This window comes from Amycolatopsis sp., from assembly GCF_035546795.1.
Classification (GTDB): domain Bacteria; phylum Actinomycetota; class Actinomycetes; order Mycobacteriales; family Pseudonocardiaceae; genus Amycolatopsis_E.
Window position 1 is genome coordinate 1 of sequence record NZ_DASZWC010000059.1, and the last position, 55623, is coordinate 55623.

Here is a 55623-nt window from a genome sequence, read left to right on the forward strand (position 1 = left end):
GCCCTGTCGCTGGCCGCCGTATTCCTGGCGCTGGCCGTGGGCGTCGTGCTGGGCTCCGGCTTCCTGTCGGACACGTTGCTGTCCAGCCTGCGTGACGAGAAGAAGGACCTCAACACCCAGATCAGCGGGCTCAACGACCAGAAGAATGTGCTGAACGAAAAGCTCAGCGCGGCAAACAATTTCGACACCCAACTGGCCGGTCGGATGCTGCACGACGCGCTGGGCGGCAAGTCGGTGGTGGTGTTTCGCACCCCGGACGCCAAGGACGACGACGTGGCCGCGGTGTCGAAGTTCATCGGCCAGGCCGGCGGGACGGTGACCACGACGGTGGCGCTGACCCAGGAATTCGTCGAGGCCAATTCCGCGGAGAAGCTGCAGACGGTGGTCAACTCGTCGGTGCTGCCCGCCGGCCAGCAGCTGAGCACCAAGCTCGTCGACCAGGGCTCGCAGGCGGGCGACCTGATGGGAATCGCCTTGTTGACCAACGCCACCCCGGCCGGCCCGCCGCCGCCGGAAGTCTCCGAGACCCAGCGCAACACCGTGCTGGCCGCGCTGCGCGACACCGGCTTCATCACCTACCAGGGCGGCGACCACCTGGGCGCGGCCAACGCCGCGCTGGTCGTCACCGGCGGCGCGCTACCCCAGGACGCCGGCAACCAGGGCGTCAGCGTGGCCCGGTTCTCGGCCGCGCTGGCCCCGCACGGCTCGGCCACGTTGCTGGCCGGGCGCGACGGATCGGCGACCGGAAGCGCCGCCGTCGCCGTGACCCGCGCCGACGCCGGGATGAACTCCGCGGTCAGCACCGTCGACAATGTCGACGCCGCGCCGGGCCGCATCACCGCCGTCCTCGGCTTGCATGACCTGATGAACGGCGGCCACCCCGGGCAGTACGGCACCGGTCACGGCGCCACGTCGATCACGGTCGCTCAGTAGCGGGCGTGTTCCCCGCGGCGCGGCGCCGTGGATGTTAGGGTGGGTTTCCGTGGGTCGGCAGGCCCAGCTAGTGATTCGCTAGAACAATTTTGACGCCCTGCCCGTCTTCACGGAGGTCGCCTGTGCGAAAGCACCCGCAAACCGCCACCAAGCACCTCTTCGTCAGCGGGGGCGTCGCATCCTCGTTGGGCAAGGGATTGACCGCCAGCAGCCTCGGTCAGCTACTGACGGCGCGCGGGTTGTACGTGACGATGCAAAAGCTCGATCCGTACCTCAACGTCGACCCCGGCACCATGAACCCGTTCCAGCACGGCGAGGTCTTCGTCACCGAGGACGGCGCCGAAACCGACCTCGACGTCGGCCATTACGAGCGGTTCCTGGATCGCGATCTGTCCGGTTCGGCGAATGTCACTACGGGACAGGTGTATTCGACCGTCATCGCCAAGGAACGGCGCGGTGAATACCTGGGCGACACCGTCCAGGTGATCCCGCACATCACCGACGAGATCAAGGGCCGCATCCTGGCGATGGCCCAGCCGGACGCGCAGGGCAACCGCCCCGACGTCGTCATCACCGAAATCGGCGGCACCGTCGGCGACATCGAGTCGCAGCCCTTCCTGGAGGCGGCCCGGCAGGTGCGCCACGACCTGGGCCGGGAGAACGTCTTCTTCCTGCACGTGTCGCTGGTGCCCTACCTGGCACCGTCCGGTGAGCTCAAGACCAAACCCACCCAGCACTCGGTGGCCGCGCTGCGCAGCATCGGTATCACCCCCGACGCGCTGATCTTGCGCTGCGACCGCGACGTGCCCGAGGCGCTGAAGAACAAGATCGCGCTGATGTGCGACGTGGACATCGACGGCGTCATCTCCACCCCGGACGCGCCGTCCATCTACGACATTCCCAAGGTGCTGCACCGGGAGGAGCTCGACGCCTACGTGGTGCGCCGGCTCAACCTGCCGTTCCGCGATGTCGACTGGACCGAATGGGACGACCTGCTGCGCCGGGTGCACGAGCCGCACGAGACGGTGCGAATCGCCTTGGTGGGCAAGTACGTTGAGCTTTCCGACGCCTACCTGTCGGTCACCGAGGCATTGCGTGCCGGCGGGTTCTTCCACCACGCCAAGGTCGAGATGGTGTGGGTGGCCTCCGACGACTGCGAGAGCGCGTCCGGTGCCGCGGCGGCGCTGGGGGAGGTGCACGGCGTGCTGATCCCCGGCGGGTTCGGCATCCGCGGCATCGAGGGCAAGATCGGGGCCATCCACTACGCCCGCACCCGCGGGCTGCCGGTGCTGGGGCTGTGCCTGGGCCTGCAATGCATTGTGATCGAGGCCGCCCGCGCGGCCGGCCTGGCCGGCGCCAACTCGGCCGAATTCGACCCGGACACACCGGATCCCGTCATCTCCACGATGGCCGACCAGGTGGACATCGTCGCGGGCGCGGCCGACCTGGGCGGCACCATGCGACTGGGCGCCTATCCCGCTGTGCTGGAAGAGGATTCGATCGTGGCCCGGGCCTACGGGACGACGCAGGTGTCGGAGCGGCACCGGCACCGCTACGAGGTCAACAACGCCTACCGCGACCGGCTCGCCAAGTCGGGCCTGGTGTTCTCCGGGACCTCCCCGGACGACCGGCTGGTCGAGTTCGTGGAGCTGCCCAAGGACGTGCACCCGTTCTTCGTGGGCACCCAGGCGCATCCGGAGCTCAAGAGCAGGCCCACCCGGCCGCATCCGCTGTTCGACGCGTTCGTGAAGGCCGCGGTGCGCTACCGGACCGCCGACCGGCTGCCGGTGGAGCTGCCCGAGCCGACGGCGAGCGTGCGGTGAGCGTTCCCGGCGAGCACGACTTCGAGGTGGTGTCCTCCCGGGACGTGCACATCGGCCGCGTGGTCGGGCTCCGCGTCGACGACGTGCGGATGCCCGGCGGTTCGGTCGCCAAGCGCGAGGTGGTCGAGCACCTCGGCGCGGTGGCGATCGCGGCGATCGACGACGACGGGGCGATCACGCTGATCCACCAGTACCGGCATCCGCTGGGGCGGCGGATCTGGGAGCTGCCCGCCGGATTGCTGGACGAGCCGGGCGAGGTCCCGGTCGAGGCCGCCAAGCGTGAGCTGGTGGAGGAGGCCGGGGTGACCGCGCGGCGGTGGGAGACGCTGGTCGACGTCGCGGCGTCGCCCGGCTTCACCGACGAAGTCGTCCGCGTGTTCCTGGCCCGCGAAGTGTCCGAAGTGGACCGTACGGAGCTCGGGCACGACGACGAGGAAACGGATCTGGTGGTGCACAAGGTGCCGCTGGCCGAAGCGGTGCGGATGGCGCTGGCCGGGGAGCTGGTCAACGGCGCCACCGTCGGCGGGGTGCTGGCCGCGCACGCGGTGCTCACCGGAGCCGCGAGCACCCGGCCCGCGGACGCGCCGTGGCGTGATCGTCCGGGCACCTTCGCGAAACGGGTTCGCTAGGTCTTCGCGTACGCGGGCGGGGGGCCTAGAGTGTCGCCGTGGCGAACCCGGTGGAACACGTGATCGCGGCCTATCTCGATCACCTCGCCGTGGAACGCGGGACGGCGCGCAACACCCTCGACAGCTACGCCCGCGACCTTCGCCGCTACGCCGGTCACCTGGACAGTGCCGGCGTCACCGACTTCGGGAAGATCACCGAGAAGGAAGTGACGTCGTTCGGCGCTGCCCTTCGCGAGGGCGACGAGGACCATCCGCCGCTGGCGGCTTCGTCGGCGGCGCGGGCCCTGGTCGCCGTCCGCGGGCTGCACCGCTTCGCGCATCTCGACGGCATCACCGTCGACGATCCCGCGCGCGAGGTGCGGCCCCCGGCGGCGGTCAAACGGCTGCCGAAAGCGCTTCCCGTGAACGACGTGCTCCGCCTGCTGGACATGCCCGGCGCCGAAGGCGAGCGGGCGTTGCGGGACAGGGCGCTGCTGGAGTTGCTGTACTCCACCGGCGCGCGGATCTCCGAAGCGGTCGGGCTCGATCTGGACGACGTGGACCGCGAAGAACGCACGGTGCTGCTCGACGGCAAGGGCGGCAAGCAGCGCCTGGTGCCGGTCGGGAGACCCGCGGTGCAGGCCGTCGAGGCCTATCTGGTGCGGGCCCGGCCGGTGCTGGCCGCGCGCGGGCGGGGCAGCGCCGCGCTGTTCCTCAACGCGCGCGGCACCCGGCTCTCGCGGCAGAGCGCCTGGCAGGTGCTCAAGACCAACGCCGAGCGGGCGGGGATTTCGGCCAGCGTGTCGCCCCACACGCTGCGTCACTCGTTCGCCACCCATCTGCTTGAAGGCGGGGCAGACGTTCGGGTGGTTCAGGAACTGCTCGGTCACGCATCGGTGACCACCACCCAGGTTTACACCCTGCTAACCGTCACTACTCTGCGTGAGATATATGCTACGGCCCATCCTCGGGCACTGGGTTGAGACGACAGAACTCGGCGAGCCGCTTTGGCGACAATCGCGGAGCGCAATAGGCTGCGGCAGACCCGTCGAACGAGGAGTTTTCGCGCCATGTCGACAGAGCAGCCAGCGGCCAGATCGGCAGCGGCCTTTTCAGCCGCCGCGAATCTCAACAACATGACCATCGCGACAGAGGGGGAACCCGAGGCTGTGGACACGGCCGTGCAGCCCGGCAAGGTGAACGGGGCGCCCTCCGTGGGCCCGACCGGCAGACCATTGCGGGACATTCCGGACCCGCCGTTGCTCGACAGGCACGGCCCGGCCACGGTGCTGGCCATGTGCAACCAGAAGGGCGGGGTCGGCAAGACCACCTCGACCATCAACCTGGGTGCCGCACTGGCCGAGTACGGCAGGCGGGTCCTGCTGGTCGACTTCGACCCGCAGGGCGCGCTCTCGGTCGGCCTCGGCGTGCAGCCGCACGAGCTGGACAACACGGTCTACAACGCGATCATGGAACGCGCCGTCACCGCCGATGACGTGCTGCGCAACACCAAGATCGAGGGCATGGACCTGCTGCCGAGCAACATCGACCTGTCCGCGGCCGAGGTCCAGCTGGTGGCCGAGGTCGGCCGCGAGCACACGTTGCTCCGGGTACTGCAACCGGTGATGAGCGGGTACGACTATGTTCTGGTCGACTGCCAGCCATCGCTCGGGCTGCTCACGGTGAACGCGCTGACTGCCGCGGACGGCGTGATCATCCCGCTGGAGTGCGAGTTCTTCAGCCTGCGTGGCGTGGCTTTGCTGATCGACACGATCGAGAAGGTACGCGAGCGCTTGAACCCCAAACTGGACATCACCGGCATCCTGGCCACCATGTTCGACCCCAGGACCCTGCATTCGAGAGAGGTCATGGCGCGGGTGGTGGAGGCATTCGGTGAAACCGTGTTCGACACGGTGATCAACCGCACCGTCCGGTTCCCGGAGACCACCGTGGCCGGAGAGCCGATCACCCGCTGGGCCCCCAAGTCGGCCGGTGCGCAGGCCTACCGCGCGCTGGCTCGCGAGGTGATCGCTCGGTGAGCAGGCGAGCCTCCCTGCCCGGGGCTTCGGAACTCTTCCGCCTGACCAGCAGCCCGGCACTGGAACCGATGCTGCCCGTGGAAATGCCCAAGCCGGCCCCCGCGCCGCAGGACCAGCGGCAGCAGCTGGAACGCAGCGGTGGCGCGGCCAAACGCGGTTCCGGACGCCAGAAGCACGATTCGAAGATCACGGTCTACGTCTCCGGGGACGAACTGGTCGCGATGGAACAGACGCGGCTGACGCTGCGCGCCACACACGGCCTGGTCATCGACCGCGGCCGGCTGGTGCGCGAGGCGGTGGCGGTGCTGCTTGCCGACTTCGAGCAGCACGGCCCGGATTCGGTGCTGGTCCAGCGGTTGCGGGAGCACGAATACGACGCCGAGGAAGCCACCGGGTCGTGACCACCCCAGAGGAACCGGCTGGGGAGGCTCCCCGGCCGGAGCCTTTGGCCGAAGAGGTCGTCTCCGAGGGTGCCGCGAAGTTCAAGGTCCACCTCGCCAACTTCGAGGGCCCGTTCGACCTGCTGCTGCAGCTGATCTCGCAGCATCAGCTCGACGTCACCGAAGTCGCTCTGCACCAGGTCACCGACGATTTCATCGTCTACACCCGTGCCCTTGGCGCGAAGTGGGACCTGGACGAGACCACCGAGTTCCTCGTCATCGCCGCGACCCTGCTCGACCTCAAGGCCGCCCGGCTGCTGCCGGCGGCCGAGGTGGAGGACGAGGACGACCTGGCGTTGCTGGAGGCGCGCGACCTGCTGTTCGCGCGTGTCCTGCAGTACCGGGCGTACAAGCAGGTCGCGGAGCTGTTCTCGGAGCTGGAGGCGGGTGCGCTGCGGCGGTACCCGCGCTCGGTGGCGGTCGAGGAGCGCTACGTCGGGATGCTGCCCGAGGTGATGCTGGGCGTGAGCCCGGAGAAGTTCCGGGAGATCGCGCTGGCGGTGTTCCGGCCCAAGCCGCCGCCTACCGTTTCGCTGGACCACCTGCACATGGGGCGGGTGTCGGTGCGCGAACACGCCGCGTTGCTGCGGTTGCGGCTGGCGGAGGCGGGCACGGCGAGCTTTTCGGAGCTGGTGTCGGACTGTGCGCACACCATCGAGGTGGTGGCGCGGTTCCTGGCACTGCTGGAGCTTTACCGCGAGTCGACCGTCCAGTTCGAACAGGCCGAGGCACTGGGCTCGCTCAGCGTCCGCTGGACCGGTGGGTCGGTCGAGCAGGCCGCCGAGGAAGCCGAAGCCGACCGTGCCCGCGCCGAAGAGGAGGAGTACGGGTGAGCCCCCAGGACGAAGACGCGATCGTCGATCTGGACCGGATCGAACCGGAGCCAGTCGCCGAGCCTGGACCTGAAGTCGAGGCTGAGCCTGTCGCGGAGGCGCCGGAAGAGAGCGCGCCCGAAGAAGCCGAGCCGGGCGAGGATCCCGAGCTGGTCGCGATCGAACGGCGGATGCCCGACCTCACCGAGCCGGCCGCGCTGGAGTCGGCGCTGGAGGCGCTGCTGCTCGTCGTCGACTCGCCGGCCAGCGAGGAGTCGCTGGCCGGGGCGGTCGAGGAGCCGGTGGACAGGGTCACCGAGGCGCTCAAGACGATGTCCGCGCGCTTCACCGGAAACGGCAGCGGGATCGACCTGCGCCGCGTCGGGGAGGGCTGGCGCTTCTTCACGCGGGACACCTACGCGCCCTTCGTCGAAAAGCTCCTGCTCGACGGCCAGCGGTCCAAGCTCACCAGGGCGGCGCTGGAAACCCTCGCGGTGATCGCGTACCGCCAGCCGGTCACCCGGGCCAGGGTCGCCGCCGTGCGCGGGGTGAACGTGGACGGGGTGATCCGCACCCTGCTCGCCCGCGGTCTCATCGAGGAGACCGGCACCGACCCGGAGACGGGTGGCAACCTGTATGTGACCACCGAACTTTTCCTCGAGCGGCTCGGGCTGTCGTCGCTGAACGACCTGCCCCCGATCGCCCCGTTGCTACCGGAAGTGGACGCGATCGATGACATCTGACGAAACCCCTGACGGCGTCCGCCTGCAGAAGGTGCTGGCCAAGGCCGGGGTCGCCTCGCGGCGCGCGGCCGAAGAGCTGATCGTGCAGGGCCGGGTGAGCGTGGACGGCCGCACGGTGCGGGAGCTCGGCCGCCGGGTCGACCCGGACAACGCCGTGATCCACGTCGACGGCACCCGCGTGATCCTGCGCGAGGACCAGGTCTACTACGCGCTGAACAAGCCGCGCGGGGTGCACAGCACGATGGAGGACGACCAGGGCCGCCCCTGCGTCGGCGACTACGTGCGCAACCGCGCGGAGCGGCTGTTCCACGTCGGCAGGCTGGACGCCGAGACCGAGGGCCTGCTGCTGCTGACCAACGACGGTGACCTCGCGCACCGGCTGATGCACCCGTCCTTCCACGTGCCCAAGACGTATCTGGCCGAAGTGGACGGACTGGTGCCCCGCGGGCTGGGCAAACAGCTGAAGGCGGGCGTCGAACTCGAGGACGGTCCGGTCAAGGTGGACGCGTTCCGGGTCAAGGACATGCAGGCCGGAAAGACGCTCGTCGAGGTCGTGCTGCACGAGGGACGCAAGCACATCGTGCGGCGGCTGCTCGCCGAGACCGGGCACCCGGTGCGGAAGCTCGTGCGCACCGCGGTCGGTGACGTCCAGCTCGGCAACGGCAAACCGGGCAGCCTGCGCCGGCTGACCCGCGAGGAGGTCGGCGGGCTCTATCGCGCCGTCGATCTGTGACGTTGCGGGGCGACCGGTCGGGGCGTTCCGATGTCACGCCCGCTCCGCGTGGTCCTTCGATGACGTCAGACCCCGCCGCTACCATCGCGGGGTGACTTCCACCGACACCGTCTCCGACGCACTGGACGTGCTCCGGCGCGTCTTCGGCTACGACGCCTTCCGCGGCGAGCAAGAGGCGATCATCGAGCACGTCGCCGACGCCGGTGACGCGCTGGTGCTGATGCCGACCGGTGGCGGGAAGTCGTTGTGCTACCAGATCCCGTCGCTGGTGCGCGAGGGCGTCGGCGTGGTGATCTCGCCGCTGATCGCGCTGATGCAGGACCAGGTCGACGCGTTGCGCGCGCTCGGCGTGCGGGCCGGGTTCCTCAACTCCACACAGGATTTCCAGCAGCGGCGCGAGGTGGAGGACGCCTTCCTCGCAGGCGAGCTCGATCTGCTGTACCTGGCGCCGGAACGGCTGCGGCTCGAGTCGACGGTGAGCCTGCTCGGCCGCGGCAAGGTCGCGCTGTTCGCGATCGACGAGGCGCACTGTGTTTCCCAGTGGGGGCACGACTTCCGGCCGGACTACCTGATGCTGTCCGAGCTGCACGAGCGCTGGCCGGACGTGCCGCGGATCGCGCTGACCGCCACGGCGACGAGGGCGACGCACGAGGAAATCGCGACGAGGCTGAACCTCGGCGAGGCGCGGCATTTCGTCGCCAGTTTCGACCGGCCGAACATCCAGTACCGCATCGTGCCGAAGAACAGCGCGCAGAAACAGCTGCTGGACCTGCTGCGCACGGAACACGCCGGGGACGCGGGGATCGTGTACTGCCTGTCGCGGGCGTCGGTGGAGAAGACCGCGGAATTCCTTTCGAGCAACGGGATTCCGGCCGTGCCCTACCACGCGGGGCTGGACTCGCGGACGCGCGCGGCCAACCAGGCGCGGTTCCTGCGCGAGGACGGGCTGGTCGTGGTGGCGACGATCGCGTTCGGGATGGGGATCGACAAACCGGACGTGCGGTTCGTGGCGCACCTCGACCTGCCGAAGTCGGTCGAGGGGTACTACCAGGAGACCGGCCGCGCGGGCCGCGACGGGCTGCCGTCCACGGCGTGGCTGGCGTACGGGCTGCAAGACGTTGTGCAGCAACGCAAGATGATCGACACGTCCGAGGGCGACGACGCGCACCGGCGGCGGCTCGGGCAGCACCTGGACGCGATGCTCGCGCTGTGCGAGACCATCGAATGCCGGCGTGTGCAGCTGCTGAACTACTTCGGGCAGCAGGGTGAGGCGTGCGGCAACTGTGACACCTGCCTGGCGCCGCCGGAGTCCTGGGACGGGACGATCGCGGCGCAGAAGCTGCTCTCGGCGGTGTACCGGCTGGCGAGTGAGCGGCGGCAGAAGTTCGGCGCGGGGCAGGTGATCGACATCCTGCTCGGGAAGCAGACGCCCAAGGTGAGCCAGCACCGGCACGACGAGCTGACGGTGTTCGGCATCGGGGCAGAGCTGTCCGAGAGCGAGTGGCGCGGGGTCGTGCGGCAGCTGCTGGCGCAGGGATTGCTTGCGGTGGAAGGGGATTACGGCACGCTCGTGCTCACCGACGCCAGTGGCGAGGTGCTGGGGCGGCGCCGTGAGGTGCGGTTCCGGCGTGAGCCCAAGCGCGCCGCGAAGGCACCGAAGGCGGCCAAGGCGAAGGCCGCGGCGGTGGAGATGCCGGCCGGGGCCGCGCCGGTGTTCGAGCGGTTGCGCGCCTGGCGTTCGGAGACGGCGAGGGACCAGGGTGTCCCGGCGTACGTGATCTTCCACGACGCGACGCTGCGGCAGATCGCCACCGAGCAACCGTCCACTTTGGCGCAGCTCGGCGGCGTGAGCGGGGTCGGTGAGAACAAGCTGGCCAAGTACGGGCAGCAGATTCTGGACGCGCTGGCGAGCTGACTGAACCGGTGCGCGGGCACCTCGTCGTGCCCGCGCACCGGTGTGCTCAGTTCGCCGTGGAGGTGGCCGTTTCGTGCCGGGTCGCCTTGCGCTGCAAGGCTTTCGCCACCGGCTCGACGATGCGGGCCGCCGTCGGGCCGAAGATGGCCATCAGCAGGACGTACGCGGTGGCGAGCGCCGCGAGCTCGTCGGTGACCGCGCCCGCCGTCACGGCCAGGCCGGCGATCACGATCGAGAACTCGCCGCGCGCCACCAATGCGGCGCCGGCACGCAGCCGGCCCAGTTTGCCTACCCCCTGCCTGCGCGCGGCCCACCAGCCGGTGCCCACCTTCGACGCCGTGGTGATCACGGCCAGCAGGACCGCCCAGCCCAGCACGGGCGGGATCGACGCCGGGTTGGTGTTCAGCCCGAACACCACGAAGAACACGGCCGCGAACAGGTCGCGCAGCGGCTCCAGCAGGTGCGTGGCGTTCTCGGCGGTGGACCCGGAGATCGCGATGCCGAGCAGGAACGCGCCGACCGCGGCCGAGACCTGCATCGCCGAGGCGAGCCCGGCCACCAGCAGCGCCGCGCCGAGCACCTTGAGCAGGAACACCTCGCGGTCGTCGGAGTCCACGATCGCGGACACGTAGCGGCCGAACTTCAGCGCGATCACCAGCACCACGGTGATCACCAGCAGCGAGATGCCGACGGCCTCCATGCCGCCGAGGAAGCTGACCCCGCCCAGCACGGCCGTCAGGATCGGCAGGTACAGCGCCATCGCCAGGTCCTCGAACACCAGGATCGACAGCACGACAGGGGTTTCGCGGTTACCGAGCCTGCCGAGGTCGCCGAGCACCTTGGCGACGATCCCGGAGGAGGAGATGTAGGTGACCCCGGCCATCACCATCGCGCCGATCAGGCCCCAGCCCATCAGCAGCGCGACGGCCGCGCCGGGGGCGGCGTTGAGCACGATGTCGAGCACGCCGGCCAGCCACGACCGTTTCAGTCCGGTGAACAGCTCCGCGGCCGAATATTCCAGGCCCAGCAACAACAACAGCAGGACGACGCCGATCTCACCGGCCAGATGCGTGAAACCGCCGATGTCCTGCAGCGGGATCAGGCCACCCTGGCCGAAGGCGAGACCGCCCAGCAGGTAAAGCGGGATGGGGGACATGCCGATCCGGCCGGCGAGCCGGCCGAGCACGCCCAGCACGAAGAAGACGCCACCGAGTTCGATGAGGGACAGGGCGGTGTGATCCATAGGCTGGCTTATCCGTTCTTCAAGATCTTGAGGGCGTTTTCGAGCCCCTCGGAGGTGCCGACGGCCACGAGCACGTCGCCCGCGGTGAAGGTGAAGTCGGGGGTGGGGGAGGGATGTGCCTGCCCGGCCCGCACGACGGCGACCACCGAAACCCCGGTTCTGGTGCGCATCGCGGTGTCGCCGAGCGTGCGCCCGTCGAACGGCGCGCCGGTCCTGATCGGCAGCTGCCGGGTGCTGATGCCGGGCAGATCCCGGTGCTCCTCGGTGAGCTGCGCGACCAGCTGCGGGGCGCCGAGCAGGTTCGCCAGCGCGCTCGCCTCTTCGGCGGTCAGCGGCAGGGACGCCAGGCAGGCGTCGGGATCGTCGGATTTGGACACGATCAGTTCTGTCTGCCCGTCGCGATGGGTCACCACGCCGATCCGCCGTCCACTGCGGAGGGCGAAATCCTTGCGTACCCCGATGCCGGGCAGAGGAGTCACTTCCACATTCACGCTTCCCCACGTTACCGGTTTGCCCGATTCGGCCCGGTGCGGCCGTCCGCCCGCCTGCCAGGCAGAATGGGCGGTGACGACAACCGGTTCGAGTACCGAGGAGAATTGCGGTGGCGGGAGCCCTACGTGGCGTGATCGCGCTGGACGGACCGTCGGGCACCGGGAAGACCACGGTGGCGCGCAAGCTCGCCGAGCGCCTCTCGGCCGGGTATCTCGACACCGGCGCGATGTACCGGGTGATCACGCTCGCGGTGCTGCGCGAGGGCACCGATCTCGAGGACGCGGAGGCGATCGCCGCCGTGGCCCGGCGCACGGTGTTCTCCATCGGCACCACCCCGCAGCGCCCGGCCGTGGCGCTCGCGGGCGAGGACGTGGCCGCGGAGATCCGCGGGCCGGAGGTCAGTCACGCCGTGTCCCCTGTTTCGGCCCTGCCCGCGGTGCGCGAGCTGCTGGTCGCGCGGCAGCGGCGGATCGTCGAGGACGTCATCGCCGAGGTCGGCGGGATCGTCGTCGAAGGGCGCGACATCGGCACTGTCGTGGCGCCGGACGCGCCGTTGAAGATCTATCTGACCGCGTCGGCCGAGATCCGGGCCGCGCGGCGCAGCGCGCAGGATTCGGCCGCGGGCCGGGAAAGCACCCACGCCGCGGCGCTGGCTTCGGTGGACAGGCGGGACAAACTGGACTCCAGCCGCGCCGCTTCGCCGTTGCGCCCGGCCGAGGACGCGGTGCACGTGGACACCTCCGAGCTGCAGATCGACCAGGTGCTGGTGGCGCTGACCGAACTGGCCCGCAAGCGGAGCCTGCTCTCGGACTGCACGGCCGGGGCCAGGCGGTGAACTCGGCAGGGCTGCCCGAAGGCGCGTCGCCCTGGCTGCACGAGGTCGGCCGCCTGATCGGCAAGGTGCTGCTGCGGCCCGCTTACCGGATCCGGGTGCACGGCCGCGAGCGCGTGCCGCGCACCGGGCCGGTGGTGCTCGTGGCCAACCACAGTTCGCTGGTCGAACCGCAGCTGATTTTCGGAATGCTGCCGCGCCGCTCGGTGTTCCTCGTGAAGGAGGAGATGTTCACCGGGGTCGCCGGGTGGCTGCTCCGGCGGATCGGACAGGTGCCGGTCCGCCGGGGCGAGCCGGACCGGGCGCCGTTGCTGGTCACCGCGCAGCTGCTGCGCGACGGCGGCCTGGTCGGCGTGTTTCCTGAGGGCACCCGCGGCGACGGGGACGTGGCGAGTGCCGAACGCGGCGCGGCCTGGCTGGTGCGGGCTTCCGGCGCGGTCGTGCTGCCGGTCGCGGTCCGCGGCACGAAACGCCCGGCCGACGGGAAACGGCGGTTCCGGCCGACGATCGACCTGGTGTTCGGCGAACCGTTCGCCCTCGAGGTGGGCAAGGGCCGGGCCGGGCTGGTGACGGCCACCGAGACATTGCGAGCGGAGCTCGCGTCACTGGTGCGCGGACTGGATGAGCAGCGCGCATCGAGAAAACAGGAAGCGGAGTTATGACAGACGTGGACGGCACCTGGTCCGACGAGGCGGAGTTCACCGCGCTCGATGGCCAGGTGGACGGCGCGGCCGACGCGGACGAAGCCGAGCTGAGCCAGCCGGTGCTGGCCGTTGTCGGCAGGCCCAACGTGGGCAAGTCGACCCTGGTCAACCGGATCCTCGGCCGCCGCGAGGCGGTCGTGCAGGACGTGCCCGGGGTGACCAGGGACAGGGTGGCCTACGACGCGCTGTGGAACGGCCGCCGGTTCACCGTGGTGGACACCGGTGGCTGGGAGCCCGGCGCGAGCGGCCTGCAGGGCGCGGTCGCGGCACAGGCCGAGCTGGCGATGGCCACGTCGGACGCCGTGCTGCTGGTGGTGGACGCGTCGGTGGGCGCGACGACCACCGACGAGGCTGTCGCGCGCGTGCTTCGCCGCTCGAAGCGGCCGGTGATCCTGGCCGCGAACAAGGTCGACGACGGGCGCCTGATGGCCGATGTCGCGTCGTTGTGGTCGCTGGGGCTGGGCGAGCCGCAGCCGGTCAGCGCGCTGCACGGCCGCAGCTCGGGCGACCTGCTGGACGCGATCGTCAACGCGCTGCCCGAGGCGCCGCGCGACGGCGAGCGCGCGTCCGGCCCGCGCCGGGTGGCGCTGGTCGGCAAGCCGAACGTGGGCAAGTCGAGCCTGCTCAACAAGCTCACCGGCGAAGAGCGCGCGGTCGTGGACTCCGTCGCGGGCACCACGGTCGACCCGGTGGACTCCCTGGTGGAGCTGGACGGGCAGACGTGGCGCTTCGTGGACACCGCGGGGCTGCGCAAGCGGGTGCACACCGCCAGCGGCACCGAGTACTACGCCTCGCTCCGCACCAAGGCCGCGATCGACTCGGCGGAAGTGGTGATCGTGCTGCTGGACGCGAGCGAGCCGTTGTCCGAACAGGACCTGCGGGTGCTGACGATGGTCACCGAGACGGGCCGGGCCTGCGTGCTGGCGTTCAACAAATGGGACCTCGTGGACGAGGACCGCAGGCACCAGCTGGAGAAGGAACTGGACCGCGGGCTGGTCCGGGTGCCGTGGGCGGAGAAGGTCAACATCTCGGCGCTGACCGGGCGTTCCGTGCGCAAGCTGGCGCCGGCGCTGCGCCGGGCGCTGGAGTCCTGGGACCAGCGGGTTTCCACCGGCCAGCTCAACGGCTGGCTGTCGGAGCTGATCGCCGCCACCCCGCCGCCGGTGCGTGGCGGCAAACAGCCGAAGGTGCTCTTCGCCACCCAGGCGGCGATCCGGCCGCCGACGCTGGTGCTGTTCACGACGGGCTTCCTGGAGGCCGGCTACCGGCGGTTCATCGAGCGCAAGTTCCGGGAGCGGTTCGGCTTCGCGGGCAGCCCGGTGCGCATCAACGTGCGGGTGCGGGAGAAGAAGCCGAAGAAGGTGAAGTAAGACCGCCGCGGACCGCCAGGTAAACTGGCGGGCCGCACGGGCGCCTCAACCACCGCGAGCGCGAGCCCGACCTGTACCGGAAGGTGAGTGACGGGCTTGCTGTCTGCCCTGGAAACGCCCCTGCCCACGATCGTCGACACCAGACCGAGGGCGCTGTTCCGGTCCGGTCTCGCGGCCGCCGAACGCACCCTGCTGGACATCTTCGCCGAAACCGTCGCCCGGCATCCGTCCGCGCCCGCGCTGGACGCGGACGGCACGGTGCTGAGTTACCGGAAGCTGGCCGAAGAGGTCGACGCGCTGCGCGGCCGGCTGGCCGAGACCGGCATCGGCGTCGGCGACAGGGTCGGCGTGCGGATCTCGTCGGGCACCGCCGAGCTGTACGTCGCGATCCTCGCGGTGCTGGCCGCCGGCGCGGCGTACGTGCCGGTCGACGCGGACGACCCGGACGAGCGGGCGGCGCTGGTGTTCGGCGAGGCCGCGGTGTCCGCGGTGCTCACCGACGGCGGCGTGCTCACCCCGCACGCGACGCCCGGTGGCGAGCCCGGCGTGCCCGGTCCCGCGGACGACGCGTGGATCATCTTCACCTCCGGTTCCACCGGCAAGCCCAAGGGTGTCGCCGTCCCGCATTCGGCGGCGGCGGCCTTCGTCGACGCCGAGGCGCAGCTGTTCCTCGCCGACGAGCCGATCGGCCCGGGGGACCGGGTGCTGGCCGGGCTTTCGGTGGCGTTCGACGCCTCGTGCGAGGAGATGTGGCTGGCGTGGCGGCACGGCGCCTGCCTGGTGCCCGCGCCGCGTTCGCTGGTGCGCACCGGGGTGGACCTGGGCCCGTGGCTGATCGCGCAGGGCATCACGGTCGTGTCCACGGTGCCGACGCTGGCCGCGCTGTGGCCGGCGGACGCGCTCGAAGAAGTCCGGCTGCTGATCTTCGGCGGCGAAGCCTGCCCGCCCGAGCTGGCCGAACGCGTCGCCGTCGAGGGCCGCGAGGTGTGGAACACCTACGGCCCGACGGAGGCCACCGTCGTCGCGTGCGCCGCGCAGCTGACCGGCGAGGGCCCGGTGCGCATCGGGCTGCCGCTGCTGGGCTGGCAGCTCGCGGTGGTGGACGAGCTGGGTGAGCCGGTCGCGATGGGCGAGAGCGGGGAGCTGGTGATCGGTGGCGCGGGCCTGGCCCGCTACCTCGATCCGGTCAAGGACGCGGAGAAGTTCGCGCCGCTGCCGTCGCTGGGCTGGTCCCGCGCCTACCGCAGCGGTGACGTCGTGCGCGCCGAGGACGAGGGGCTGATCTTCCTCGGCCGGGCCGACGAGCAGATCAAACTGGGCGGCCGCCGCATCGAGCTTGGCGAGGTGGACGCCGCGCTGCAAGCGCTTCCCGGGGTGGCCGGTGCGGCCGCCGCGATCCGGGAAACCAAGGCGGGCAACCAGATTCTGGTCGGCTATGTGGTTCCGGTCGGCGAGTTCGACCTCGACGCGGCGAGCGCGCTGCTGCGGCAGAAGCTGCCCGCGGCGCTGGTGCCGCTGCTCGCCGTGATCGAAGACCTGCCGACCCGCACCTCGGGCAAGGTGGACCGGGCCGCGCTGCCGTGGCCACTGTCCACTGTGGAGGCCGGCGGGCTGTCGCCGACGGAGACCTGGCTCGCCGAGGGCTGGTCCGAGATCCTGGGTGTCGCGGCCGGCGATCCCGGCGCCGACTTCTTCAGCCACGGCGGCGGCAGCCTGACCGCCGCCCAGCTCGTCGCCCGGATCCGGACCCGCCACCCGCAGGTGTCGGTCAACGACATCTACCAGCACCCGACGCTCGGCGGGCTCGCCGCGCTGCTGGACGGGATGCACGCGACCGAGACCGTGCGCCTGGACGTGCTGCCCACGCCGCGCCGCGCCGGGGTGGTGCAGGCGCTGGCGATGATCCCGCTGGCCACGCTGGTGGGCCTGCGCTGGGCGGCGGTCGTGGCGGCGTTGTCCACGGTGCTGTCGATGACCGGGGCCGCCTGGGCGCCCGCGGTGTCGTGGTGGCTGCTCGCGGTGGCCTGGCTGGTGTTGTTCAGCCCGGCGGGCCGGATCGCGATCTCCGCCGGTGGCGCGCGGCTGCTGCTGCGCAAGGTGCGCCCCGGCAGCTATCCGCGCGGCGGGAATGTCCACTTGCGACTGTGGGCGGCCGAGAAGCTCGCCCAGTTCAGCGGTGCCGCCGACGTGTCCGGCGCGTCCTGGATGACGCATTACGCGAAAGCCTTGGGCGCCAAGGTTTCCCCGGGGGTGGACCTGCATTCGCCGCCGCCGGTGACCGGGCTGCTCAAGCTCGGCCGTGGCGCGGCGATCGAGCCCGAGGTGGACCTGTCCGGGCACTGGGTGGACGGCGATCTCGTGCACATCGGCAAGATTCGCGTGGGTGCCGGCGCCAGGGTGGGCGCACGCAGCACGCTGTTCCCGGGTGTCCGGATCGGCAAGGGCGCGGAGATCGCCGCCGGGTCGACGGTGCGTGGCGCGGTGCCGGCCGGGCAGCGGTGGGCGGGTTCGCCCGCGCAGCGGTCCGGGAAGGGTGCACTGCGCTGGCCGGCCAGCCGTCCGCCGCGTTCGCGCGTGTGGTCGTTCGTCTACGGGTGCACGTCGGTGTTGCTCGGTCTGCTGCCCGCGATCGCCGCGGTGCCCGGGGTCGTCGTGCTGGGCTTGGCCGTCGCGGATGGCCCTTCGCTCGGGAAAGCGCTTGCTTTCGTGCCGCTCGCGACGATCGTGTACTTCGTGTCGTACGCGCTGCTGGTTCTCGTGGGGGTGCGGGCGGCGGGCATCGGCATGGCCGAGGGCTATCACCCCGTGCACGGTTCGATGGCGTGGCGGGTGTGGACCGTCGAGCGGCTGATGGACATGGCGCGGACGGGGCTGTTCCCCTTGTACGCCAGCCTGTTCACCCCGGTCTGGCTGCGGCTGCTCGGCGCGAAGGTGGGCCGGGACGTGGAGGCGTCCACCGTGCTGGCGCTGCCGAAGATGACGAAGGTCGACGACGGCGCGTTCCTGGCCGACGACACGATGGTCGCCACCTACGAACTCGGCCACGGCTGGCTGCACGTGGCGCCCGCCCGGATCGGCAAACAGGCGTTCCTCGGCAACTCCGGGATCACCGCGCCCGGCCGGGCCGTGCCCAAGCGCGGGCTGGTCGGCGTGCTGTCTTCCGCGCCGCGCAAGGCGAAGAAGGGCTCGTCGTACCTGGGGATGCCGCCGATGCCGTTGCGGCGCGCGGTGGAAACCGGGGACGCCGGGCGCACCTATCGTCCGGCCGCGCGGTTGAAGGTGGCGCGGGCGCTGGTCGAACTGTGCCGGATCGTGCCGGTGATGTGCGCGGTCGCGCTCGGTGTGCTGGTGGCCGCCGCGTTGCTCGCGGTGTGGTCGGGCGCCGGGCTGTGGGCCGCGGCCCTGCTGTCCGGGCTGGTGCTCTTCGGTGCCGGGCTGGTGGCCGCGGCGGTGGCGACGGCGATGAAATGGTTGCTGGTGGGCCGGTTCCGCACGGTCGACCATCCACTGTGGAGTTCGTTCGTATGGCGCAACGAGCTGGCCGACACCTTCGTCGAGACGCTCGCGGTGCCCTGGCTGATCGGCGCTATCGGTGGCACGCCGCTGCTGCCCGCGTGGTTGCGCACGATGGGCGCGCGGATCGGGCGCGGGGTGTGGCTGGAGACGTACTGGCTGCCGGAGGCGGACCTGGTGCGCCTCGGTGACGGCGCGACGGTGAACCGTGGTTGTGTGGTGCAGACGCATCTGTTCCACGACCGGATCATGAGCATGAGCGGAGTGACCTTGGCCGAGGGCTCGACGCTCGGGCCGCACGGCATCGTGCTCCCCGGCGCGCGGATCGGTGCCCGCACCACCGTGGGCCCGGGTTCGCTGGTGACCAGGGGCGACGAGGTGCCCGCCGACTCGCGCTGGCTGGGCAACCCGATCTCCGCCTGGGGGCGCCGGGCTTGAGGACGGCACTGGGGAATCACGGCAGCGACGGCTACCGGGTGACGCACTACGACCTGGAGCTGGACTACAAGATCGGGCCGAACAGGCTGTCCGCGCGCGCGAAGATCACGGCGGTGAGCACGCGCGCGCTGCCGCGGGTGGTGCTGGACCTGTCCGGGTTCAAGATCAGCGGGGTGAGCGTGGACGGCCGGGCCGCCCGGTTCACCCGGCAGCCCGGCAAGCTCAGCGTCAAACCCGCCCGCGCGGTGCCCGCGGGCACCGAGTTCACCGTGGAGGTCCGGTACTCGGGCAACCCGAGGCCGGTGGACGGGCGGTGGGGCGAGATCGGCTGGGACGAGCTGACCGACGGGGTGCTGGTGGCCAGCCAGCCGATCGGCGCGCCGTCGTGGTTCCCGTGCAACGACCATCCGTCGGACAAGGCGTCCTACCGGGTCACAGTCACCACGGCTTCGCCGTACACCGTGCTGGTGACCGGGAACCTGGTGTCCCGCCGCGCCGGCGCGAGCACGACGACCTGGGTGTACGAACGTCCCGAGCCCACCGCGAGCTACCTGATGAGCGTCCAAATAGGACGATACGAGGAGCTGGCGCTCGACGGGCCGGTGCCGCAGCGCGTGGCCGTGCCGCGCGTGCTGCGGGCCGAAGCGGCGCGGGATTTCCGGCGCCAGCCGGAGATGATGGCGTTGTTCGAGCGGCTGTTCGGGCCTTACCCGTTCGGTGAGTACGTCGTCGTGGTGACCGACGACGAGCTGGAGGACCCGGTCGAGGCGCAGGGCATGGCGATCTTCGGCGCCAACCACGTCGACGGGGCGCGCGGTTTCGAGCGGCTGGTGGCACACGAGCTGGCGCATCAGTGGTTCGGCAACAGCCTGACTATCGCGCAGTGGCGCCATATCTGGCTCAACGAGGGGTTCGCCACCTACGCGGAATGGCTGTGGTCCGAGGAATCCGGCGGCCCGCGCGCCGAGGAGCTGGCGCGGCAGTGGTGGGGCCGGATGTCGGAACGCGCCCCGCTCAAGATCGGCGACCCCGGCGAGTCGAACCTGTTCGACGAGCGCGTGTACAAGCGCGGTGCGCTGGCGCTGCACGCGTTGCGCGAGCGCATCGGGGACGAGCGGTTCTTCGCGATGTTGTCGTCGTGGGCGCAGGAGCGGCGGCACGGCACGGTGAGCACGGCGGAATTCGTCGCACACGCGGAACACCATGCCGGTGAGTCACTGACGGAGTTCTTCGAGGCGTGGCTCGGCGACAGCGTCTAGAGCCGCGTCGCGGCGCGCACAAGCCCTGCGACAGCAAGGGATCGGCTGTGCGGCGGCCACGCGATCACGGTGGTGACCGTCGGCGCGTCCACCACCGGCACGGTCGCCAGGTTGTCGCGCAGCTGGCCGCGGACCGACTCCGGCAGGATGGCGCAGGCCCGGCCGAGCATGATCAGCTGGAGTAGCTGGCCATGATCCCGGAGCTTCGGGCCAGGGCCGTCCCGGTAGGTCCCGTCGCGGCCGGGCCAGCGCGGCAGCGGCAACCCGGGCAGCGCGGCGACGTCGGCCATCCGCACGTGCCGCCGGGTGGTGAGCGGGTGCCCGGCAGGCAGGACCGCGACCTGGCCTTCGGCGTGCAGCTCCTCGACGTCGAGCCCGGTCGTCGAGTCGAACGGGAGATGCAGCAGCGCTACGTCGGCCCGCCCGTCACGCAGAAACCCTTCCTGCTCGGCGATTCCGCACAGGACCACGTCGACCGCGACCGCGCCGGGTTCGGCGGCGTAGGCGTCGAGCAGTTTGGCCAGCAGCTCGCTGGACGCGCCGGCCTTCGTCACGAGAACGACGCTGGGCTCGCTGGTGGCAGCGCGCCGGGTGCGTCGCTCGGCGGCGTCGACCGCGTCGAGCGCGGCCTGGCCTTCGCGGAGTAGCACCGCCCCGGCGTCGGTGAGGGTGACGGCCCGGCTGGTGCGTTCCAGCAACGTTGCCCCGAGCCGCCGTTCGAGCTGCCGGATCGCCCGGGACAGCGGCGGTTGTGCCATCCCCAGCCGCTCCGCCGCCCGCCCGAAGTGCAACTCCTCGGCGACGGCCACGAAGTACCGCAGCTCGCGTGTCTCCATACCCGTCACGGTACGCCTGGTGACCTGGGTCGATACCCGTACGGTACCGCTGCCCACCGGGATGGTCTTGGCCTGTCCGGTGGTGCCGGGGACAGGATCGATGGCATGAGCGAACAGACGATCGCGCTGGTCACCGGCGCGAACAAGGGGATCGGATACGAGATCGCGGCGGGCCTGGGCGCGCTCGGCTGGCGCGTCGGTGTCGGCGCGCGGGACGGGCAGCGGCGGGAGGCCGCCGTCGAGAAGCTGCGTGCGCAAGGCGTCGACGCGTTCGGCGTGCCGCTGGACGTGACGGATGACGAGAGCGTGGCCGCCGCGGCGCGGTTGATCGAGGAGCGCGCCGGCCGTCTCGACGTGCTCGTCAACAACGCCGGAGTCACCGGCGGGATGCAACAGGTGCCCACCGCGGTCGATCTCGAGACCGTGCGGACGGCTGTGGAGACCAACGTATTCGGCGTCATTCGCGTGATGGATGCGATGCTTCCGCTGCTGCGCCGCTCGGCGTCGCCGCGGATCGTGAACATGTCCAGCAGCGTCGGCTCACTCACGCGGCAGACCACGCCCGGCCTTGAAACGGGCCCGATTTCGGCGGCCTACGCGCCCTCGAAGACGTTCCTCAACGCCGTCACGGTGCAGTACGCGAAGCAGTTGCGGGACACGAACATCCTGATCAACGCGGCCTGCCCGGGCTACTGCGCGACCGACCTCAACGGCTTCCGCGGCGTCCGCACACCCGAACAGGGCGCGGCGACCGCGATCCGGCTCGCGAACCTGCCCGACGGCGGCCCCACGGGCGGTTTTTTCGAGGACGACGGTGTGGTGCCCTGGTGACGGTTCAAGTCCGGGGCCCGGCAACGAAGGCCGGGGAACACCCCACGCGTGTCCGTTGCCGGTGCGGCACAAGGGAAGTCAGCCGAAAACCGCACCATCCCTGAACGCCCGGGCGGTGAAGCGCTCCGCGATCCGGTGATGGGTGGCCGCATCCGGGTGCAGGGCGTCCGGCAGCGGCAACTCCTCGAAATCCGCCGGGCCGTAAAGCTCCAGGCCATCCAAATAGGACAGTGCGGGATCCTCCGCGGCGCGCTGCTTCACGATGCGGGCCAGCTCGTCGCGGATCACGGTCAGCGTCAGCTTCCCCGGGGCGGGCTCACCGGTCGCGTGGAACCGCACCGCCCCGTCCTCGAACGAGGGTATGCCGGGGCCGGGGGTGTCCTCGTGGATCGGGCAGTAGATCGGGGAGATCACCAGCAGCGGCGCATCGGGATGCCCTTCGCGGATCGTGTCCAGGAAACCGTGCACGGCGGGGGTGAACGCGCGCGGCCGCATCAGGTCCGCGTTGACCAGGTTGATCCCGATCTTCACGCTGATCAGGTCGGCGGTGGTGTCCCGCATGGTGCGCGCGGTGCACGGGTCGAGCAAAGCGCCCCCGCCCAGCCCGAGCTGGATCAGCTCCACGTCACCAGCGGCGGCGGCCAGCGCGGGCCAGGTCTGGGTCGGGCTCGCCGCGCCGGTGCCGTTGCTGATGGAACTGCCGTGGTGCAGCCAAACGCGCCGCTCCATCGGAACCGTCTCCGCCGGAGCGTCCGTGCGCAGGGCGGCCAGCTCGGTGATCTCGTTGTGCGGCAACCAGATCTCGACCAGCTTCTCCCGCGCGGGCAGGCCGGAGAACCGCACGGTGCCGGCCGGGCCCGGCTGCCGCTCCATCGCACCGGTCATCATGTCCACCAGCAGCACGTTCCCGTCGGGCACGTTCGCCTGGGCGGTCAGCTCGCCGTCGATCAGCAGGTCGTAGACGCCGTCGGGCGGGGCGGGCGCGTTCCGGTAGGAAACCTTGGTGCGCAAGGTGTCCAGCTCGACGACGGTGGCCGCGGTCCGCAGTACCAAGCGGACGCCGGAGGGCTGCGACTGCGACATCGTCAGCCGCGGGTCGTTGGTCTGGGCTCGGGCCCACGCGGGCAGCCGGTGCGGCAGGAAGCCCTGCCCGGTGGGTTCGAGTTCGCGGGCCCCGCGCACGAGCTCCAGGGTGATCGGGGTGGTGTGCACGGACCCAGTCTGTCGGCCGGGGCCCGCGCGCGCATCCGCTTTCTAGTTCGGCACGCCCAGCGGCGCCGTGCAGAACGGGCCGCCGACGAACTTCGCCGCGATACCCGTCGGCGCGGGTCCGGTCATTTCGGCGGCGAACTTCTCGGCGTCGTCCTGAGAGCGGTAGCCCAGTGCCTCGGCTTCGGCGAGCGAGTACACGCGGCGGGTGTTGTCCGAGACGCCCCAGATGACGCGGTATCCCGGCGACGGGAACGTCAGGCAGGCGTCGAACAACCGGCCGGCGTCGTCGGGGGAGAGCCAGGTGGCGAGCCCGCGGATCCCCGGCGGCCGTTCGAAACACGAGCCGATGCGCACGCAGATGACGTCCATCCCGAACCGCGAGTGGTACAGGCTGCCGAGGGACTCGATGACGGCCTTGCTCACCCCGTAATAGGTGTCCGGCCGTGGCGCCGAATCCGCGGGCAGGTTTTCGCCCAGCTCACGGAATCCCGCCGCGTGGTTGCTCGACGCGAGCACGATCCGGCCCACCCCGGCCTGCCGCGCCGCCTCCAGAACCGTGTGTGTGCCATTGATGTTGACGTCGACGGTGTCCTCCCACGAGGCTTCCCGGCTGCGTCCGCCGAGGTGGATCAGCGCGTCCACCCCTGCGCACGCGGCCGCCATCGCTTCGGGGTCGGTGACCGAGCCGGTCAGTATTTCGTCATTGCCGCCGGGCTCGGGCGTGGTGAGGTCCAGCAGCCGCAGCACTCGCCCGTCCTGGCGGAGGCGGGGCCGCAGCAGCGTGCCGACGATGCCGGCCCCGCCGGTGATCAGGACGCGCATTTCGTTCTCCCTCAACGGATTCCGGCGCGGCGCAGCCGCTGGCCGAGTTCGGCGGCGGTTTCGGCGAGCAGCTCGCCGAGGTGGCGCACCTGTTCGTCGGTGACCTGGTCCACGGGCAGCGAGCAGCTGATCGCGTCGGTGCCGGGAATGCGGTAGGGCACCACGGCGGCGACGCACCGGACACCGGGCGTGCCTTCCTCGACCTCGGCGGCGAAACCGCGCTGGCGGGTGGTGTCGCATTCGGCGAGCACGTCGTCCAGCGAAGTGATCGTGTTCGGGGTGAGCTGCCGCAGCGGTCCGGCGAACAGCGCGCGGATCTCGTCCTGCGTCAGCTCCGCCAGCAGCGCCTTCCCCAGCGCGGTCGCGTGCACCGGCAGTGTGCGCCCGACCCGCGACACCAGGTGCGTGGAATGCCGTGATTCACGCGTTTCCAGGTACACCACCTCGGCGCCGTTGCGCCGCGCGTAGTGCGCGGTGAACCCGGTGCGCTCGCGGATGGTCTCCAGCGTTTCGGTGGCGTGGGGGATCGCCGGGTCGCGGTCGAGGTAGGCGGTGCCGCAGATCAGCGCCTGCACGCCGAGCCGGTAACGGGCTGTGCCGGGGTCCGCCTCCAGCCAGCCCGCCTCGTACAGCGTGCGCAGCAGTCCGTGCAGGCTCGACCGCGGGAAACCGGTCTGGGCATGCAGATCCGACAGGGACAGCCAGGCGTCCTGCGCCGCGAAGGTCTCCAGGAGTTCGACCGTGCGGCGGGCGGATTTCACTCCCGACGGCTCGGCCGCGAGTTCCGCGGGTTCCGGCATGGGCCCTCCGTTGACTGATGGCGCGGGCGATATTAGCGTTCAGCATACGGGCTACGTTCACTGATGTGAACACGGAGAGGATCGGCGCGCATGAAGGTCGTGGCGTACGCGTACCCCTGGGATGTCGCGGAGCCCGGTTTCCTCGACCGCGTCGCCGAACTCGGGGTGGATGAGATCGCCGTCGCCGTCGCGTACCACTCGGCCCGCGCCGCCACACCGTGGTCGGCCTCGCGCACGTCGGTGCTCGCCCGGGACGCCGCGCTGTACCGGCCGGTGCGTGACGAGCGGTGGTCCCGGCTCAAGCCCGCCGCGGCGGACTGGGTCGATTCCCCGGACAGCGCGGGCGAAGCCATCGCTTCGCTCGACAACGCCGCGGCGTGGCTCGTGCTCACGCACAGCTCGCGGCTCGGTGAGGAGTTCCCGGAACTCGCGGTGCGCAACTGCTTCGGCGAGCGCTACCCGTGGGCGCTGTGTCCGGCGCAGGAAGAGGTCCGCGACTACGCGGTCACGCTCACCGAGGAATCGTTGGCAGGGCTGGAAGTCTCCTCGGTGATCCTCGAGGCGTGCGGGCAGCTCGGCGCGGTCCACCAGTGTCGGCACGAGAAGACGGACGCTGTGTGGTCGCCCGCCGTGGTCCGGCTGCTTTCGGTCTGCTGCTGCGAAGCGTGCGGGCTGGAGTCCGGTGTGGACAGTGCGCTGCGAGCCGAGGTGAACCGGCTGATGGCCACCGGTGACGACACCGTCCGGCTCCCGGCGGACCTGCAGGCCACGATCCTCGCCGGACGGCAGCGGTCCACGGATCTGCTGCGGCGCGCGGTGCTGGAGAAGGTCGACGCGCCCGTCGTGCTGCACGGCGCGGTCGACGAGTGGGAAACCGGTGCGCTGCCGGGGCTTACGCCGTGCGCGGCCGAAGAGGTGGGCTCCGTCGTGTTGCCCTGCTGGCAACCCGGGGCTACCAGCCTGGACAACGTACGAGCCGCACGGAGCCGATACGCCAAGGCCGCGCTCGGCGCCTACGTGACAGCAGTGGGCGCGAACCCGGCGCCCGACATGAAGACGTACGTGAGCGAGCTGGGCCGTGCCGGAGCGGATCAGCTGCATCTGTACCACCTCGGCCTCGCCGGGCCCGCGCGGTGGGGCGACATGCAGGCAGCCGTAGCAGGCGCCGCGCAGTAGGAAGGAAATGATGGATACCGACACGACCGAACTGGACCGCGTACTCGCGGCGGCGGCCGGAGCCGCGCCGAAGCTCGCGGAGTCGACGCCGGCGCAGCGCGCGGAATGGCTGGGCGCAGCGGCCGACGCGCTCGACGCGGCAAGTTCGGAGCTGCTCCCGCTGGCCGCGAAGGAAACCCATCTGCCCGAGGCGCCCCGGCTCAAGGGCGAGCTCGCGCGGACCACGTTCCAGCTACGGCTGTTCGGCGAGGTGCTCACCGACGGCGCGTTCCTCGGCGCGACCGTGGACCACGCCGACGCGGACTGGCCGATGGGGCCGCGCCCGGACATCCGCCGCGCCGCCGTGCCGATCGGGCCGACGCTGGTGTTCGCGGCCGGCAACTTCCCGTTCGCGTTCAGCGTGGCGGGCGGGGACACCGCGTCCGCGCTCGCGGCCGGCTGCCAGGTGGTACTCAAGGCACACCCCGGCCACCCGGAACTTTCCGCCCGCACCGGCGAAATCCTGCGCACCGCGCTGATCGAAGCCGGCGCGCCGGAGGGGATCTTCGCGGTGATCTTCGGCGTCGAGGCCGGGGTCACCGCGCTGAAGGACCCGCGGATCGCCGCCGCCGCGTTCACCGGTTCCGTGCCCGGCGGGCGTGCCCTGTTCGACATCGCGGTCGCCCGGCCGACGCCGATCCCGTTCTACGGCGAACTCGGCAGCGTGAACCCGGTCGTCGTCACGCCCGGCGCGGTCAAGGCGCGCGGCGCGGAGGTCGCGAAGGGCTACGTGGGCTCGTTCACGCTGGGCGGCGGGCAGTTCTGCACCAAACCGGGCCTGCTGTTCCTGCCGGAGGGACACGGCCTGGAGGACACGCTGCGCGAGGCCGCCGGCGGGGTGGCCGGGCAGACGTTGCTCAACGAGCGCATCTCCGCCGGTTTCGGCAAGAGCGTGGCGAAGCTGCGCGAGCAGCCCGAGGTCACCGTGCTCGCGGCGGGGGAGGCCACCGCCGAGCAGTTCACCCCGACCCTGCTTTCCGTGCGGGCGGCCGATTTCCTCAAGGCCGACGAAGTGCTGCGCTCGGAATGCTTCGGCCCGGCGTCGATCGTGGTCACCTACTCCAGCCAGGAAGAGCTGCTCGACGTGCTCAAGCAGCTGGAGCCGGGGCTGACCGCGACGGTGCAGGCGGAGGAGTCCGACATCGACGAGGTGCGGCCGCTGCTGCCCGCGCTCACCGCGCTGGCGGGCCGGCTGCTGTGGAACGACTGGCCGACGGGCGTAACCGTCAGCTGGGCGCAGCAGCACGGCGGCCCGTACCCGGCGACGACCGCGCCGACCACCACGTCGGTGGGCACGGCGGCGATCGAACGGTTCCTGCGCCCCGTGGCGTGGCAGGGTTTCCCGGACGCGCTCCTGCCCCCGGCGCTGCAGGAAGGCAACCCCTGGAACCTCCCGCGCCGCACGGACGGCGACCGCTGAACCGCTGACCGTCACCCCTTTCCGGTGTTCTCTGCCATAACGGGCCCCCGGGGCGCGGTTTTCCGGGCGGCGCCGGGTAAGACTGTCCGCATGGGCATCGTGTCCCCGGGCTTTCACGGCCGCCGCCGCGGCGGTGACGTCAAGCTGCCGCCCGGGCAGTACCGCACGGACGACTTCCCCGTGCTCTCCGCCGGGCCCACGCCCCGGCTGTCCACCGAGACGTGGGAGTTCACGATCACCACGGAAACCGGTGTGGTGCACGAGTGGAACCGGGCGGAGTTCCTGGCGCTGCCCAGCGAAACGCCGACGGTGGACATCCACTGCGTCACCAAATGGTCCAAGTTCGGCACGAACTGGCGCGGGGTTTCGGTGGACACGCTGATGGCGGACGTCGAGACCACCGCGGATTTCGTGCTGGCACACTCCTACGACGGCTACACCACGAACCTGCCGCTGGCCGACCTGCTCGACGGCCAGGCCTGGATCGCCTACGAGTTCGACGGCGACCGCCTGGCACCCGAGCACGGCGGCCCGGCCCGGCTGCTGGTGCCGCACCTGTACTTCTGGAAGTCGGCGAAATGGGTGCACAACCTGGAGCTGACCGTCGAGAACGAGCCCGGTTTCTGGGAAGCCTCCGGCTATCACGACTATGGGGACCCGTGGCGGGAACAGCGATACCAGGGCGACTGAGCTGGCGGGTGGCCCGGCTGGCCGCGATCCGCGACGAGACCCCGACGGCGCGCACCCTCGTGCTCGACGTGCCCGGCTGGCCCGGGCATCTGGCGGGGCAGCACGTGGACGTCCGGCTGACCGCCGAAGACGGCTACACCGCCCAGCGCAGCTACTCGCTCGCGTCGGCGGGCGACGGTGAACGGCTCGAGCTGACCGTGCAGCGCATCGAAGACGGCGAGGTTTCCCCTTATCTCACCGAGGTTTTCGCGCTCGGGAACCCGGTGGAGCTGCGCGGACCGATCGGCGGCTGGTTCGTCTGGCGCCCGGCGAGCGCGGCCCCGGTGCTGCTGGTCGCGGGCGGTTCCGGGATCGTGCCGTTGATGGCGATGATCCGGGCCCGGCGGGCCGCCGGTTCCCGCGCGCCGTTCCGCCTGCTGTATTCGGTGCGCTCGCCGGCGGAGAGCTACTACGCCGACGAGCTGCGCGACGCCGCGCTCAGCGGGGTGGAAGTGTCCTATGTGTACACTCGCGAGGCGCCTGAGAACTGGCCCCGCCCGCCGCGCCGGCTCGGGGTGGCCGACGTACACACCCATGGCTGGCCCGCGGACTTCGGCCCGGACTGTTTCGTCTGCGGGCCGACGGGTTTCGTGGAAACGGTGGCGGACATCCTCGTCGCACTCGGCCACGATACGCACAAGATACGCACCGAACGGTTCGGCTAGTCTGGCGCCGTGCCCACCCTGCGTACGCGGATTCTCGATGCCGGTGTCGAGCTGATCTGCGACGACGGCTGGAACAAGGTCACGATGTCCCAGCTGGCCCGCCGCGCGGGGATCAGCAGGCAGATGGTCTACAAGGAGATCGGCGCCAGGGACGTGCTGGCGCGGGCCATCGTCGACAGGCACGTGGGCAGGTTCCTCGCCGGCGCCATCGAAAGGCTGCGCGCGCACGGCGCGGACGCCCAGGCGGGTATCGGCGCCGCGGTCGAGTACGTGCTTCGCACTGCGGCTGAGGACCCGTTGCTCAAGGCTGTGCTTTCGGCCGCGCACGGCGGCGGCCAGGACCTGCTGCCGTTGCTGACCGCCGACCCGGAACCGGTGCTGGAGCGCGGGATCGAAGCGATCACGCACGAGGCCCGCGCGCTCTACCCCGGCCTGCCGGCCGCCACGCTGGGCACGCTGGTCGAGATGGTCGTGCGGCTCACGCTGAGCCACCTCGCCCAGCCCACCGGGCCGGTCGAGAAGGCCGTCGCGCAGGCGACGTGGCTCGTGCGGGCGGCCTCACGGGCGGGGGATGTTGCGTAGGTTCGAGCGCGCCAGGTCGATCATCTTGCCGACCCCGCCGGTGAGCACCACCTTGCTCGCCGCGAGCGCGAACCCGCGCATCTGCTCGGTGGTGATGTGCGGCGGGATGGACAGCGCGTTCGGGTCGGTGACCACGTCCACCAGCGCCGGGCCGGGCTGGGCCAGCGCCTCGGCGAGCGCCTGGCGGACCTTGCCCGGTTCGGTCACGCGGACGGCGTGCAGCCCGGCGCCGCGCGCGATGGCGGCGAAGTCCACGTGCGCGTGGTCGGTCTCGAAGTCGGGCAGGCCGTCGACGAGCATCTCCAGTTTGACCATGCCCAGCGAGGAGTTGTTGAACACCACGATCTTCACCGGCAGATCGTGCAGCCGGACGGTGAGCAGCTCACCCATCAGCATGCCCAGCCCGCCGTCCCCGGACAGGGAGATCACCTGGCGGCCGGGATACGCCAGCTGCGCGCCGATCGCGTGCGGCAGCGCGTTGGCCATGCTGCCGTGCAGGAAGGACCCGATCACCCGGCGCCGCCCGTTCGGGGTGAGGTAGCGGGCGGCCCACACGTTGCACATCCCGGTGTCCACGGTGAACACCGCGTCGTGGGCGGCGAGGTCGTCGAGCAGGTCGGCGACGTACTCGGGGTGGATCGGCACGTGCTTTTCCACCCTGCGGGTGTACGCGTCGACCACGGTTTCCAGCGAGCGGTAGTGCTCGCGCAGCATGTCGTCGAGGAAACCCCTGTCCTGCTTCTGTGCCAGCAGCGGCAGCACCGCGCGCAGGGTCTCGCGTACATCGCCGTGTACGGCCAGGTCCAGCGGGGTGCGGCGGCCGAGTTTCGTCGCGTCGTGGTCGATCTGCACCGTGTGCGCTTGTGGCAGGAAGCTGTCGTACGGGAAATCCGTGCCCAGCAACAGAAGCAGGTCGGCGTCGTGCATCGCCTTGTAGCACGCGCCGTAGCCGAGCAGGCCGCTCATCCCGACGTCGTATGCGTTGTCGAACTGGATCCATTCCTTGCCACGCAAGGAATGCCCGACCGGGGAGTGCACTTTCCCGGCCAGTTCCATGACTTCCGCGTGCGCGCCGCGGACCCCGGCGCCGCAGAAGAGTGTGACGCGGCGAGCGGAGTTGATGACCTGCGCGAGTTCTTCGACCTGCTTGCGCGGCGGCACCAGGGTGGCCCGTTCGGTGACGAACGCGCTCGTGCCCGTCGGCGCCGTGGCTTCCAGCTGTGCGACATCGCCGGGCAGCACCAGCACCGAAACCTCGCCGCGGGTCAGCGCGTGCTGGATCGCGATGCGCAGCATGCGCGGCATCTGGCCGGGCCGGCTGATCTGCTCGCAGTAGCCGCTGCAGTCCACGAACAGCCGCTCGGGATGGGTTTCCTGGAAGAACCCGGTGCCGATCTGGCCCGACGGGATGTGCGAGGCCAGCGCCAGCACCGGCACACCGGACCGGTTCGCGTCGTAGAGGCCCTGTACGAGGTGGGTGTTGCCGGGGCCGCAGCTGCCCGCGCAGACCGCGAGCTTCCCGGTCAGTCCGGCCTCGGCCGCCGCGGCGAACGCGCCCGCCTCTTCGTTGCGCACGTGCACCCATTCGATGCCCTCGGTGCGCCGGATCGCGTCCACCACCGGGTTGAGGCTGTCGCCGACCACCCCGTAGATCCGGGACACGCCCGCCTGGACGAGAACCTGCACGAACTGCTCGGCGACGGTGGGTCGCGCCATCGGGGGCCTCCTCGGCTGATCGGTCCGGTCCCGATTCTGCTGGGGAAACGGCCGGGGCGCAGGATCAGGCGCACGGTAGCTTCGTCAGATGGAATTCCGTGAGTTCGCGGGCCGGAAGGTCCAGCTGCCGCCGGCCGGGGAGCTGGTACCGGGCGACGGGGATTTCGAGGAGGAGCTTTCGAAAGCGGTGCTGACCGGGGTGAGCCTCGCCGAGGACACGCGCGCGCCGCTGGAGCTCTCGGATGTCATGCTGGACAACGTGGATCTGTCCAACGCGAACCTGGCCCGGACCACGGCGCGGCGGGTGCACGTGAAGGCGAGCCGGGGCATCGGGCTGCGGCTGGTGCTCAAGCAGGCCACGGATCTGCTCGCCGAGGGCTGCCGGTTCGACTACGCCACGATCGAGATCGACCGGGTCAAGCACGTGGCCGTGTTCCACGAGTGCTCGTTCCGGGACGCCGTACTGCTGGGTGACCTGTCGAACGTCGTGTTCTCGGGCTGCGATTTCACCGGCGCCGAGTTCCAGGCGCGCCGCGCGGTGGACTGCGATCTGCGCTCGTCGGACCTGCGGGCGGCGCGCGGGCTGAGCACGCTGGGCGGCGCGAAGATCAGCACGGAGCAGGCCGTCTCGATCGCCGTGCGCCTGGCGGTCGAGAACGGCCTGCTGGTGGTGGACTGAGGCCGGGCAAGGTCGTGCCGGGTGACCGGTTCGGACGCTTGCCAGATGTTCGAACACGTGTTCGACTAGAGAGATGGAAGCAGTCCCGCCGTACTACTGGGAAGTGGCCACGAAGCTCGGGGATTCCTGGATCTGGCAAGGCTCCTGGCACGACGGCTTCTCCCGCGAAGACCTCGAAGCCGTGCTTCGCAGGTGGCACGACCGGCGGGGCGGCAGGGGAGGGCTGTGGCGGCTCCAGGTGATCCGGCGTGAGGACAAGGAAATCGTCGCCGAGGCGCAGGTCGTCCTGGATGAGCACTGGCCGCCACCGCGCCGGCGTGCCTTCCGGTGATCAGTCCGTGTGCGGCAGCCGTCCGGCGGGGATCACGCCGAAGCGGCCGGCCTGGAAGTCCTCGAAGGCCTGCACGACCTCCGCACGCGTGTTCATCACGAACGGGCCGTACTGCACCACCGGTTCGCGGATGGGTTTTCCGCCCAGCAGCAACACTTCCAGGTTCGGCTCCGCGACCGGCTGGCTGCTGTCCGCGGCGAAGGTGAGCGCGCCGCCGTCGCCGAAGACCGCGAGCTGGCCCTTGTGGATCGGCCGCGCGCCGGTACCCACGGTGCCCTGGCCTGCCAATACATAACCGAGCGCGTTGAAGTCCTCGCGCCACGGCACCCGCAGCTGCGCGCCCGGGCTGATCGTGGCGTGCACCAACGTGATCGGGGTGTAGGTCGCGCCAGGGCCGCCGTGCCCCGCGACGTCACCGGCGATCACGCGCAGCAACGCGCCACCGTCGGCGGAGGAGAGCAGAGTCGCTTGCGTGGCGCGGATGTCCTGGTAGCGCGGCGGCGTGAACTTGCTCGCCTTCGGCAGGTTCACCCACAGCTGCACGCCGTGGAACAGCCCGCCGGAAACCACCAGCTCCTCCGGCGGCTTCTCGATGTGCAGGATGCCGGAGCCGGCGGTCATCCACTGGGTGTCTCCGTTGGTGATCACCCCGCCGCCGCCCTGGGAATCGGCGTGCTCGAAGACGCCGTCGAGCATGTAGGTCACCGTTTCGAAGCCGCGGTGTGGATGCCACGGGGTGCCCTTGGGTTCGCCGGGCGCGTATTCGACCTCGCCCATCTGGTCCATGTGGATGAACGGGTCCAGCACCGAGGAGGCGATGCCGGCGAACGCGCGCCGGACGGGGAAGCCCTCGCCTTCGTAGCCGGTCGGCGCGGTGGTGACCGTGCGGACGGGGCGCTGCGGGGCGGCGGGGGTTTCCACGCGGGGCAGGGTCAGGGTGTCGGCGGTGACGGCGGGCATCGGGAGCCTCCTAGTAGTTTCACGCTCAACTTCTTCCACGCAAAACGTTTGGCGGGCCGATTCATTCCCTCCGCCGCTACTTCTGCCCGTGGATGAGCCCCTCCTGCGCCACGGTCGCGATCAGGGTGCCGTCGCGGTGGAAGATCCGGCCCTCGGCGAGCCCGCGCAGGTGACCGACCGCCGGGCTGCTCTTCGCGTAGTACAGCCAGTCGTCGAGGCGGACCTCGTTGTGGAACCACAGCACGTGGTCCAGCGAGGTCATCCCGGCGACGTCGGTGCGCTCGACCCGCCGCAGCAGCGACGAGACGAAGGTCAGGTCGCTGAAGTACGTCAGGATCGCGGCGTTGCTCACGCGGCCGTCGTTCTCCCCGTGCTGCGGCGCGAACCAGAGGTCGCCGAGCGCGCGGACACGCTCGTCGGGGTCGAGCGTCGCGGGGCGGATGTCGAACGCGTCGTGCGGGTCGACCACCCAGCGGTTCGGGAAGCGCCAGTCGAACGGGGTGCAGTCGGCCGGATCCGGGGCCTCGGGCGCGGGCACCTGGTAGTCGGTGCCGGAGCGGTCGGTGGTGAACGACGACTCCAGGCAAAGGATCGGCTCACCGTGCTGGATCGCGGTCACCCGGCGGCGCCGGAAGTTGCGGCCCTCCTGCAGCCGGTCCACCCGGAACACCACGCGCGCGCCGGTGTCGCCGGGGCGCAGGAAGTAGGCGTGCAGCGAGTGCGGCGCGGTTTCCGGCGGCACGGTCCGCTCCGCGGCGACCAGCGCCTGTGCGCACACCTCGCCGCCGAAGAGCCGGTGCCCTGGCTCCCCGGAGAGCCGGCTGCGGAAGATGTCCAGCTCGATCGGCTCGAGGTCGAGCACGTCGAGCACAGGCAGCAGTCCCGTGGCAGGGGCTTCGGCGTTGACAGATTGTGACATCGGTTTCCTCACGCAGGCGTCAGCCGATTCAAACACAGCCGCCCACCCCCGCTGCCGCAGAGTGAAATCCTTGTCACGTCCTGGCGCCACGGTGGACGATCTCACGGGCCCACTCGCCGCGCGGCTGGGCGTGCAGGGTCCAGAAGTGCTCGGCGATGAGGCCGGGATCGAAATCGGTGCCCGGCGCCACCGGACCGTCGATGGTCACCGAGGCCACGTGAATTCCCGGATATCGCAGGGAAAGCAGTTCCACCAGGGTGCGCACCCCGGCCTTGCCGAGGGAGAGGCTCACGTACTCCGGTTTCGGTTCCGGCATTCCGCCGGTGATGAGGAACGAGCCCTGTGTCATTCCGGGCAGCAGGTGCGCGGCGGCGGTGAGTGCGCCGAGCACGTTCACCGCCCACGCGTCGAGCTGGTCGCGCATCGACAGTTCGCCGGGCGCGTCCGGCCGGATGAGGGCGGCGTTGTAGACGATGACTTCGGGCAGGCCCAGGTCTTCGACGGCCGCGTCCAGCGCGGCGCGCAGGGCGTCTTCGTCGGTGCAGTCGGCCACGTAGGAATGCGCGGAAAACTCCTCGGGCACAAGGGATTCCGAGCCCGCGCTGCGCGAGATCAGCGCGAGCGGCCTGCCCTCGCGGGCGAACCGCAGCGCGACCGCGCGGCCGATCCCCGGGCCTGCACCGATGATCACGACTCCGGCCATGGTGGACTCCTCACGAATGGTTGGCGACCCCGGTAACGCTAAGGGGTGACACGGATGTCAGGGTCCACCGGACTTACTGTGCGATGGATCACAAATCGACGCTGTGATTGTTTCGTGATCGGGGTCGGGGGAATTCGGGCGCGAGTTTTCATGACCTTCGTGAAAGGAAATTCCGTGCTCACGCGACATCGCGGCCGGTTGTGTATTTCTCTCGCTTTCGCCCTGGTGCTCACCGGGTTTTCCGCGCCGGCCGGCGCCGTTCAGCTCAGCCGCGGCGACCGGGTCGTGCAGGCCGCCGCCGCGCAGGCGGGTAAGCCGTACGCCGGCGGCGGCGCCGGCCCGGGGAGTTTCGACTGCTCCGGGCTCACCGCCTACGCGCACCGGCAGGTGGGCATCAGCCTGCCGCGCACGGCCTCGGCCCAGCGGGCGGCCGTCCGCCCGGTTTCCCAACGTGACAAGAAACCCGGCGACCTCATCTTCTTCTCCAGTGGCGGCCGCGTTTACCACGCCGGGATCTTCGCCGGTGGCAACCGGATGTGGGCCGCGCCCTCGTCCGGCGATGTGGTGCGCCTGCAGAACATCTGGACCAGCGCCTACACGGTGGGCCGCGCCTGGTGACCCCGGGCGGTGCCGATCACGACCGTGCCGTCCAGCTCCGCCGAACTCGCCACCCGCGCGGTAAGCCCGGACCGTTCGAAAGCGGCCGCGGTGTGCGGTGCCTGGGCACGGCTGGTCTCGATGAGCAGCCGGCCGCCCGGCGCCAGCCACCACGGCGCGCCGGTGATCACCCGGCGCTGGATGTCCAGCCCGTCGGAGCCGCCGTCGAGCGCGACCCGCGGCTCGTGGAGCCGCGCCTCCGGCGGCATCGTCTCGATGGCGCCGGTCGGCACATACGGCGCGTTCACCGCAAGCACGTCCACCCGGCCACGCAGGCGCTCGGGCAGCGCTTCGTACAGATCGCCTTCGTGCACCTGCCCGCCGAGCGGTTCGACGTTGCGGCGGGCGCAACGGACGGCGGCCGGCTCGATGTCGGCCGCGTGCAGCTCGACTGCCCCGAGTTCGGTCGCGATCGCGGCGCCGATCGCACCGGAACCGCAGCACAGGTCGACGATCACCGCGCCGGGCTTCGCCGCTGCCACAGCTTCCGCGACGAGCAGACCCGTACGGCGACGGGGCACGAAAACCCCTGGGGCGACGACCATCCGCAGCCCGCGGAACTCCGCCCAGCCCAGGACGTGCTCCAGCGGCAGGCCTTCGGCCCGCTCGGTGACCAGCCGCTCCAGCTCATCCGGGGAACGCGCGGCGTCGACGAGCAGCCGGGCCTCGTCCTCGGCGAAAACACAGCCCGCGACGCGCAACCGGGCGACCACGGTGGAATAGGACAACAAACGAACACGCCTTTCGATCGCTGTCAGCCTATCCGTCCGCGGTGGCCGATCCCACCGTTTTCGAAACGCACGTCGTTCGAGTTCCAGCCGGGGCGAACGTCCACAAAGGACTCGTGCTCAGACGACCCGGGTGCGGCCGCGGGCACGGGTCACCACGATGCCCTCCTCGGCCAGCTGGTGCATCGCGCTGGCCACGGCCTTGCGGTTGCAGCGCAGGGTGACCGCGAGGTTCCGCAACGGGGGCAGCGTGGTGCCGCTGGGCAACCGCAATCTGATCACGTCGGTCAGCGCCGACGCGAGGTCGGCGGCCACCCGCCGCCGGTCGCCGCTGCGCCATGACGGGCCGACCAGCTCGGCGAGGTGCGCGGCCGACACAGGGGGGACCGGACTGGTCTTCTGCGCTGCGCGGGTCATCGGTCACCGCCTCATAACTGCACGAGTGCTGAGCGTGCTCGTCATCGTGCCCGCTGCTCTGGCCCGGCGCAATATTGCACTCAATATTGGTGCAACAGGAGGTCATCGCCGCGTCATCGGAAGACCATCGGCCGTTGCGCCGGAAGAACCAGCGGATACCGCCGTAGGAGGCAATTTCCGCCGCTTCCGCGGCGGGACTTGTGCTTCCGCGGGCGAAGGTGCACAAGCAGTTGTCCGGTTGTGCACAACCGTCGCCTGCGGACAGTGGTGGTATGCGCACTCGGTGTCACCGGGATTGCGCAGCGTCGCCGGCACGGGAGACTCCACTGTGGACAGTGCCGGCTCCGGAACTGTCGTGACATGACGAAATGGCGTGCGGGTGAAACAAAAGATCACGAACGCACGATTTCTCCCCCGATCCGGCGTCGCGGTCGCCGACCTGCTCCCGACCTGGCCGGCTGGTCAACGACTACATCGACGGCTCGGCCACCATGCCGGACCCGGAGAACGCCGACAGCATCACCAACGTGTGCGGCCGGCTGCGGACGGTGCTCACTCTGATCGCCGCGCCGGCATTCCTGCCGTGGCTCTACCGCGCGCGGACCAGCGCCGGGGCGCTTTCGCCCGCGCAGCACCGGCACGGCCGCGGCTCGGTGATCGGCGGCTGGTTCTGCCCGATCGTCAACTTCTTCTTCCCGTGGCACATCGTGATCAGCGCGCTGCTGAGCGGTGACGACCTCACGATGGACAGGCTTCGCGACAGCGCCTCTCTCCTGGCGGTCGCGTCGGTGGGCAAGCTCGCCGCCGCGGTGCTGGTCCTGCTGATCATCAAGCGCATCGACGACTGGAAGCGCGCTCCGCGGCAGCCGGCGGTTCCAGCGCTCCGAGGAACGTTGCCGGTACCAGGAAAATCCATTGTGGACGCCGGAACGTGCTGGCGCGCGCCGGGTGCTTGTGCCAGGCTCTGCGTATGCGTCCGACGCTGTACGAGTTCGCCGGGGGTGCGCCCGCCTTCCTGGCGCTGGCCCGCGCGCACCATGCCCGCTGCGTCGCCGACCCCGAGCTGAACCACCCGTTCTCGCATCCGGGCCAGCACCCGCGGCACGTGGAGCGGCTGGCGGCGTACTGGGCCGAGGTGTTCGGCGGCCCGCCGGAGTACAGCCGGGACTGCGGGGACCAGACGGGGGTGCTGGTCATGCACGCGGGAAACGGCGACATGAGCGATCTCGGCCGCCGCTTCGCGGACTGTTTCGCCGGTGCGGCCGATGACGTGAAACTGCCTGAGGACAAGGAATTCCGGGCCGCGCTGCGGGCGTACATGGAATGGGCGGTCGCCGAGGTGCTGCGGTATCCGGAGGAGCCGGGGGCCGTCCCGCGCGAGTTGCCGATGCCGCATTGGGGCTGGGAAGGGCTGCAGGAGTGAGCGGATGGCCACCGGACGCGCCGGGCGTACTGCGCCTGCCGTCCGGGCGGCTGGTCCGCGGGCGCGGGCTGGCTCGGCCGCTGCCCGACGGGCCGCGGCCGGAGTTCGCGCTGTACCTGCTCGGCCAGGAGCCACCGGTGGTGGAGTGGGAAAGCCGGTGGCTGCGCTGGCCGGATTTCCGGTTGCCTGCCGACCGCGGCGACGCGGGGGAAGCGTTGCGAGAGGCGTGGTCGCGCGCGGCGGCGGAGCGCGTCGAGGTCGCGTGCAAGGGCGGGCGCGGGCGCACGGGAACGGCGCTTGCGTGCCTTGCCGTGCTGGACGGGGTGCCGAGCAAGGAGGCCGTGGCGTACGTGCGCGAACGCTACTCGCCCCATGCCGTCGAGACGTGGGGGCAGCGCCGCTTCGTGGCACGCTTCGGCTGACAGTGGCCGCGAGTGCGCCCTCGCGGCAGGCTCAGATGCAGGTCACGTTCATGGCAATCCCCTGGTGGCCGGCGCTGCTCGTGGTGAAGAACGCGAGCCCGCGGGCGGCGGCTTGCGGCCGCATCCTCATGGCGTTCCTCCAGACGTGCCGGGGGCGACAGTCCGGGACAGCATGAGCGGGGTCGATACAACAGACGTACAAACGCGGCGTCAGCGCGGTTCAGCCGCGCACTGGCCTCAGCGCGCCGAGGCTTCCTTCGCCGCCTGTTCGACGCGTTCGCGGTAGCCGGCCCACCAGGCCGCGTCGCCCTCGGGCAGGTTGCTCGCGCTCTTGCGCAGCCCGGCCGCGCTGTCGATCAGCTCGCGCACGATGTCGGCGTGCCCGGCGTGCCGGTTCGTCTCGGCGATCATGTGCACCAGGATCAGGTGCAGCGAAACCGCCCGCCGGTCCGGCGGCCAGTGCTCGACCTGCCCGACCGTGTCCAGTTCCAGCGTCTCGATCGTCACGTCGGAGTGCGCCCGCACGCGCTGGTACAACCCGAGGATGTCCTCGCGGGACTCCTCCGGGGTGGCCCACATGTCCTCGTTCGGCTCGGCGTCGTCGGTGTACCACGGCATCGGCTCGGGGAAGGGCCTGCCGAACGTCGCGCCGAAGTAGCCCGCTTCGCAGCCGGACAGGTGCTTGATCAGGCCGAGCAGGTTGGTGCCCGTCGGGGTGAGCGGCCGCCGGGCGTCGTACTCGGACAACCCGTCGAGCTTCCACACCATCGCGTCGCGGGCGGAGTCGAGGTACCGGTGCAGTTCGGGCTTCATGAGGGCCAGTCTTGCACCCCGTTGGCGATCGTGGTCACCTCGGCACCATCGGGAAGGACATTGTGGACAGTCGCGACAGCGGAGAGTAAGCGCTTTTCGCCTCCGCCAGCACCGCTGGCAACCGTTCTTGCGGCCCCACCGTGGTCGCGACGAAGTCCGTTACCCCGGCGTCGCGGTAGCGCTGGATCTCCTTGAGCACGAACGTTTCGTCGCCCGCGACCACGGTGTCGGCCACGCTGGAGAGGCCGCCGCGATCGAGCATCGCGCGATAGGCAGGCAGCTGTCCGGCCGCGCCGAACTCGCGCGCGATCGAGTCACGCGCCGCGTCGGGGTCGTCGGTGACCGCCACCATCACCATCGCCGCGATCCGCGAGTTCGGCGCCAGCCGTGGCACCAGGTAGTCGGTCACGAGAGCGGGCCGCGCCCACACCGCGATCGTGCCGTCCGCGAGATCCCTCGCGACTTCCAGCATCCGCGGGCCGAGCGCGGCGAGCAGCACCGGAGGCTCCGGCGCCTTGATCGCCACTTGCGTGTCCACGGTGAAGAATTCACCGGAGTGGCGCACGTGTTCGCCGCGCAGCAACGGGCGCAGCACTTCGAGGTACTCCCGGGTGTGCCGCGCCGGTGCGGTGTAAGGGATGCCGAGCCAGCCGGTCATCGCGAGCTCGTGGCTCGGCCCGATGCCCAGGGTGAGTCTGCCACCGGTCAGCGCCTGCACGGTCAGCGCCGAGGTGGCCAGTGTGGCCGGGTGCTGGGGGTAGGTCGGCACGACGGCGGTACCGAGTTCGGGCGGCGCGTCGGCGAAGGAGGACAGCACGCCGAGCGGGTCCCAGCCGCCGGGCTGCTGGTTGGTCCACGCGCTGTCCAGTCCGCGCACCGCCGCGGCGTCCGCCCGCAGCTGCTCGACCGTGACGGCCCCGGAGGCGATGAGATGAGTTCCGATCCGCATACCTCCACCTCAGCGCCGATCGCGGCGGGCAACCAGATCCAGTTCGACCGCGCAGCGATAAGCTCGACTGATCGTCGCAGGTGGAAGGGGGGGAACCGGTGGAACTGCGGGCGTTGCGTTACTTCGTGACGGTGGCCGAGGAGCTGCATTTCGGCCGCGCGGCCGCGCGGCTGCACATCGCGCAGCCCGCGGTGAGCCAGCAGATCGCCCGGCTCGAACGCGAGCTGGGGGTGCGGCTGCTGGACCGGTCGCCGCGCAGGGTCCGCCTCACCGGCGCGGGCCGCCGGGTGCTCGACGCGGCGCGAGAAACCCTTGCCGCGGCGGAGAACGTGCGGCTGGTGGCCGGGAAAACCACGGGCACGGTACGGATCGGCAGCGCGGGCGGGCTCACCACCCGGCTGGAGCGCGCGATCGACGCGCTGCGTGAGCACCAGCCCGGCTTCGAGGTGATCCTGGTCGACCTGCCGGTCACGGCGCGGCTGGACGCGCTGCGGCGTGGCGAGCTCGATCTCGCGGTGGCCAGGGCCGTGCGGCGCGCGCCCGGGGTGCGGGTGCGCCCCGCCTGGTCCGAACCACTGCTCGCGGTGGTGTCGGCGCGGCATCCGGCAGCGGAGCGAGATGCCGTCGCTCTGGCCACGATGGCCGCGTCCGCGCTGCGTTTCCCGGCCCGCGAATGCGATCCGCCGCTGCACGACGCGGTCGAGGACGCGTTCCGGGAGGCCGGGGTCACCCCGCGGCTGGGCAGGCCGACCGGCACCACCCAGGACACGATCGTCGAGGTCGGCTCGGACCAGGAGAGCTGGACGCTGCTGCCCGCCGGCCTGGTGACGGAGTCGGCGCGGATCCGCCCGATCCCGCTCGACCCGCCGCTGGAGGTCACCGGCAGCGTGCTCACCAGGGAGGACGAAACGCCGGACGCGTGCGTGGAAGCCGTCGTGTCGGTGTTCCGCGACCGGTGACCGTCCTTTGTGGATGGTTCGCAGATGCACAGAAAGTGATCGGGCGGTGAGGGGTTCAGCTTCGCGTCCGGTATCGTCTGCCTGCAGTTCAGACTTGGCTGATCTACTCGGCCACGCTCCCGAATCCCCAGGTGACAGGGCGGAAATTGACGACTTCGGAACCCTCCGGCGGTGATCCGCTCGCCGCGTTCGAGGCGGAGCTGGCGGAGCTCAGGGCCAAGGCCGAGCGGATGCAGGAAAGCCTCCGGGAAGCCACGGCCACCGTGCGCAGCAAGGACGGCGCGGCCACGATCACGGTCGGTCCCGGTGGTTCGGTGACCAACCTCGAGTTCGGTCCGCGGGCCTACCAGCGCCCACCCGCCGCGCTGGCCGCGCTCGTGCTGGAGCTGATGGCCAGTGCGCAGAAGCAGGTCGGGGCCCAGGTCGCCGAGGCGTTCGGCGGACTGGTCGGGGAGAACTCCGCGGCCATGGAGGTGCTGCAGGAGTTCCTGCCCGAGGACGACGACGAGCCGGACGACGATGACGGCGTGCTCGACGTGGCCGAGGACCCGGCGCCGCCTCCGCCACCGCCGCTCTCGCCTCCGCAGCCACAGCCGCGGCGGCGCGCCCGGCCGCCGTCGGAGGACGACGAGGACTTCACCGACCCCTGGTGATTTCCGTTTGCCCGGCCCGGATCGTGGTAGTCAGCCGGGGACGGAACGGAGCGTGTGATGCCCGAAAAGCCCCCAGCGGATGCCCCTGATCTGGCCGAGTCCCGGCGCGCCATCGCCGAGGCGAAGGAAGCCGCCAAGGAGGCCCACCTCGTCGAGCCGCCCGAACAGGGCGAGGCGGAGGAGGAGCGGGAAGCGGAGTCGCCGGAGCGCTGAGCCGGTTCCGGGCGCTGTGAGCCTCAGTCCCCGGCGGCCGGGGCCACGTCGCGGGCGTCCATCGGCTCCCCGCACACGTCGCAGGTCAGCACGGGGTGCGTGACGCCGCCGCAAGTCGTGTGCCGGATGGCGCGCGCGGTGCGGTCGCCGTCCGGCAGATGCGCCTCGGCCCACTGGGCGAGCACCATCCAGGCCGGCACGATGGCCCGCGCGGACTCGCTCAGGTGGTACTCGAACCACGGTTTGTCCGGCCGGTACTGGATTTTCTCCACCAGCCCGAGCTCGGCCAGCGCGGCCAGCCGGGTCGTCAGGATGCTGGGCGCGATCCCGAGCGCCCGCTGCAACGCCCCGAACCGGCGCACCCCGTAGAACACCTCGCGCAGGATCGCGTAGTTCCAGCGCTCGCCGAGTAGCGCGAACAGTTCCCGGCCTTGCGTCCCGCGCTCCAAACTCATAGCGCCATGCTAGTACTTGCAAAACAGTAGTAGTCTCGTTCGCATGATCTACGAACTGGCCACGTTGTCCTTGCGCCTGCGGTCGGTGCCCCGCGCGCTTCCCAGGATCGAGGCCGCCACGTCGGCGGCGCCCGGCAGGTTGCTGGGCTGCTGGGAGACCGAGATCGGCGAGATCGTCACGCGCCTGCTGGTGCTGCGCGGTTTCGAGTCGGCGGCCGAGCTGGCCGAGGAGCGCCGCGGGCAGCTGTTCAGCGCGGACCCGTTCGGCATCGGCGAGGACCTGACCGGCCTGCGACTGGAGACCTACGAGAAGTTCCCGTTCCTGCCCGATGTCGAGCCCGGTGAGTACGGCAGCGTCTACGAGTTCCGCACCTACGAGCTCACGATCGGCGGCCTGCCGCCGACCATCGACGGCTGGCGGGCCGCGGTGCCCGGGCGGACCGCGATGTACCCGCTCACTGTCGCGATGTACGGGCTGGACGGGGCGCCCCGGATCACGCACATCTGGCCGTTCCCGGACCTCAACGCACGTCTGGAAATCCGGCGAGAGTCCTACGAGCGCGGGATCTGGCCGCCCCGCAACGGTCCGGAGAGCATCCGTCGCGCGACGTCGACCATCGCGCTGCCGACGGAGATCTCACCGCTGCGCTGACTCCGCCGGACCACTGTGGACGGTGCCGCGGCGCGGGTAACGGGAAACCAGCGACCGGTGAGGTTCCTTGTACCGCAGCAGTCACCAGGAATCCCACGGCGGAGCGCGCGACCGCTTTCCGCACCCGGCTCCTAATCAGTCGGACAGGCCGGGGCGTGCGGCCAGCAGGCCGAACAGAATTTCCGGCGCCACCAGCAGAAGCAGCAGCCCGATCGACCACGCCGACACGCTGCTGGCCCGGTGAGGAGGCCTGGGTGGAGCTGGACTCCCACCAGGCCGGTCTGGCCGGACCGCTGCGCATGTCCGGCTTCACCACCGCGATCAGCGGCCTGATCGCCCCCGCCGCCGGGCGGCTGGTGCAGGTGCGCGAGTGCGACGCCGCGGAGAGCCTCGACCTGCTGGTGGCGGGGGAAGTGGAGCTCGCGAGCGTGGAGCCGATCGAGGGCGGGCCGCCGCCGGACGACGCGCGGTTCGAGCAGAGCCCGGTGCTTGAGGAGCCACTTGTGCTGCTTGTGCCCGCCGACCACCCGCTGGCGAGCGCGGAATCAGTGGCGCTGGCGGACGCGGCGGCCGAGGACTGGATCGTCGCCGACGCGGGCACTGCGGCCACGCCCAGCGAGTGCGTGTGCTTTGTGCGGCGGCCGGCCTCGCCACGCATCGCGCACGCCGCCACCCAGTGGCCCGCCGTCTGGTCGCTCGTCGGGAACGGGCCGGGCGTCTCGCTGGTCCCGCGGCTGGCCGAGGGGCCGGCGGGCGAGGCGGTGGTGCGGGTGCCGGTTTCGAGCGAGCACATGCCGATGCGGATTCTCACCTGCGTGCGCCGGGGGAGCAGCCGGAACCCGCTCGTCGCCCTCGGATTACAGGTGCTCGACGAGGTCGCGCGTGCGCACCAGGCCGCCCCGATCCGCCTGACGGCTAGCTGAGCCAGGCAGCGGGATCGGCGAGGACGGTGGCGAGTTCGCGATAGGCGGCGCCGGTGGCGCCGGGCGCGAGGAGCGGTCCGGCGGGTTCGATGTGCGGCGGCGCCCAATGCGCCGAAAGCACGCGCGCGCCGAGGTGGGCCTCGACCTCGGGCGCGAGCAGTTCGGCGAGGTGCGCGAGGTGCCCGCCCAGCACGACGGTCGGGATGTCGAGCACGTTGATCACCCCGGCGAGCGCCACCCCCAGCGCCCGCGCCGTGCCGGACAGCGCCGCGCGGGCGCGTTTGTCGCCGCGTGCGGCCAATTCCGCGAGTTCCGCCGGGCTCGACGCCGGTGTCAGACCCGCCGCCGCCAGCAGCGCGTCGCGCCCCGCATAGGTTTCCAGGCAGCCCGTCGCGCCACACCGGCATCGCGGGCCCGCCGGGTCGACGCACACGTGCCCGATCTCGCCCGCCCAGCCGTGCCGCCCGGACATCACCTCGCCGCCGGACACCGCCGCCCCGCCGATCCCGATTTCCCCTGACAGGTAAACGAAATCGGCGAACTCGCCCGGCCGTCCCGGTGCCACGGCGGCGATCGTGCGCGCGGCCAGGTTCGCCTCGTTGCCCACGTTCGGTGACAGCCCCGAGAGCGCCTCGCCCTTGATCAGCTCCGCGGGCCGCACATCCGACCAACCGAGATTCGGTGCCCGCACGAGCAATCCGGACTCCTCCGCCACCAGTCCCGGCACCGCCAGCCCGGCCCCGACGAGCCGCACGCCCGCCGGCACCCCGCCGCAGACGCGGGCCGACAGATCCCCGAGCCGCGCCAGCGTCGGTGCCGGATCGCTGCCCACGAAGTCGTCGTACTCCGTGGCCTCGGCGACCACCCGGCCACGCAGGTCGATCACCCGCGCGGCCAGGAACCCGGCGTTGACCTGCAGCCCGAGCGCGGCCAGCGCCGAACCCGGGACCAGGGGAGTGCCCGGACGGCCCCGGCCGACGGCGCTCCCCGGCTCGGTCTCGCCGAGCACCCCGCCCGCCACCAGGTCGTCGGCCAGCCTCGACGCGGTCGCACGGGCGAGTGACGTGGCCGCGGCGACGTCCGCCCGCGAGAGCGGACGCGCCGAGGCACAGACCGTCCGGGTGACCAGCGCCAGGTTGTTCGCGCGCAGGGTCGACTGCCGGGATCCTTGTTCGGGCATCCGGGAATCCTAGCGGTACGGCATAATTTGTTTTATAGGTGAACTAATCAGCCGATGAGATGTTCGAGCGCGAGCTGCTGGAGCTTCACGAACCCGTAGTCCCGCTCGGCCGCCTTCTCGGCGTCGAACCCGTCGTCGGTGGCCAGGAACTGCGCCACCGTCTCGCCCTCGCCGAGCGTCGGCTGCGCCAGGTCGTAGATGCCGGAGTAGCGCATCGCGTCCTGCACCCGGCCATCCGCCCGGAACGCGCGCGCCTTCTCCGCGAGCATCAGGTATGTCGACATGCAGGCGCTCGCGGATTCCCAGACACCGTCGAGGAATTCCGTGCGGGACGGCTTGTAGTCGAAGTGCCGCGGCCCGGTGTAGCGGGGCGCGTCCGGGTAGCCGGGGAAGCCGTTCTCCAGCAGGTCCACGGTGAAGAACGCGGAGATCAGGTCGCCGTGCCCGAACACGAGGTCCTGGTCGTACTTGAGCCCGCGCTGCCCGTTGAGGTCGATGTGGAACAGCTTGCCGCTCCACAATGCCTGGCCGAGCGCGTGCGTGTAGTTGAGGTTGGCCATCTGCTCGTGCCCGGTTTCCGGGTTGAGGCCGACGATGTCGCCGTGTTCCAGCTGCGCGATGAGCCCGAGCGCGTGCCCCACGGTGGGCAGGAAAATGTCGCCGCGCGGTTCGTTCGGCTTGGGCTCCAGGCCGATTCGCAGGTCGTAACCCTGGGACTTGATGTAGCCCGCGACGGTGTCCAGGCCCTCCTTGTACCGCTCGAACGCCGCGTACACGTCCTTCGAACCGTCGTACTCGGCACCTTCGCGGCCGCCCCACATGACGAACGTGCTCGCGCCGACCTCGGCCGCGAGATCGACCGCCTTGAGCACTTTCCGCAGCCCGAACCGGCGCACCCCGCGATCGTTCGCGGTCAGCCCGCCGTCCTTGAAAACGGGGTGGCCGAACGTGTTCGTGGTGACCATCTCGATCACCAGCCCCGCCTTGTCCGCGGCGTCCTTGAGCCGCCCCACGATGCGCTTCTTGGTCTCCTCGTCCGCGTCGAACGGGAAGACGTCGTTGTCGTGGAAGGTGATTCCCCAGGCGCCCAGCTCGGCCAGTTTGTCCGAGTACTCCCACGGATCCAGCGCCGGCCTGCTCGGCCCGCCGAAGGGATCCGTGCCGGTCCACCCGACCGTCCACAGGCCGAACGAGAACTTGTCCCCGGTCACCGGTCGCCGCACCATCGCCCGCTCCTCCGATTTTGTTTTATGGAGTAACTTATTTGGCGGCGGCAAGGGTCGTCAAGGGGCCGATCGGTCCGCGTCGTACGGCTTTCGCCACACGCCGCGCTCCTGGAGCAGTTCGACCTGCCGTTCGGTCACGTCGCGGCGGAACTGTTCGTGCTTGGGCGGTTTCGCGTCCAGGTACCGGTTCTTCGGGTAGACCGGCCGCTCGTAGATGATCTGCGCGAGCTCGGCGCGGATGTCCTTGGCCCAGTTGCTGATCTGCGCGCTCGCCCGGTGGTGGCGCAGCGCCTCGATGTCGATCACGCCGCTGATGTAGGTGGAACCATTGGTGTCCAGCTGTTTGCCCACGATCGCCCCGCGATGGTTCACGATCATGGACTGCCCGCCGCCCGCGTCGATCGGGTGCTGGCTGTCCGGGTAGAGGTGGTAGCCGCCGATATTCGGGGCCACCACGTACATGTTGTTCTCCAGCGCCCTGGCGCGGTTGGAGATCTCGAAGAGGTCGTTCTCGGTGAACGGCGCCGGCAGCGAAGCGCGGTAGACCACCTCGGCGCCGTTGAGCGCGAGCCCGCGGCCATTCTCCGGGTAGCAGCCCTCCATCGCCATCATCACCCCGAGCCTGCCGATCGCGGTGTCGGCGACCGGCCAGAACGCGTCCAGGGTGCGGCCGTACTTCTCCACCCACCAGTCGAAGATGTCGTGCGGCGACACCGAGCGTTCCACCGGCAGCAGCGCGTTGAGCTTGTAGTGCTTCAGCAGGATCTCGCCCTCGGGGGAGAGCACGAAGCCGACGTTGAAGAACAGGTCCGGCCAGTCCGGGTGCCGGGCTTTGGCCTGCGCCATCAGGAATACGTTCCACGTCCGCGCCAGCCGGGCGAGCCGGTCGGTCTCCGGGCCGGGAATGTCGATGGCGCACGTGTGCGCGAACTCGGTGTGGTCCACGTCGAGGATCTCGTCGTTGAAGCCCTGCAGCGCGCCCTCGGGGATCGCCAGCAGCCGCACCGGGATGTCCAGGTTCGACAACCAGAACGCCGCTTTGGTGAGGCTTTCCAGGTGCTCGAGGTTGTGCTCGATGTCGGCCCGGGTCCGGATGCCCCAGAAGGTGGGGATCAACCCCACCGCGTTGTACGGCTCGATCACTGTCGTCTCCTCGAGGTTTTCCTGCACTAAACCTCACGACCGCAAGCGAAACCGATTATCCGGGCGAACCGGGCGGCGGGAAGCCGCCGGATGGCGAAACCGCGCTCGAGTGGCCGCTTACAGCGCCGCGAGAACGGCGTCGGTGAACGCGGTCGTACCGGCGTCGCCACCGAGGTCCGGGGTGGCGACGCCCGCACGAAGCGCGGCGGCGACGGCCGACTCGATCAGCTCGGCGGCGCGGCGCAGGGTGGTGTCGTCGTGGCGGGCGGCGAGCCAGTCCAGCAACATGCCGGCCGAGAGCATCAGCGCGCCCGGGTTCGCGATGCCGCGCCCGGCGATGTCCGGCGCGGAACCGTGCGTCGCCTGTGCCATGCCCTGCTCACCGGACACGTTCACCGACGGCGCGAGCCCGAGCGAGCCCGCGATCTCCGCCGTCAGGTCGGAGAGGATGTCGCCGAACATGTTCTCGGTGACGATCACGTCGAACTCCGGCGCGCGGCGCAGCAGGTGCACGGCCATCGCATCGATGTGGTGGTCCTCGACCGTCACGTCCGGGTACCGCGCGGCCACTTCGCGGCATACGTCGAGGAACATTCCGCTGGTCAGCCGGAGCACGTTTGCCTTGTGTACCACCGTCACGTGCCCGCGCCGGCGGCGGGCGAGCCGGCACGCCTCGTGCGCGATCCGCTCGATCCCGGGGCGCGTGAAGATCGCGTGCGCGATGGCGACGTCCGGCGTCGGCATGAACTCACCGGACCCGGCGAAGGTGCTGCGGTCGGCGTAGAAGCCCTGTGTGTTCTCCCGCACGATCACCAGATCCGTGCCAGGGTCGAGGGCCCGCGCGCCCGGGAAAGCCTTGGCGGGCCTGATGTTCGCGAACAGGTCGAAGTGTTTGCGGATGGTGCCGCTGGGATTGAGCGTGGACCGGTGCGGCTCGGGGTACGCCGCGTTGTCGTGCGGCCCGAGGATCCACGCTTCGAGCCCGGCCAGTGTGTCCACAGTCGACTCGGGTAGCGGCGTGCCGGACTCTTCGATCGCCGCGACGCCGACCGGCAACGGCACCCACTCCACCGGCTTCGCCCCGGCCGCGGCCAGCGCCGCGTCCACCACACGGGCCACCGCGGGCACGATCTCCGGCCCGATCCCGTCGCCTTCGAGAATCCCCAAGCGGTAGTTCATGCCCTGAGTATCGCAACTCACCCGTTCTCGTTGCGGGCGCGGCGTTCCCGCTCACGCTTGCTGAACGCGGCGCGGCGCACGGCGTCCTCGCTCTCCAGGCTGGAACCCAGCGCCCCGGCGACCGTCCCCATCGAACTGGCCAGCCACGCCAGATGCAGGTAGACGCCGATGGAGGCCTCGTGCCCGAGCGTCTTCGCCAGGTACCCGCCGGAGATCACGATGAGCGCGCCGGCCAGGGTCACCACGAACAGCAGCGCGTACATGCACACCACGCCGAAGGTGAGCGTGGTGATGCCCGCGGCGTTGTAGAGCACAGCCTGTTTGCGGGTGTCGCGCCCCCGCCCGTGCTCCCAAAGCCCGTTGTAGGCGGTCAGCCAGAGGACCATCACGGCGACGGCGAACAGGTTGATCACCGCGAGCCGGACCGGACTCAGCGCGTCGGCCATGCTCCAGATGCTGCTGTAGAACACCCCGAAGGCGGCCATCCCGGTCGCGGCCGCGAGCGCGCGCGAAAGGCTCGGCACGAGCCGCCACGGCCGGTTGTCGCGGACCATGCCGAACAGCAGCATCAGCTGACCGCGGAGACCCGGTAAGGTCAGCGACGTGTCGATGCCGTCGGCGGGATTTTCCAGCCGTCGCAGGGCAGTGGCCGGTTTCTTCCGCCTCGGGACCGCCACTGTCCCTTCGCCGAGTTCGGCCGCGAGCTGCACGAGGATGTCGCGCAGTCGCGTGCGCAGGCGCACCCCGGCGACGGCCGGCAATGACGCCAGCGCCACCCGGTGCGCCTTGCTCAAGGCGGCGATGACCGGCCGGTCACCGACGAGCCGGGGCAGGTCGGTGACGCAGATCAGGAGATCCCAGCCGCGCCGGGGCAGTTCCTCGTCCGCCAGCTCGGCGATCGGGATGGTGCCGTCGTCGTCGAGCACCAACGGGCGGCAGCGCAGCTCGACGGCCCAGTCGACGCTGTCGCTGACCTGCGCGCGCAGCGCCCCGGGCAGATCGTCCACCAGGCCGCGGGTCACCTCGGCGGGCAGCCCCGGGTCGGCCAGCAGCCCGACGGTCACGGGCATCCGTGCCTCCTCTCGTCCCGGGGGCTCTACCCGGTTTCACCGCTTTCCATGCCGGGTACGACGCGCCGGCAACGAGCTGTGCCGGCTGCCGGGGCTCGCCCGGCGCCGGAGACGAAAGGCCAGGAGATGCCCGGAAAAACGTTGCGGGTGGCCATGGTCGGCCACGCGTTCATGGGCGCCGCGCATTCGCAGGCGTGGCGGACCGCACCACATTTCTTCGAGCTGCCGCTGCGCCCGGAGCTCGCGGTGCTGGTCGGGCGCGACGCCGGACGTGCCGCACAGGCCGCGGAGCGGCTGGGCTGGCAGGAGAGCGCCACCGGCTGGCGTGCCGTCGTCGAACGGGAAGACATCGACCTCGTCGACATCTGCACGCCGGGGGACAGCCACGCCGAGATCGCGATCGCGGCGCTGCGGGCCGGCAAGCACGTGCTGTGCGAAAAGCCACTCGCCAACACGCTCGCCGAGGCCGAAGCGATGGCCGATGCGGCGGCACAGGCCGACGGGGTCCGCGCGATGGTGGGCTTCACCTATCGCCGGGTGCCCGCGATCGGCCTGGCCCGGCGGCTCGTCGCCGAAGGCAGGCTCGGGCGGATCCGGCACGTGCGGGCGCAGTACCTGCAGGACTGGCTCTCCGATCCGGACGCGCCCTGGTCGTGGCGGCTGGACAAGGAGCGCGCCGGCTCCGGGGCGCTCGGCGACATCGGCGCGCACATCGTGGACGCCACCCAGTACGTGACGGGACAACGCCTCACCTCCGTCAGCGGCGAGACGGAAACCTTCGTGGAGGAGCGCCCGCTGCCCGGCGGTGGCACGGGCGAGGTCACCGTCGACGACGCCGCGATGTTCCTCGGCAGGCTCGGCAACGGCGCGCTCGCCACCTACGAGGCCACGCGTTTTGCCCTGGGGCGCCGGAATTCGCTACGGATCGAGATCAACGGCGACCGCGGCAGCCTGGCGTTCGACCTGGAGGACCTGAACGTGCTGCACTTCTACGACGGCACCGAAACCCGCGCCACCGCGGGCTTCCGCCGCATCCTGGTCACCGAGCCTGAGCATCCCTACATCGCGGCGTGGTGGCCGCCGGGGCACGGGCTGGGCTACGAGCACGGGTTCACCCACCAGGTCGCCGATCTCGTCACCGCGATCGCCGAGGGCACCGACCCGGCGCCGTCCTTCGCCGACGGCCTCCAGGTGCAGCGTGTCCTGGACGCCGTCGAGCGCAGCGCCGCCGACCGTGCACAATGGACAGAGGTCCAGCGCGCGAGTGGCCGGCCCGGCGGCGGGCGGCGTAACCTACGAACGTAGCTTTTCCAACATGTGTCGGCGAGTGCGCGGCTGGCTGCACGCCGTAGCGGACCGGAGCTCTCAGCGAGGAGACCCAGAAGATGACGGAGCGTTTGGCGGGCAAGGTCGCGTTCATCACCGGTGCCGCCCGGGGCCAGGGCCGCGCGCACGCGGTCCGGCTGGCGCGGGAGGGCGCGGACATCCTGGCGCTGGATCTGGCCGGGCCGCTGCCCGGGGTCCCGTACGACTCGCCGACGCCGGCGGATCTCGCCGAGACAGCGGAACTGGTCGGGAAGACCGGCCGCCGGATCCTCACCCAGCGCGGGGACGTGCGGGATCTCGACGGCCTGAAAGCGTTCGTGGCGCGGGGGATCGCCGAGTTCGGCAGGCTCGACGTCGTGGTCGCCAACGCCGGTATCTGCATCCCGGCGGCGTGGAACGAGACGACGCCGGAGATCTTCCGCGACCACCTCGACATCAACGTGACCGGTGTGTGGAACACGGTGATGGCGAGCGCGCCGGAGATGGTGAAGGCGGGCAACGGCGGGTCGATCGTGCTGACGAGTTCCTACGCCGGCAAGAAAATGCAGCCGTTCATGATCCACTACACCACGAGCAAGCACGCGGTGACCGGGATGACGCGGGCGTTCGCGGCGGAACTCGGCCAGTACGGGATCCGGGTCAACTCGGTGCACCCGGGCCCGGTGGCGACGCCGATGGGCACCGGCGACATGGTCACGGCCATCGAGAAGACCAATGCCACCAACCCGAAACTGGCCGTCATGGGCACCACCTTCATCGACCCGCCCTACGCCGAGGCAGACCAGATCGCCGACGCCGTGGCCTTCCTCGCCTCGAGCGAGGCCGGCTTCATCACCGCCGAACACCTCTCCGTCGACGGCGGCTCCCAGTACTTCTGATCACGGGATTTCGTAGCTGCCGTCGAGCCGGGCGCGCGCCAGGACATGCCCGGCCATGGCGCGGAGTGCGTCGTCGAGGGTGAATTTTTCGGGCAGGCCGGGCTGCTGGTCCAAGGCGAAGAGCTGGAAGACGTAGGAGTGCGGCCCGTGCGAGCGCACCGGCATGGGGCCTGCCCAGCCTCGGCGGCCGAGCGGGCCTTTGCCGTGCCTGAGCCCGGAGATCGGGCTCGGGTCGGTGAGGCCGTTCTCCGGAATGCCCGGTAAGGCCGGATCGATGCCCGTGGTCAGGGCGTGGGTCGCCGCTTTCCCCAGCGGCACATCGGGGTCCTGCACGATGAGCAGGAGTTCCGCGGTGCCGGCCGGCGGCGGCGTCCAGGTCAGGGCGGGCGAAATGTCGGCGCCGAAGAGCCGGCCGCGGTGCCGGTCGGGAATCGGGTCGCCGTGCTCGAAGGCGGGGCTGGTGAGGGTGAAGCTCTCGGGTGCGGCCAGGTCGGGACGCGCCCAGGCGAGGGTGTGGTGTCCGGCGCGCCGGTTGCGGAGCGCGCGGCCGAGGGGGCTGGGCATGAGGTCCGTTCCTTCTCTTGGGTGCGCCGAAGAGTACTGGAGAGGGCCGCGGTGGCCAGATGCGCTCACGTCGGCTGCCGGCGAGATCGCCGATTCCTAGGCGTCCGGGGCTTTCGCGGCGGCCAGCAGGTGCGGCCAGACGAGGGCGCTGAGCTCGGCCGGGGTTTCGGGACAGTCGCGGCGAAGCCAGTCGAGGATCGTGCCCAGCAGGCCGGCCGCGATGAGCACGGCGGCGGTGTGGCCCTGCGCGGCGGCCGGGGCCGCGGCGGTGAGGTCCTCCTGCACCGCGCCGGCCGTGCGGTCGAGCAGCTGGTTGATCACGCGGGCGCTGCCCTCCTCGCCGAGCACCGCCCGGTACAGCTTCCGGTGCTCGACGACGTGCGCGAAAACCTGGGTGAGCAAGGCCTGGCCCGCCATGTCGGCGGCGGGGGTGAGTTTCGACGTGGCCGCGATGAGCTCGTCGAACATCGAGGTGCACGCGGAAGCCGCCAGGTCGTGCACGTCGGTGTAGTGCTCGTAGAACGTGGAGCGGTGCACGTCGGCCTGGGTGGTGACGTCGGAGATGGAGATCTGGTTCAGATCCTGCCCGGCGATCAGCTGCAGCAGCGCCGCTTCGAGAGCCGCGCGGGACCGGCGGCTGCGACGGTCCGTGGATCTCGGCGCTGGCATCCGGCCAGTCTAGTGCCTCGGCCCCGCCGGCCCGCGCGACTCGGTCCACTGTGGGCAGCGAAGATCCCCGAGCGCCACAAGGAAAGCGCCCGGTCTACTCGATCGGGACCACGCCCGCGCTGCCGATCGCGGCGGCGCCGTCCGCGCTGGTGTCCCGCTCCGGTTGCGCACCGTGTGCCCTGGCGAGCGTGAAGTCCAGGCGGGTGGTGGCTTCCCGGCCCGCGTCGACGCGTTCGGCCGCCGACCGGAAATGCGGCGCGACCACGACGACGGTCAGGTACTGCGGCGGCACGTCCTCCAGCGACTGGGTGTAGATCCCCGCACTGGACAACGAAGCGCGGCCGAGCTGCCTGCCGTGGTGGTCGGTGATCGTCACCGCGCCCCTGGTCACCGGCCTGCCCTGCGCGTCCCGCACGTGCCCGATCAGCACCGGCGACTCGGTCACCGGCACCGCCTCGGCGGCCTCTGCCGCGAGTTCGCCTTCGAGGTCCGTCGCTTCGGCCGCAGCGGCCCGCTTCGCCTTCGCGCCGCCCAGCACGACCAGACCGACACCGGCGAGGAACCACGCCGCCAGCACGAGAATCGGCCGCAGGGTCCCGGTGCCGCCGAAGTAGAGGATGCCGCGCGCGGCGTCGATCGCGTTGCCCAGCGGCATGACCGGGTGCAGGAACCGGAAGAAGCCGGGCACCATCTGCACCGGGATCGCGCCCCCGCTGGACGGGATGCTCAGCAGCACGAACAGGCCCATCGCCGCACCCGGGATGTACTGCTTCACGAACGGCGCCAGCCCGAAGGTCACCCAGCCGACCACCTGCGTCAGCAGGAACAGCACCGGCAGCAGCCACAGGTTGAACGGCATGACGTGCAGCGAAACGCCGAACACGAACGCGATCACCGACGCCAGCAGCCCGAACCCGGCCAGCACCCCGAGCTTGCGGCCACCCTGGATCGCCACCGCCTGGAACAGCATCATCACCGTGATGTAGCCGGCGATGTTGGCCACCATGAGGATATAGAACAGCCCCGCCCCGGTCTGGTCGCCGGACGCGGTGGGCGCGACGTCCACCACGTGGAGCTGTGCCCCGGATGCCTGCGCCGCGACCGGAGTGAAGGTGGCTTGCAGCGCCTGCACCAGTGACTGCCCGTCGGCCTTCGCCACGAACAGCGTCGACGTGGCCGGGTCGTAGGCGGCGACGATGTTCCGATCGAGGATCGCCTGCCGGGCCGCGGCGTCGTCGGCGACGGCGCTGATTTCGTACGCGCCCGGCGCCTTCGCGTCGAATGCCGTGGACAGCGCGGTCGCCTGCTGCTGCCCCACCACGGCCACGTCGACGTTGTGCAACGTGGGCGCGTGGAAGGGGACCAGATAGAAGATCATGAATCCGAATACGAAGAACAGCGGGAACCACAACGCGTTGAACAGCGTCTTCGCGCCGATCTTCGGTTCCGCCGCGTCTTGTGCCAACTCCGCCATGACGACGCCTCCAACCCCTTTCAGCCGTCGGCCGGCGGCTTCCCGATGACGATAGCACAAAACTTGCACTAATGCAAAATTGCTCTCGTGCAACTTTCGGCGGCGGTGGACGGCGGCTACGCTCGGCGAGGAAGAAGACGAAAGGTGGCAGCCGTGTCGGTCGGGGCGGCGGAGCGCGGTGAGGGCCTGCGCGCCCGCAAGAAGCAGGCAACCCGGATCGCGCTGCACGATGCCGCGATCCGGTTGATGACGCAGGCGCCGCCACACTCGGTCACCGTCGAGGCGATCTGCGCCGAGGCCGGTGTTTCGCGCCGCACGTTCTTCAACTACTTCGACAGCAAGGAAGAAGCCCTCTTCCTCTGGGACGAGGAATACGCCGGCCACGTCACCGACGCCATCCGCGACGACCTGCCGGATGCGTCGCCGATGGCCGCCGCGGGCCGGGCCGTGCGCGAGCTGTTCCGCCACACCGTGATGGCGCAAAGCCGTGCCCCGCTTCAGGAACTGCTCGTCGCGCATCCCGAACTGGTGGCGGCGGGACTGCGGGTGGGCCGGGCGTTGGAGGACGCCGTGGCCGAGGGCGTGGCCGCGCGGACCGGCCGGGACGCGGACGATCTCTACGTGCAGACGGTGTCGGCGGCGGTGAGCGCGGGCGTGCGCGTGATCAGCCGGAACTGGGCGAAGGCCACCGAGGCGGGCGTGGACCAGTTGTTCGCCGACGTGTTCGGGATCCTGGAGACCGGCGGGGCGTGAAGGTCACCGGCCGCCGCGACCCCGCCGTCATGGTGTCGCGACGACCGGGAACTCCGGCGGGAAGATCTCCGTCACCGGGCGGCGCCTGCGGTCGCGGGTCGGGTAGCCCTCCTTCAGCCGCCGCAGGATCTCCGCCGCGCGGGTCCGCGCGGAGGCCACGTCGAAGCCTGTCAGCTCACCATCGCGCACCACTGTGTGGCCGGCGACCATCGTCAGGCGCGGGTGCCTCGCGTTGCGGTTGTACAGCAGGGTGCGCACCGGATCGTCGAGGACGCCGTCGCAGATGTCGTCCAGCGGGAAGGCGACCAGGTCCGCCTGCGCGCCGGGGGCGATGCGGCCGAGGTCTTCGCGGCCCAGGGCGCGGGCGGCGTTCAGGGTGGCGGCTCGAACGTAGTCCGCGGGGCTCGCCGCATCCAGCCGGTGGTCCACGACCTTCGCCATGTTCACGCCGTAATCCATGCCTCGCACCAGATCCGGCGGGAACGAGTCGGTGCCGAGGGTGAGGTTCACCCCGGCGGCGCGGTACCGGCCGAAGGACTCCAACGCCGAACCGTACCGGGCCGAGGTCAGCGGACAGTGC

At 70.8% G+C, this 55623-nt stretch carries 59 protein-coding genes (1 of these 59 only partly in view); 35 read left to right on the top strand and 24 right to left on the bottom strand.

What is annotated here, in order from left to right:
• From VHD82_RS30545 to recQ, 10 genes are all read left to right on the top strand, one after another.
• Nucleotides 1-933 (top strand): copper transporter (locus VHD82_RS30545; protein WP_325711927.1); only part of this gene is annotated, 933 nt, incomplete at its 5' end.
• A gap of 122 nt (nt 934-1055) precedes the next feature.
• Entirely contained in the window at nt 1056-2756 is a 1701-nt protein-coding gene (locus VHD82_RS30550; RefSeq protein ID WP_325711930.1) for a CTP synthase, read from the top strand.
• On the top strand, nt 2753-3385 hold the full coding sequence (locus VHD82_RS30555) for an NUDIX hydrolase (RefSeq protein WP_325711933.1): 633 nt from the start codon (nt 2753-2755) through the stop codon (nt 3383-3385). The genes VHD82_RS30550 and VHD82_RS30555 overlap by 4 nt, the downstream gene beginning before the upstream one ends.
• A 59-nt stretch (nt 3386-3444) precedes the next feature.
• Nucleotides 3445-4347, top strand: coding sequence for a site-specific tyrosine recombinase XerD (xerD, locus tag VHD82_RS30560; protein WP_325712120.1), 903 nt, complete (start codon nt 3445-3447; stop codon nt 4345-4347).
• 87 nt (nt 4348-4434) lie between these two features.
• Nucleotides 4435-5403, top strand: a complete 969-nt coding sequence (locus VHD82_RS30565; RefSeq protein ID WP_325711935.1) for a ParA family protein — start codon at nt 4435-4437, stop codon at nt 5401-5403.
• Nucleotides 5400-5804, top strand: coding sequence for a cobyrinic acid a,c-diamide synthase (locus VHD82_RS30570; RefSeq protein ID WP_325711937.1), 405 nt, complete (start codon nt 5400-5402; stop codon nt 5802-5804). The genes VHD82_RS30565 and VHD82_RS30570 overlap by 4 nt, the downstream gene beginning before the upstream one ends.
• A gap of 44 nt (nt 5805-5848) precedes the next feature.
• On the top strand, nt 5849-6676 hold the full coding sequence (locus tag VHD82_RS30575) for a segregation and condensation protein A (RefSeq protein WP_325712122.1): 828 nt from the start codon (nt 5849-5851) through the stop codon (nt 6674-6676).
• Nucleotides 6673-7398, top strand: coding sequence for an SMC-Scp complex subunit ScpB (gene scpB / locus VHD82_RS30580; protein WP_414637596.1), 726 nt, complete (start codon nt 6673-6675; stop codon nt 7396-7398). Before VHD82_RS30575 ends, scpB begins: the two co-directional genes overlap by 4 nt.
• A complete protein-coding gene (locus VHD82_RS30585) occupies nt 7388-8131 on the top strand; it encodes a pseudouridine synthase (RefSeq protein WP_325711939.1) in 744 nt (247 codons plus the stop codon). Before scpB ends, VHD82_RS30585 begins: the two co-directional genes overlap by 11 nt.
• 91 nt (nt 8132-8222) lie before the next feature.
• Nucleotides 8223-10046 (top strand): DNA helicase RecQ, encoded by a 1824-nt coding sequence (gene recQ, locus VHD82_RS30590; RefSeq protein WP_325711942.1) that lies wholly within the window; start codon nt 8223-8225, stop codon nt 10044-10046.
• 46 nt (nt 10047-10092) lie between these two features.
• Here the strand turns inward: recQ and VHD82_RS30595 are convergent, their stop codons facing one another.
• Together VHD82_RS30595 and VHD82_RS30600 are read right to left on the bottom strand one after the other, a co-directional pair.
• The gene (locus tag VHD82_RS30595; protein WP_325711944.1) at nt 10093-11289 is read right to left on the bottom strand and encodes a cation:proton antiporter; all 1197 of its coding nucleotides are present in this window, start codon (nt 11287-11289) and stop codon (nt 10093-10095) included.
• Nucleotides 11290-11297: 8 nt separating this feature from the next.
• Nucleotides 11298-11780, bottom strand: a complete 483-nt coding sequence (locus tag VHD82_RS30600; protein ID WP_325711947.1) for a cation:proton antiporter regulatory subunit — start codon at nt 11778-11780, stop codon at nt 11298-11300.
• Nucleotides 11781-11911: 131 nt separating this feature from the next.
• On the opposite strand from VHD82_RS30600, the gene cmk reads away from it, so the two are divergent.
• The 5 genes from cmk (at nt 11912) to VHD82_RS30625 (ending at nt 19897) form a co-directional block, all read left to right on the top strand.
• Entirely contained in the window at nt 11912-12616 is a 705-nt protein-coding gene (cmk, locus tag VHD82_RS30605; RefSeq protein ID WP_325712126.1) for a (d)CMP kinase, read from the top strand.
• Complete coding sequence (locus VHD82_RS30610) at nt 12613-13275, top strand: lysophospholipid acyltransferase family protein (protein ID WP_325711949.1); 663 nt, start codon at nt 12613-12615, stop codon at nt 13273-13275. The genes cmk and VHD82_RS30610 overlap by 4 nt, the downstream gene beginning before the upstream one ends.
• A complete protein-coding gene (gene der, locus VHD82_RS30615; RefSeq protein ID WP_325711951.1) occupies nt 13272-14687 on the top strand; it encodes a ribosome biogenesis GTPase Der in 1416 nt (471 codons plus the stop codon). The genes VHD82_RS30610 and der overlap by 4 nt, the downstream gene beginning before the upstream one ends.
• A 96-nt stretch (nt 14688-14783) precedes the next feature.
• Entirely contained in the window at nt 14784-18638 is a 3855-nt protein-coding gene (locus tag VHD82_RS30620; RefSeq protein ID WP_325711953.1) for a Pls/PosA family non-ribosomal peptide synthetase, read from the top strand.
• Nucleotides 18635-19897, top strand: a complete 1263-nt coding sequence (locus tag VHD82_RS30625) for a M1 family metallopeptidase (protein ID WP_325711956.1) — start codon at nt 18635-18637, stop codon at nt 19895-19897. The genes VHD82_RS30620 and VHD82_RS30625 overlap by 4 nt, the downstream gene beginning before the upstream one ends.
• Here VHD82_RS30625 and VHD82_RS30630 read toward each other — a convergent pair.
• Nucleotides 19894-20733 carry a LysR family transcriptional regulator gene (locus VHD82_RS30630; RefSeq protein ID WP_325711959.1) on the bottom strand — a complete coding sequence of 280 codons (840 nt, stop codon included), beginning with the start codon at nt 20731-20733 and terminating at the stop codon, nt 19894-19896. The genes VHD82_RS30625 and VHD82_RS30630 overlap by 4 nt on opposite strands.
• Nucleotides 20734-20838: 105 nt before the next feature.
• On the opposite strand from VHD82_RS30630, the gene VHD82_RS30635 reads away from it, so the two are divergent.
• Entirely contained in the window at nt 20839-21564 is a 726-nt protein-coding gene (locus tag VHD82_RS30635) for an SDR family oxidoreductase (RefSeq protein WP_325711962.1), read from the top strand.
• A 78-nt stretch (nt 21565-21642) separates the two neighbouring features.
• Here the strand turns inward: VHD82_RS30635 and VHD82_RS30640 are convergent, their stop codons facing one another.
• From VHD82_RS30640 to VHD82_RS30650, 3 genes are read right to left on the bottom strand one after another with little or no spacing between them, the layout of a single operon-like run.
• On the bottom strand, nt 21643-22776 hold the full coding sequence (locus tag VHD82_RS30640) for a GDSL-type esterase/lipase family protein (protein WP_325711965.1): 1134 nt from the start codon (nt 22774-22776) through the stop codon (nt 21643-21645).
• A 42-nt stretch (nt 22777-22818) separates the two neighbouring features.
• On the bottom strand, nt 22819-23598 hold the full coding sequence (locus VHD82_RS30645; protein ID WP_325711968.1) for an NAD(P)-dependent oxidoreductase: 780 nt from the start codon (nt 23596-23598) through the stop codon (nt 22819-22821).
• Between the two features lie 11 nt (nt 23599-23609).
• Nucleotides 23610-24398, bottom strand: a complete 789-nt coding sequence (locus VHD82_RS30650) for an IclR family transcriptional regulator (protein WP_325711970.1) — start codon at nt 24396-24398, stop codon at nt 23610-23612.
• 90 nt (nt 24399-24488) lie between these two features.
• Here VHD82_RS30650 and VHD82_RS30655 point away from each other — a divergent pair, with 90 nt between their 5' ends.
• From VHD82_RS30655 to VHD82_RS30675, 5 genes are all read left to right on the top strand, one after another.
• Complete coding sequence (locus VHD82_RS30655; protein WP_325711973.1) at nt 24489-25574, top strand: hypothetical protein; 1086 nt, start codon at nt 24489-24491, stop codon at nt 25572-25574.
• 10 nt (nt 25575-25584) lie between these two features.
• Entirely contained in the window at nt 25585-27033 is a 1449-nt protein-coding gene (locus tag VHD82_RS30660) for an aldehyde dehydrogenase (NADP(+)) (RefSeq protein WP_414637597.1), read from the top strand.
• 90 nt (nt 27034-27123) lie between these two features.
• Nucleotides 27124-27723, top strand: coding sequence for a sulfite oxidase-like oxidoreductase (locus VHD82_RS30665; protein WP_325711977.1), 600 nt, complete (start codon nt 27124-27126; stop codon nt 27721-27723).
• A complete protein-coding gene (locus VHD82_RS30670; RefSeq protein WP_325711978.1) occupies nt 27693-28427 on the top strand; it encodes a ferredoxin reductase in 735 nt (244 codons plus the stop codon). The genes VHD82_RS30665 and VHD82_RS30670 overlap by 31 nt, the downstream gene beginning before the upstream one ends.
• Before the next feature lie 9 nt (nt 28428-28436).
• On the top strand, nt 28437-29009 hold the full coding sequence (locus VHD82_RS30675; protein ID WP_325711979.1) for a TetR family transcriptional regulator: 573 nt from the start codon (nt 28437-28439) through the stop codon (nt 29007-29009).
• Here the strand turns inward: VHD82_RS30675 and VHD82_RS30680 are convergent.
• Nucleotides 28986-30725: a pyruvate dehydrogenase gene (locus VHD82_RS30680; protein WP_325711982.1), complete on the bottom strand. Its 1740-nt coding sequence runs from the start codon at nt 30723-30725 to the stop codon at nt 28986-28988. The two genes, VHD82_RS30675 and VHD82_RS30680, sit on opposite strands and share 24 nt — an antisense overlap.
• A gap of 88 nt (nt 30726-30813) precedes the next feature.
• On the opposite strand from VHD82_RS30680, the gene VHD82_RS30685 reads away from it, so the two are divergent.
• Together VHD82_RS30685 and VHD82_RS30690 are read left to right on the top strand one after the other, a co-directional pair.
• Nucleotides 30814-31404 (top strand): pentapeptide repeat-containing protein, encoded by a 591-nt coding sequence (locus VHD82_RS30685; protein ID WP_325711984.1) that lies wholly within the window; start codon nt 30814-30816, stop codon nt 31402-31404.
• A 73-nt stretch (nt 31405-31477) separates the two neighbouring features.
• Nucleotides 31478-31735, top strand: a complete 258-nt coding sequence (locus VHD82_RS30690) for a hypothetical protein (RefSeq protein ID WP_325711986.1) — start codon at nt 31478-31480, stop codon at nt 31733-31735.
• Here VHD82_RS30690 and VHD82_RS30695 read toward each other — a convergent pair whose 3' ends face one another.
• From VHD82_RS30695 to VHD82_RS30705, 3 genes are all read right to left on the bottom strand, one after another.
• Entirely contained in the window at nt 31736-32695 is a 960-nt protein-coding gene (locus VHD82_RS30695; RefSeq protein ID WP_325711988.1) for a pirin family protein, read from the bottom strand. It abuts the gene before it with no gap.
• Between the two features lie 76 nt (nt 32696-32771).
• A complete protein-coding gene (locus VHD82_RS30700; protein WP_325711990.1) occupies nt 32772-33614 on the bottom strand; it encodes an acyl-CoA thioesterase in 843 nt (280 codons plus the stop codon).
• A gap of 73 nt (nt 33615-33687) precedes the next feature.
• On the bottom strand, nt 33688-34317 hold the full coding sequence (locus VHD82_RS30705; RefSeq protein WP_325711992.1) for an SDR family NAD(P)-dependent oxidoreductase: 630 nt from the start codon (nt 34315-34317) through the stop codon (nt 33688-33690).
• A gap of 174 nt (nt 34318-34491) precedes the next feature.
• On the opposite strand from VHD82_RS30705, the gene VHD82_RS30710 reads away from it, so the two are divergent.
• Entirely contained in the window at nt 34492-34935 is a 444-nt protein-coding gene (locus tag VHD82_RS30710) for a C40 family peptidase (protein ID WP_325711994.1), read from the top strand.
• Here the strand turns inward: VHD82_RS30710 and VHD82_RS30715 are convergent.
• Nucleotides 34911-35702, bottom strand: a complete 792-nt coding sequence (locus VHD82_RS30715; RefSeq protein WP_325711996.1) for a putative protein N(5)-glutamine methyltransferase — start codon at nt 35700-35702, stop codon at nt 34911-34913. The genes VHD82_RS30710 and VHD82_RS30715 overlap by 25 nt on opposite strands.
• A gap of 120 nt (nt 35703-35822) precedes the next feature.
• The gene (locus VHD82_RS30720; RefSeq protein ID WP_325711998.1) at nt 35823-36119 is read right to left on the bottom strand and encodes a GntR family transcriptional regulator; all 297 of its coding nucleotides are present in this window, start codon (nt 36117-36119) and stop codon (nt 35823-35825) included.
• Between the two features lie 491 nt (nt 36120-36610).
• Between VHD82_RS30720 and VHD82_RS30725 the strand changes: the two genes are divergently transcribed.
• From VHD82_RS30725 to VHD82_RS30735, 3 genes are read left to right on the top strand one after another with little or no spacing between them, the layout of a single operon-like run.
• Nucleotides 36611-37186 (top strand): DUF4328 domain-containing protein, encoded by a 576-nt coding sequence (locus VHD82_RS30725; RefSeq protein ID WP_325712000.1) that lies wholly within the window; start codon nt 36611-36613, stop codon nt 37184-37186.
• Nucleotides 37090-37542: a group II truncated hemoglobin gene (locus VHD82_RS30730; protein WP_325712002.1), complete on the top strand. Its 453-nt coding sequence runs from the start codon at nt 37090-37092 to the stop codon at nt 37540-37542. Before VHD82_RS30725 ends, VHD82_RS30730 begins: the two co-directional genes overlap by 97 nt.
• Nucleotides 37539-37964, top strand: a complete 426-nt coding sequence (locus VHD82_RS30735) for a protein-tyrosine phosphatase family protein (RefSeq protein WP_325712004.1) — start codon at nt 37539-37541, stop codon at nt 37962-37964. The genes VHD82_RS30730 and VHD82_RS30735 overlap by 4 nt, the downstream gene beginning before the upstream one ends.
• 237 nt (nt 37965-38201) lie before the next feature.
• On the opposite strand, the gene VHD82_RS30740 is transcribed toward VHD82_RS30735, so the two are convergent.
• Nucleotides 38202-38777: a DinB family protein gene (locus VHD82_RS30740; RefSeq protein ID WP_325712006.1), complete on the bottom strand. Its 576-nt coding sequence runs from the start codon at nt 38775-38777 to the stop codon at nt 38202-38204.
• 34 nt (nt 38778-38811) lie between these two features.
• Complete coding sequence (locus VHD82_RS30745) at nt 38812-39726, bottom strand: TIGR03564 family F420-dependent LLM class oxidoreductase (RefSeq protein WP_325712008.1); 915 nt, start codon at nt 39724-39726, stop codon at nt 38812-38814.
• A gap of 98 nt (nt 39727-39824) precedes the next feature.
• On the opposite strand from VHD82_RS30745, the gene VHD82_RS30750 reads away from it, so the two are divergent.
• The 3 genes from VHD82_RS30750 (at nt 39825) to VHD82_RS30760 (ending at nt 41551) form a co-directional block, all read left to right on the top strand.
• The gene (locus VHD82_RS30750) at nt 39825-40685 is read left to right on the top strand and encodes a LysR family transcriptional regulator (protein ID WP_325712010.1); all 861 of its coding nucleotides are present in this window, start codon (nt 39825-39827) and stop codon (nt 40683-40685) included.
• 146 nt (nt 40686-40831) lie between these two features.
• A complete protein-coding gene (locus tag VHD82_RS30755) occupies nt 40832-41338 on the top strand; it encodes a YbaB/EbfC family nucleoid-associated protein (RefSeq protein ID WP_325712012.1) in 507 nt (168 codons plus the stop codon).
• A gap of 57 nt (nt 41339-41395) precedes the next feature.
• Nucleotides 41396-41551, top strand: a complete 156-nt coding sequence (locus tag VHD82_RS30760) for a hypothetical protein (protein ID WP_325712014.1) — start codon at nt 41396-41398, stop codon at nt 41549-41551.
• Between the two features lie 23 nt (nt 41552-41574).
• On the opposite strand, the gene VHD82_RS30765 is transcribed toward VHD82_RS30760, so the two are convergent.
• On the bottom strand, nt 41575-42006 hold the full coding sequence (locus VHD82_RS30765; RefSeq protein WP_325712016.1) for a helix-turn-helix domain-containing protein: 432 nt from the start codon (nt 42004-42006) through the stop codon (nt 41575-41577).
• Between the two features lie 43 nt (nt 42007-42049).
• On the opposite strand from VHD82_RS30765, the gene VHD82_RS30770 reads away from it, so the two are divergent.
• Nucleotides 42050-42658 (top strand): NIPSNAP family protein, encoded by a 609-nt coding sequence (locus VHD82_RS30770; protein WP_325712018.1) that lies wholly within the window; start codon nt 42050-42052, stop codon nt 42656-42658.
• A 254-nt stretch (nt 42659-42912) separates the two neighbouring features.
• A complete protein-coding gene (locus VHD82_RS30775) occupies nt 42913-43581 on the top strand; it encodes a LysR substrate-binding domain-containing protein (RefSeq protein WP_325712020.1) in 669 nt (222 codons plus the stop codon).
• Here the strand turns inward: VHD82_RS30775 and VHD82_RS30780 are convergent.
• The 5 genes from VHD82_RS30780 to VHD82_RS30800 all read right to left on the bottom strand — a co-directional run bounded on the left by VHD82_RS30780 (nt 43574) and on the right by VHD82_RS30800 (nt 49379).
• A complete protein-coding gene (locus tag VHD82_RS30780) occupies nt 43574-44761 on the bottom strand; it encodes an ROK family protein (protein WP_325712022.1) in 1188 nt (395 codons plus the stop codon). The genes VHD82_RS30775 and VHD82_RS30780 overlap by 8 nt on opposite strands.
• A gap of 47 nt (nt 44762-44808) precedes the next feature.
• Nucleotides 44809-45987: a xylose isomerase gene (gene xylA / locus VHD82_RS30785; RefSeq protein ID WP_325712024.1), complete on the bottom strand. Its 1179-nt coding sequence runs from the start codon at nt 45985-45987 to the stop codon at nt 44809-44811.
• Between the two features lie 57 nt (nt 45988-46044).
• Nucleotides 46045-47130, bottom strand: coding sequence for a nitrilase-related carbon-nitrogen hydrolase (locus VHD82_RS30790; RefSeq protein ID WP_325712026.1), 1086 nt, complete (start codon nt 47128-47130; stop codon nt 46045-46047).
• 117 nt (nt 47131-47247) lie between these two features.
• Nucleotides 47248-48309, bottom strand: a complete 1062-nt coding sequence (locus VHD82_RS30795) for an isocitrate/isopropylmalate dehydrogenase family protein (RefSeq protein WP_325712028.1) — start codon at nt 48307-48309, stop codon at nt 47248-47250.
• Nucleotides 48310-48326: 17 nt separating this feature from the next.
• Complete coding sequence (locus VHD82_RS30800; protein WP_325712030.1) at nt 48327-49379, bottom strand: hypothetical protein; 1053 nt, start codon at nt 49377-49379, stop codon at nt 48327-48329.
• 126 nt (nt 49380-49505) lie between these two features.
• Between VHD82_RS30800 and VHD82_RS30805 the strand changes: the two genes are divergently transcribed.
• Both VHD82_RS30805 and VHD82_RS30810 read left to right on the top strand, forming a co-directional pair.
• Complete coding sequence (locus tag VHD82_RS30805; RefSeq protein ID WP_325712032.1) at nt 49506-50684, top strand: Gfo/Idh/MocA family oxidoreductase; 1179 nt, start codon at nt 49506-49508, stop codon at nt 50682-50684.
• Nucleotides 50685-50764: 80 nt separating this feature from the next.
• A complete protein-coding gene (locus VHD82_RS30810; protein WP_325712034.1) occupies nt 50765-51583 on the top strand; it encodes a mycofactocin-coupled SDR family oxidoreductase in 819 nt (272 codons plus the stop codon).
• Here VHD82_RS30810 and VHD82_RS30815 read toward each other — a convergent pair whose 3' ends face one another.
• From VHD82_RS30815 to VHD82_RS30825, 3 genes are all read right to left on the bottom strand, one after another.
• The gene (locus VHD82_RS30815) at nt 51584-52147 is read right to left on the bottom strand and encodes a YbhB/YbcL family Raf kinase inhibitor-like protein (protein WP_325712036.1); all 564 of its coding nucleotides are present in this window, start codon (nt 52145-52147) and stop codon (nt 51584-51586) included.
• A 96-nt stretch (nt 52148-52243) separates the two neighbouring features.
• Nucleotides 52244-52816 carry a TetR-like C-terminal domain-containing protein gene (locus VHD82_RS30820; RefSeq protein ID WP_325712038.1) on the bottom strand — a complete coding sequence of 191 codons (573 nt, stop codon included), beginning with the start codon at nt 52814-52816 and terminating at the stop codon, nt 52244-52246.
• Nucleotides 52817-52910: 94 nt separating this feature from the next.
• A complete protein-coding gene (locus tag VHD82_RS30825) occupies nt 52911-54290 on the bottom strand; it encodes a carboxypeptidase regulatory-like domain-containing protein (RefSeq protein WP_325712040.1) in 1380 nt (459 codons plus the stop codon).
• 153 nt (nt 54291-54443) lie between these two features.
• Here VHD82_RS30825 and VHD82_RS30830 point away from each other — a divergent pair, with 153 nt between their 5' ends.
• Nucleotides 54444-55043: a TetR/AcrR family transcriptional regulator gene (locus VHD82_RS30830; RefSeq protein ID WP_325712041.1), complete on the top strand. Its 600-nt coding sequence runs from the start codon at nt 54444-54446 to the stop codon at nt 55041-55043.
• A 27-nt stretch (nt 55044-55070) separates the two neighbouring features.
• On the opposite strand, the gene VHD82_RS30835 is transcribed toward VHD82_RS30830, so the two are convergent.
• Nucleotides 55071-55623, bottom strand: partial view of a chlorohydrolase family protein gene (locus VHD82_RS30835; protein ID WP_325712127.1) — the 3' portion only. 875 nt of this gene lie beyond the right edge of the window; the window shows 553 of its 1428 coding nt (coding positions 876-1428); its start codon lies beyond the right edge, outside the window; the stop codon is at nt 55071-55073.

Coding starts and splice junctions, on each gene's coding strand:
- VHD82_RS30805 (WP_325712032.1), top strand. CDS start 49,506: ATGCCCGGAAAAACGTTGCGGGTGGCCATGGTCGGCCACGCGTTCATG.
- VHD82_RS30685 (WP_325711984.1), top strand. CDS start 30,814: ATGGAATTCCGTGAGTTCGCGGGCCGGAAGGTCCAGCTGCCGCCGGCC.
- VHD82_RS30695 (WP_325711988.1), bottom strand. CDS start 32,695: ATGCCCGCCGTCACCGCCGACACCCTGACCCTGCCCCGCGTGGAAACC.
- VHD82_RS30650 (WP_325711970.1), bottom strand. CDS start 24,398: ATGCCGGAACCCGCGGAACTCGCGGCCGAGCCGTCGGGAGTGAAATCC.
- VHD82_RS30745 (WP_325712008.1), bottom strand. CDS start 39,726: ATGCGGATCGGAACTCATCTCATCGCCTCCGGGGCCGTCACGGTCGAG.
- VHD82_RS30765 (WP_325712016.1), bottom strand. CDS start 42,006: ATGAGTTTGGAGCGCGGGACGCAAGGCCGGGAACTGTTCGCGCTACTC.
- VHD82_RS30795 (WP_325712028.1), bottom strand. CDS start 48,309: ATGAACTACCGCTTGGGGATTCTCGAAGGCGACGGGATCGGGCCGGAG.
- xylA (WP_325712024.1), bottom strand. CDS start 45,987: ATGGTGCGGCGACCGGTGACCGGGGACAAGTTCTCGTTCGGCCTGTGG.
- VHD82_RS30720 (WP_325711998.1), bottom strand. CDS start 36,119: ATGACCCGCGCAGCGCAGAAGACCAGTCCGGTCCCCCCTGTGTCGGCC.
- VHD82_RS30660 (WP_414637597.1), top strand. CDS start 25,585: ATGGATACCGACACGACCGAACTGGACCGCGTACTCGCGGCGGCGGCC.
- VHD82_RS30705 (WP_325711992.1), bottom strand. CDS start 34,317: ATGGCCGGAGTCGTGATCATCGGTGCAGGCCCGGGGATCGGCCGCGCG.
- VHD82_RS30635 (WP_325711962.1), top strand. CDS start 20,839: ATGAGCGAACAGACGATCGCGCTGGTCACCGGCGCGAACAAGGGGATC.
- VHD82_RS30780 (WP_325712022.1), bottom strand. CDS start 44,761: ATGCCCGAACAAGGATCCCGGCAGTCGACCCTGCGCGCGAACAACCTG.
- VHD82_RS30725 (WP_325712000.1), top strand. CDS start 36,611: ATGCCGGACCCGGAGAACGCCGACAGCATCACCAACGTGTGCGGCCGG.
- VHD82_RS30645 (WP_325711968.1), bottom strand. CDS start 23,598: ATGCGCGTCCTGATCACCGGCGGGGCCGGCATCGTCGGCACGCTGCTG.
- VHD82_RS30655 (WP_325711973.1), top strand. CDS start 24,489: ATGAAGGTCGTGGCGTACGCGTACCCCTGGGATGTCGCGGAGCCCGGT.
- VHD82_RS30825 (WP_325712040.1), bottom strand. CDS start 54,290: ATGGCGGAGTTGGCACAAGACGCGGCGGAACCGAAGATCGGCGCGAAG.
- der (WP_325711951.1), top strand. CDS start 13,272: ATGACAGACGTGGACGGCACCTGGTCCGACGAGGCGGAGTTCACCGCG.
- VHD82_RS30740 (WP_325712006.1), bottom strand. CDS start 38,777: ATGAAGCCCGAACTGCACCGGTACCTCGACTCCGCCCGCGACGCGATG.
- VHD82_RS30630 (WP_325711959.1), bottom strand. CDS start 20,733: ATGGAGACACGCGAGCTGCGGTACTTCGTGGCCGTCGCCGAGGAGTTG.
- VHD82_RS30730 (WP_325712002.1), top strand. CDS start 37,090: ATGCGTCCGACGCTGTACGAGTTCGCCGGGGGTGCGCCCGCCTTCCTG.
- VHD82_RS30800 (WP_325712030.1), bottom strand. CDS start 49,379: ATGCCCGTGACCGTCGGGCTGCTGGCCGACCCGGGGCTGCCCGCCGAG.
- VHD82_RS30595 (WP_325711944.1), bottom strand. CDS start 11,289: ATGGATCACACCGCCCTGTCCCTCATCGAACTCGGTGGCGTCTTCTTC.
- VHD82_RS30680 (WP_325711982.1), bottom strand. CDS start 30,725: ATGGCGCGACCCACCGTCGCCGAGCAGTTCGTGCAGGTTCTCGTCCAG.
- VHD82_RS30820 (WP_325712038.1), bottom strand. CDS start 52,816: ATGCCAGCGCCGAGATCCACGGACCGTCGCAGCCGCCGGTCCCGCGCG.
- VHD82_RS30770 (WP_325712018.1), top strand. CDS start 42,050: ATGATCTACGAACTGGCCACGTTGTCCTTGCGCCTGCGGTCGGTGCCC.
- VHD82_RS30760 (WP_325712014.1), top strand. CDS start 41,396: ATGCCCGAAAAGCCCCCAGCGGATGCCCCTGATCTGGCCGAGTCCCGG.
- VHD82_RS30565 (WP_325711935.1), top strand. CDS start 4,435: ATGTCGACAGAGCAGCCAGCGGCCAGATCGGCAGCGGCCTTTTCAGCC.
- VHD82_RS30815 (WP_325712036.1), bottom strand. CDS start 52,147: ATGCCCAGCCCCCTCGGCCGCGCGCTCCGCAACCGGCGCGCCGGACAC.
- VHD82_RS30665 (WP_325711977.1), top strand. CDS start 27,124: ATGGGCATCGTGTCCCCGGGCTTTCACGGCCGCCGCCGCGGCGGTGAC.
- VHD82_RS30810 (WP_325712034.1), top strand. CDS start 50,765: ATGACGGAGCGTTTGGCGGGCAAGGTCGCGTTCATCACCGGTGCCGCC.
- VHD82_RS30585 (WP_325711939.1), top strand. CDS start 7,388: ATGACATCTGACGAAACCCCTGACGGCGTCCGCCTGCAGAAGGTGCTG.
- VHD82_RS30690 (WP_325711986.1), top strand. CDS start 31,478: ATGGAAGCAGTCCCGCCGTACTACTGGGAAGTGGCCACGAAGCTCGGG.
- VHD82_RS30700 (WP_325711990.1), bottom strand. CDS start 33,614: ATGTCACAATCTGTCAACGCCGAAGCCCCTGCCACGGGACTGCTGCCT.